Genomic DNA, 57,671 nt, shown 5'->3' with positions numbered 1-57,671 from the left:
ACTTGCCATTGGCCGCAGCGCAATTTTGCCTCTGCCAATGCAGGTTTATCGGGCATTAGAAGCAGGTGAAGAACTCGGGCATGTGATGGATAGATTGTTCAATACTGTCAATATCAAACAAAAAGGCGGTGCCATAGGTTTGCTCACCCACGGCCACGCGACCCGTGAAAGTAATTACACCCAAGCGATTATTCTCGCCATGGCGCCGCTATTAAATCCCGATATTTACGCACAAACTTGTTAGTAACATGTTGCAAGCGCAGTTGAAGCCCGCTAACTTAGTTGTGACATGCAACCAAACCCATTCGACTATGGCTCAAACAGACGCACCACCGACTCCAGATCCAGCTAAGCCTGTGACTCAAACTAAGCAAACGGCGGAATCAGGCTCATCCGCCCAACTCAGGCACTTATCTCGCTATCTGGTGAGGAATTTAGGCATGCTCAACGCCGCCTTTGGAGATTTGCCCCTCTCGCCAGTGCAAGCCCACGCCTTATTTGAGATAGGCAAGCAGCCGCTGACCATCAAAGAGCTGGCCTGCAAACTCAGCATAGATAAGTCCAATGCGAGCCGAGCCATTAAGCATCTGATTGATAAAAATCTTGCCCTGAGTCAAATTCATCCTCGGGACAGTCGCTGTTTAGTCGTACAACTTACGCCCGCGGGGAAGAAGTTACTCCTGAAATTAGATACTCAACAAAATCAATTATTTCAAGAGATCTTAGCCCAACTGACCCCAGCACAAACCTCACAAATCGAAGAGGCACTCATGTTATATAACCAAGCCGTACATAACGCCAAACACCAAAGTGGCTGTCACATTCGCCAAGCCACAGCCCAAGATGATGCCGCGATTGCCAAAGTCATCCGCGATGTCTCGGCTGAATACGGCTTAACCGCGGATAAAGGTTATAGCGTGGCCGACCCGACCTTAGATTGCCTCAGCCAGATTTACTCCCAAGCGGGCGCCAACTATTGGATTATTGAATTAGAGGGGCGCATTCTAGGCGGCGCCGGTATTGCGCCTTTAGCTAGCAATGAGGGTGTTTGTGAACTACAGAAAATGTACTTTATGCCTGAAATCCGCGGCAAAGGGCTCGCAACACGCGTAGCGCTAATGGCACTCGATTTCGCCCGCGAAACGGGTTATCAAAGCTGCTATTTAGAAACCACAGCCGCGTTAAATGAAGCCGTAAAACTCTATGAGAAATTGGGCTTTGTACATCTATCCGCTCCCCTAGGCAACACAGGCCACTACGCCTGCGAAATGCCTATGCTGCTAGAGCTGAATAAATAGAATACAAAGCGGAATTCAAACTGAAGTAACAATGCCAAACAGCCATGATTCAACTTGTTTGGCATTATCAATTGGTATCAACAAATGTTATTCAGCAAGATGATTTTAATTATCAGTCTTAGGGCATAGTTTTTCTTAACTTAATTGCATTAAAATATGGCAATTTTACCTTGCTCAATTTTTAATAAATTGAAAGGCATTTGATACCATTTTGTTAACGGCATTAAATAGGGAACATTATGCTCAGTTGGATTTTTAGTAATAAGAAACTCACTCTTCGGGAAATATGCCTAGATAACACACTTTCGACCTCGGCTAAAATAAAGAAAGTTGATCAATTTCTTGCCGATAGTGGAGATCTCAATTTTATTGATCTCAATATTTCGCCCTGTAACATATTAGTTCCACTATCTTGCCGTCCTCAGTCCGATTTAGTGCTTATAAAATACTTGCTCAACAAAGGCGCTAAAATCGAATGCAATGGTTTCAGTGCCTTGCATTCGGCTATTGAATATAATAACTCTGAACTCGTTACCCTATACCTAGACTCTGGTGCCAATCTTTACTTTCAAAATCAATACAATAATTGCTGGCTCAACTATCTATTTCATCCTAATCCGCAGTATATCTATCAGGATCATCAACGTAGAGATATGATAGATCTTCTACTTGCAGCTAAGTTAGACATCAATAAACCGGTGAGTTTTTGGACCAATGGTGAAGTAAACCACCCGCTAGAAATATTATATGATGAACGAAGTAAAGATCTATTTCTGCATATCATTAATAAAGACATCCCATTAGAAATAGGTAAATTAAGTCTAATTGGAAATATTATTTCCTCGAGCGGATTCTGGGGGATTGAAGCCTTTGCTCCTTTAGTAAAACGCTTTCCTGAATTTAAAAAGTCCCGTTATATTATGGCAAATGACAGTAGCTTCTGGGACGATGCCAATTTACTCGAACTATGCGTTTACGCCAAAGCGCAAGACTACACTGAATACCTGTTAGACAATTATCCGCAGCTCAAAGCAGACTCCCACGCCAAAAGTTTGGTCTATGCGGCATTGACCTCAGAATTTGACCTTAGGATTATCAAAAAACTGATTAAGGCCACCGTCGATATTAATCGCATCTATAGGATGACACCGCCTGATGCCGACCATTCCCCCTTGCTCAACCAATATCTTGATCTCGCTAAATTTACCGATGTAAACAAACGGAGTTACATCTATCAAGCCCTTGAACTCTTGCTCAAATATGGCGCTAATCCTAATGCCGAATTTGTGAATACGGGTAAAGCCTATGAGATGTTAGTCTGGTCGAACTTACGACTACTGATTTATCCAATGGTCGAAAACAAAACCTTTCTGCCCGAGTTCCTCGATCTGTTCCTGCAATATGGTATGGATATCAATAAAAAATTTGGTGCGGTGGATGAACCGACCTTACTCACCCTATGCCAGCGTGGTTCAGGTAAAGAAGATCAAGCAACACTTATCCAAGTGATGGAATATCTGCTCACCAAGGGGCTGGATTTAAGCCTCACCAATATCTACAACACTAACTATGTGTCTGCGGCGGCTATCTCCTGTCGAACCCAAATACTTGAATGGCTTATTAACCAAGGCGGGGATATTTTTACCCATTGCGGCCACGATAACTCACCCATTCTACACAAGGCGATTTCGACCTACTGGTGGGATCAAATCTCAGGCCCCATGCGGCGCAATACCGTGGAACTGTTACTACGCCACGGAGCCAAAATTGAAGAATTCTCAGTAGATGAGCAATTTACGCCACTGATGTGCGCCTGTTACTACGGCGCGCAGTCCTGCGTTGAGGTGCTACTCGAACATGACGCCAACCCCAATGCCATCAATGCCGAAGACACCACCCCCGCCCTTTGCGCTGTGATAGGCGGCAGTTCAATCGAGTTCCCCCGCTTTGAATCAACGGCGGTGCGGATCTTAAGACTTTTGCAACAATATGGCGCCAACTTAACAACTGAGAACTGCCGCGGTAATAGCGCGCTGGTCTCGGCTATAGAGCTGGAATATAAGGAAATTTTCGAAGCGCTGCTGCAAATAGCCTCCTACAGTGAAACTCAGCTTAAGCGAGCACTCGAAGTCGCGGAGCCAGAAAGCTATTTCAGCCGTCGCCTGCTGCAACATATTAATGGCGAAACAATGCAACAGCCGACTCAAGTTCAGGCGCAGACTGAAACTAAACCTATCCCAAATATGCAGACAACCGAGACGGCAGATGATAACGCTCCTGCTGGCCAACCAGATATAGTGTCTAAAAAGGCCAAATTAGAGGTAAGTAATGCGGCTTCAGATAAAAGCCAAATCCCAACGCTGTTTGATCTCAAAACCAAAGTGCAGAGCTTCTTTAAACTTATCGCAAAGGATCCCGATATCACTGTTGCCCAATTTAAAGGCATAGAAGAACAGCTCGATCTGCTGATTGAAAAACTGAATGATTTTAGCTTTTTCCGCAATCAGGCCACCCAAGCGGAGTTTGAAGAAAGCGTGCAGGAATATATTGATGATACGGTCGATGAGATAAACAAGTTAATCGAGGATGATTATCCCGCCCTAACCGAAGCCTTAGTCGATTCTGTCTGGACGATTTTGCAGTACTTTAGGGTTGATATCGAGATTGAAACCGTACTGAGAAAGCGCTTCTGGTAACTGTTATCACCTACTTTTATCACCTACTTTGGGCAGCGGTTCGCTCCTTAACTGCCAACGACAACGAGAACCAAGGCTAAAGCCCCAACTTTGGGGCTTTACTCTTTCGAGGTTAACGCTAACAAAAAGTGATACTTAGGATACTGACACGGCCGAAACTTAAATCGAAACTTAAATCGAAACTTAGACACCTAATCTTAATAGCTCGATAGCTAACTTCTGCCTATGCTTTGGTTAAGCATGAAACAAGGAGGTTTGTATGCCACGCCCTCGCAGCACTCAAATTAGTCTCGAAAACCCCACCTATTAAATCCTTTAGCTAGATATCAAAGCCTAAAACTAAAAGCCCTATAAACAAAAATCGCGTTAGACTCAGCTGTACTAGCTCTTCCTAACGCGATTTTCTATTTCACTTACCGCTTAATCACCAAAATCATCGAGTAGGATGTTTTCTGGCTCAACACCTAGGCTTTCAAGCATCTTAATTACTGAAGAGTTCATGATTGGAGGACCACACATGTAGTACTCGCAGTCTTCTGGTGCCTTATGATTCTTAAGATAATTCTCATAAATCACATTATGAATAAAGCCAGTGTAGCCAGTCCAATTATCCTCAGGCAATGGCTCAGATAACGCCACATGCCAGACGAAGTTGTCATTCTCGGCCGCTAGGGCATCGAAATCCGCTTGGTAAAACACTTCACGGGTCGAACGTGCGCCGTACCAGAAGCTCATTTTACGTGTGGTTTTCTTACTCTTAAGCTGATCGAAAATGTGTGAACGCATAGGTGCCATGCCCGCACCGCCGCCGATAAACACCATTTCCGCATCGGTTTCCTTCACAAAGAACTCTCCGAATGGCCCAGAAATCGTCACTGTATCGCCCGCTTTCAGGTTGAAGATGTAAGATGACATCTTGCCCGCTGGCACATTGGCCGATGGCGGCGTCGCAATCCGCACGTTCAGCATAATGCGGCCCTTTTCATCGGGATAGTTGGCCATAGAGTAAGCGCGCAACACTTCTTCGTTGACGGTAGAGACAATGTCAAACAGGCCGTATTTATCCCAATCGCCACGGTATTTTTCAGGAATATCAAAGTCTGCGTATTTCACCACATGGGCTGGCGCTTCAATTTGAATATAACCCCCCGCTTTAAAGCGAACATCTTCACCTTCGGGTAACTCAAGCAATAACTCCTTGATAAACGTCGCCTTGTTATCATTAGAGATCACCTGACATTGCCACTTTTTCACCCCAAAGATTTCTTCGTCGAGCTCAAGTTCCATATCGGTTTTCACTGAGACTTGGCAGGCGAGACGACACCCTTCTTTAGCCTCTTTCTTGGTGATATGGCCCATTTCAGTCGGCAGAATATCACCGCCGCCCGATTTGATTTTCACTCGACACTGACCGCAGGTTCCGCCGCCACCACAGGCAGACGGAATAAAAATACTCTGACTCGCCAAGGCGCCGAGTAACTTGTCACCCGCGGCAACTTGTATGCTTTTTTCAGCATCTTCGTTGATGCCAATCGTCACATCACCTGTAGCCACTAATTTCTTTTTGGCGATTAGAATCACTATCACCAATAGACAGACCACTAGCGTGAACATGCCTATGCCAATTGCCATTTCCATCGTATTACCCTTTTCTAGCTCTTTTCTAAAAAGAATCTGGTTTCACTTTCTCAATTCTTGGCTCGCCTACTGTAGCGTTACAGCGAGATCCCTGAGAAAGACATAAAGCCCAGCGCCATCAAGCCTGTTGTGATAAAGGTGATACCAATACCTTGTAAGCCTTCGGGAATCGCGTTGAATTTCATTCTTTCACGCAGCCCCGCCAGCAGCACAATTGCCACCGCCCAGCCAAAACCCGAACCCATCGCAAACACCACTGACTCACCGAAGTTGTAATCACGGTTCGCCATAAAGATCACCCCAGCAAAAATCGCGCAGTTTACTGTGAGCAAAGGTAAGAAGATCCCAAGGGAGTCATACAGGCTAGGAATGTACTTATCCAGAAACATTTCAAGGATTTGCACTAACGCCGCAATCACACCGATGAAAGTGATCAGCTGCAGGTAACTTAAATCGATACCGGGTAATCCCGCCCAAGACAATGCACCAGGTGCGAGTACTTTGACGTAAATCAGCTGGTTTAACGGCACGGCTAAGGTCATCACCACAATCACGGCTACGCCTAAACCAAAGGCGGTTGACACCTTTTTAGACACGGCCAAGAAAGTACACATGCCCAAGAAGAACGACAGCGCCATGTTGTCGATAAAAGTGGCCTGCAAAAATAGATTTATATAGTGTTCCATATCTGCTCCTTAACCCCGTTTCCGCTGGATCACATTGATAGTCCAGATCAGCACGCCAATCAGGAAGAAGGCGCTCGGTGGTAACTTGAACATTTCGTTTGGCAAGTACCAGCCGCCATTTTCAATGGTGGTAAACACGCTATGACCGAATAAATTGCCCGTTCCTAACAGCTCGCGTACAAAGGCAACGCTGATCAAAATCAAGCCATAACCTGTCGCATTACCCAGCGCATCGACGACCGCTAAATGAGGTGGATACTTCATGGCGAAGGCCTCTGCGCGGCCCATGATGATACAGTTAGTGATAATTAACCCAACGAATACAGAAAGTTGTTTAGATAACTCGTAGGCCACATCCTGCAGTACCATATCGACGATAATCACCAAAGAGGCGATAACCGTCATCTGGGCGATAATGCGCACACTGGTTGGGATAAAGTTACGGATGGCAGAGATAATCAGGTTGGAAAATACCAACACAAAGGTCACTGCGAGCGTCATCACCACAGCGGTTTGCATTGAGTTACTGACCGCCAGTGCCGAACATACGCCCAGCACTTGCATGGCGACGGGGTTATTGGCAAACACTGGCCCCGTTAACATGTCACGCATGGATAAAGTGTTGCTCATTTTGCCTCTCCCATCTCACCTTGCAATTCACCCTGCGCGGCCGACGCTTTCAGCTGATTGAAGAAGGTTTGAAAACCCTCAACCCCAAACCAAAACTCCATTGCGCGCTGCACGCCGCGGCCTGTCATGGTCGCGCCACTCACAGCATCGACACCGTGGACATCGCCTTCTTTAGCGCCGCCTTTAACGAGGCGCATAGCAAATTTGCCCTTTTCATCAAATAATTGCTTACCCTTCCACAGCGATAACCAATGGGGATCGGTCACAAAGTCGCCGATACCCGGGGTTTCGCCATGCTCGTACACGACTAACCCTTTGATAGTATTGAAATCGGGTTCAACCGCCACATAACCGTAGATCATCGACCACAGACCTTTACCGTAGAAAGGCACAACCACACTGTCTAACTTGCCGTTGGCATCGAGCACTTTAAATACGCGGGCATCGTTCGCACGGGTTTTAATCTTGGCGATGTCCTTTTTCGGTGCGCTTGAGGTCTCAGGATTAATCGCCGCCATACGCTCATCGAAATCGAGCACGTTAGCGTCAGAGTCCACCTTACCTGTGTCTAGGTTGATCAATAATGGCTTAACCGATTTAGCGAAAATATCTCTAAATTCAGTGCCCTGACCTAAGTTCACATCAGCGGCCATCAACACATAACGCTTCACTTCGTCACGTTTTTTGGCGACTTTACGTTCTTTCAATATGCCTGCTGTGCCTGTGATCATAAATGAGCACAGGAGACAGAGCGTGATGGTGAAGATCATGGTCCCCACCACTGTATCTTTCTTAAAGACCATGACGTTTTAATCTCCGTTTGATGTTGGCGCGGGCCACCAGATAATCGAACAGCGGCGCCCAAAGGTTGGCGAACAGAATGGCTAACATCACGCCCTCAGGCATTTTGGGGTTAGCGACACGGATAAGCACTGTCATAAAACCAATCAAGGCACCGTAGGCAAATTTGCCTTGGCGAGTGTAGGAAGTGGTCACAGGATCGGTGGCCATAAACATCATCGCCAGCGCAAAACCGCCAGTGACCAGATGCCAAGTCCACGGCATTGCCATCATGTCATTGCTGCTAGAACCGATGTAATTACAGATGGTTGCAGTCACAATCATGCCCAGCAGCACACCAAGCACAATGCGCCAGTCGGCTAAACGGCTGATCAGCAATAGTGAACCGCCGATCAAAATGGCTAAGGTGCTAGTTTCACCAATCGCGCCCACGGTAAAGCCAAAGAAATTGTTCCACCAGTTAGGATCGCTAAAGGCACTAAACCAAGAGTAATCGGCAAAGCTCAGCTTGCCCGCTGCGGTTTGTGCCAGTGCAGTCGCACCAGAGAAACCATCAACGGCAACGAGCTGTTTAATGGTTGCAACTTCAGAGGGATAGGCGAAGTAGATAAAAGCCAAGCCCGCCAACGCAGGGTTAAGGAAGTTATATCCCATGCCGCCAAACAGCTCTTTAGCCACAACCACACCGAAGGAAATCCCCATGGCCACCAGCCATAGCGGTGTCGATACTGGCAAGATTAAGGTAAATAGCAGGGCTGTAACGAAGAAACCTTCGTGCAACTCTTGGCCGCGAACCCGCGCAAATACCACTTCCCAGAACAAACTGGTCAGCAGCGCTGTCAGGTAAATCGGCAGATAAAAACTAAGACCATAGAGGAATAAACCTAATATCCCAGTGTCTTGGCTAAGGCCGCCAAACAGGGTATTAAAGATTTCTAACTTCCAAATATCTGGGGTCGATAAGCCACCCGCAAGCGCAAGCTGTGCCTGTAGGCCAATGTTATATAGACCGAATAAAATGGCGGGCAGTAAACACAAACCGACTAGTGTCATGGTACGTTTCACGTCAATCGCGTCACGCACATGCACTTTACCCTTAGTGCTGTGGCCACTGGCAATAACGAGTGAACGCAAAAAGCCCTTCATCGACTTACCCGTTGCGTAGTATTCTTCCTGTAAATCTGCGGCTTGCTGTAAATCAGGTTTTTTAACTTGCTTAGTCATTAACCTTCCCTCTCGATAACATCTAGACAGGCACGTAATTCTTTACCAAAGTCATATTTGCCGGGACACACAAAAGTACACAGCGCCAGATCTTCTTCATCTAACTCCAATGCACCTAAGGCCTGCGCCTCATCGGTATCACGCACCACTAAGTCTCGAACGAGTAAGGTGGGTAAAATATCCAGTGGCATCACGCGATCTAACTGACCAAAAGCCATCATGGCGCGAGCTGAACCGCCCTGATGAGTCGTAAACTCGAACAATTTAGTCGCACCAAACAGACGTGATGTTACGGCACGAGTGATGGAGAATTTGTCAGAACCACCGCGCACCCAAGGGAGAACATGGTGCTGCGAATCTTCGCTCAGTACTGACACTTGGTTGTGGAATCGGCCTAAGAAGTCATGTACGCCCGCCGCGGTATGGCCAGATAACACAGATCCCGATACCACGCGGTTATGGCCAGGTTTAATCTCATCACTGACTAAGGCACTTAGCTCAGCGCCCAATTGAGTGCGCAGTAAACGCGGGTTCAGCACGCTCGGGCCACCTAAGGCGACGATGCGGTCGGTATATAACTCACCGGTTTGGAATAACTTGCCGTAGGCAATCACGTCTTGATAGCCGATATGCCATACCTGACGCTCTAAACTCACAGGTAAAGTAAAGTGAATATGAGTGCCGACTAAACCAGCTGGATGAACACCGTCAAAACGGCGCACCTCAAGTTGCGGCAATGCCTCTTTCACAATCGCTTCGCCCTTATCCTGACACAGGTAAACCTTGCCCTCGGTTAAGCGGCTCAACACCAGCAAGCCAGCTTTAAAAGCCTCGGTTTGCTCGGCGATGATCAAACGCGGATCGGCGGCCAGTGGATTAGTATCAATTGCGGTAACAAAAATCCCTGCGGGCGTGCTATCGAGCGCAGGCACGCGCGAGAAAGGCCGCGTACGCAGTGCAGTCCATAGACCGCTTTTCACTAATTGCGCCTGAACGGTTGACCTTGCTAAAGCGGCGATGTCTTGATGGATTTCGAAGGAAATCTGTCCATCGCGGTTTTCGCCGTCATCACAACGAATGACAACCGATTGTAGAATTCGGCGCTCGCCGCGGTTAATCGCCACGACTTGGCCACTAGCGGGTGCAGTGAACAACACGCCCGGTGTTTTTTTATCTTCAAACAGGGCTTGGCCCTTTTGAACCCAATCGCCCTCTTCGACCAACATCGTCGGCTTAAGCCCAACGAATTCTTCACCCAGAACAGCCACTTGGGATGGCTTAGCACCGAGTTCAATGACCTGTCGCGGCTCGCCAGCAATCGGCAAGTCGAGGCCTTTTTTGATCGTTACAATTTGGTTTGAAAAATCTGCCATCACAAATATCAACCATGAAAAATTTTTAGATAAATTTAGGGTAGAGATTTGTTAACGCAGATTCCGATATTGGCGTCACATTCCGCTGCAAATTCGTAAGTTAGATACGTAAATTTACGCAATTTTGTGACACAGGTTCACTTCCAAACTCGCCGCGATCTATAAATGTAGTTTTATAACAATTTATTCATAAATACGTTATTACTGATTTAGTCATACCTAAGGTTTACAAAAATAAGCCAAAATCCCCATCTCAGTGCAGCAAAGCGATAAAACCGTTAAAAGCGCGACTCAGAGAACAAACTTCAACCAATGGCATGCCTCAAAAGGGCGCAATACCGTTTAGCGGGCTGGCTATTTTTAGCGCACTAACATTTCAACCTATGGTTTAACCTTTGCTTTACAGCAAAAGCTTGGTAGCCTCAAACTAAGAGAGTTTTCGTAGGAGAAATAGATGGAATACAGACGCATACCGCATTCTAATCTCGAGGTCAGCAAAATCTGTTTGGGCACTATGACTTGGGGCGAACAAAATACCCAAGCCGAAGCATTTGCACAGCTGGACTACGCCATAGGAAATGGCATCAACTTTATCGATACGGCGGAAATGTATCCCGTCCCACCTAAGCCCGAAACCCAAGGGGAAACCGAGCGTATTCTGGGGCAATATATCAAGGCACACGGCAACCGTGACGACCTAGTGATTGCCACTAAAATTGCCGCACCGGGTGGTAAGAGTGATTATATTCGCAAGAATATGGCGCTGGACTGGAACAACATCCACCAAGCGGTCGATGCCTCCTTAGCACGCCTCCAAATCGACACTATCGATCTTTATCAAATCCATTGGCCCGACCGAAATACCAACTTCTTTGGTGAACTGTTTTACGATCAACAGGATCAAGAACATCAAACCCCGATCCTCGAAACCCTAGAAGCCCTCGCCGAAGTCATTCGCCAAGGTAAAGTGCGCTATATCGGTGTGTCGAACGAAACACCTTGGGGCTTGATGAAGTACCTGCAACTCGCCGAAAAACATGGTCTGCCGCGTATTGTGAGTGTGCAAAACCCTTATAACTTGCTCAATCGCAGCTTCGAAGTCGGCATGAGCGAAATCAGCCACCGCGAAAACCTGCCGCTGCTCGCTTACTCACCACTGGCCTTTGGCGCCTTAACCGGCAAATACTGCAACGACCAATGGCCTGAAGGTGCACGCCTGACCTTGTTTAAGCGTTTCGCCCGTTACACAGGTTCGCAAATGGCACTGGAGGCCACGCAAGCCTACGTCGATTTGGCCCGCGAGTTCAAACTCACGCCAGCGCAAATGGCGTTAGCATTTGTTAACTCACGTCAGTTTGTCGGCTCCAATATCATAGGCGCCACCGACTTGTATCAACTGAAAGAAAACATCGACAGCCTAAAAGTCACACTATCGCCTGAGCTATTAGTGCGATTAAACGAACTGTCCGATAAATTCAGATTACCTTGCCCTTAGCCCCCGAATCTCAGCCCCTAGGCTTAGCCGGCGAGTCGTTTGAAAAACCAATAGCATCAGGCCAATACACCTGATGCTATTGATTTCATTCAGCTCAACGCCGCTTTCCCATTCTAAATACCGCCTCCTTGTCGCACCTCGCTTTAGGTTAACGGCAAACCATCTGACCCAAACTCTCTTGTACTGACCAAGTACAAAGCTATCGTATTACCCCCGTAAAACTCGCAGTAGCATACTCAGCCCGATCCCCTTCGACGGTCCTCCGGCAAAATGCGTCAGGTTACATTCGGATACAGAGTCCTGTTAAGAACTGAAATATAGTGGCGCCACAGTCACTAGACAGATGTCTTAAGGATCAAAAAATGAAAAAACTTTGCTTTGTAATCACAAGTGTTTTGATGTCGAGCCACGCGCTTGCTGAAAGCAATACCTACATTCGTAACGGTAATATCTATAGTCATCAAGATCAGTTCTTTGCTGGCGCAGGTGTTGCTACTGGCAGTCAATTTTATAAGGGTCAAGATCACCAAACAGGTATTTATCTCAATGGCGGCTACCACGGTGAGGATTTCAACGCCGATCTGTCCGGTATCAACTACCGCTTTTTAGGCACCAACGACAGTGCCGTTAACTTCAGCATTTTTGTGGTTGCCAATCCTGGCTTTGATGCCAATAACGCCGATATTTTAACTGGCATGAAGGATCGCAAATTCAGTGGCGATCTGGGTTTAAACGCCGACATTCATTTAGGCACAGGCACGTTATCAACCAAATTCCAACACGATGTGACAAATGTTTATGATGGTTTTCAAGCTGATATCACCTACTACCATCCAATAAATCTAGGCTTTGGGGATCTGGTGCCTTATGCGGGTGTGCACTATTTCAGTAAAGACTTCGCAAACTACTACACAGGTGTGACGTCATCTGAAGCCACTGCGCAGCGCCCTGCTTATCAAGCCGACGGCACCTTTGCTTATAAGCTGGGTTACGCTTTGGTTATTCCAGTCACTAAGCATTTAGACATTACTCAAGCCACTGGTTACTCGCACATAGCTGCCAACATGGCTGACTCTCCGCTAATCGACAGTAGCAACCAGTGGGTTACTACTCTTGGCGTGAGCTATAGCTTCTAACTAACCTGACGAGACAAGACCATGACATCGATCAAAAAAACGTTTTTATGTGCTGGATTAGCCTTGATGCTTTCAGCTTGCGCCACTTCATACGATACCGAAAAGCAATTTTGGTCTTTCGGTAAAGGCTTTGAAACCGCACAGATTGCACCCGATAGCTGGCAGATAAGCTTTGTTGGCAATACCAACACTGACCGCGCATTGGCCCGAAAGTACGTCATGCGTAAATCGGCTGAGTTATGCAAACAGGCTGGTTATAGCTACTTCACTTTCACTCGCGAACAAACCGATCGTGACGCAGTGGGCCAGTTTGGGGTAGGAAAAAACAGCAGTAACGACATTTTGTGGGGGAGTTCGACGATGAATCAAGAAACTTCTGTCATGGTCGAAGTCACAGGTTTACATAGCAAACCCGAAAATACAAACTCACGTATCTACGACACGGATTACATACTTAACAATGTCGATGTGAAAGGTTAATTGCGAATCAAACGAGCACCAGCCTAGCTCCTAGGCTGGTGCTGTTTTATCGCTACATCGCGACATTGCTCGCTTTGCCTGATGGTTATGCAGCGTTAAAATCCAGTCTTAAACTCTTGCCTTAAACTCTTGCCTTAAACTCCGCTTTAAAATTCAGCCTTAAATTCCGATCTAAATCTCCAACCCTAAACTCCAGCGTTAAACTTCAGCCTTGAATTTTAGTGACATGCGAGCGCCACCGAGCTCAGGAGCACGACCAATTCGTAATGGGGAATTCATCCAACAACCTATTCTGTCGACAATCGCCAATCCCATGCCATGACCGGAATTTCCACGGCTGTGCTGACCACGCACAAAAGGTTTAATCACCTGCGCAGACTCCAGTTCATCAATCCCCGGCCCGTCATCGTCAACGTGTAACCAGGTCGCGCCCTCCTCGACTGCCAACGTCAGCCGAATCTTTGCCTTACCAAAACGCAGCGCATTATTGAGCAAATTATTTACCTGCATTGATAAGTACTTAGGGTCTGTCTTGATCTTGAGCGCTGTGGGATAGGGAACCAGTTCAACCGAAAAATCGGGGTACACTTGACCTTGATACTTTTCGAGCAACCAAGCATTGAGTTCAATCGACTGCCAATCGGGCTGGATATTCGCTTCATCGAGGCGGGCATAACTCAGCAGCGTCATCACCAAGTCTTCCATCGTGTCTAAATCGCGGTTCAAGCGCTGGAAGTACTTCACTCTGAGCTGTTCGCTTTGGGTTTCTTCCAGCGCCTCAATACCAAATCTTAGCCGCGCTATCGGGGTTTTTAAATCGTGAGAAACCGCTCGACTGAGCAGTTTGTTATCATCGATCAATTGCTGAATACGATCCGCCATGCGGTTGAATTCACTTTCAATAGTGCCTATGTAAGACGTTTTACTAACAGGAATTCTCTGCTGCAACTCCCCCATGCCAAACGCTTGGGTCGCCTGACTGAGATTAACCAACTGACGGATCAAGGGCGACACCCACACCAACAATATCAGCACCACACCACCATAAAAAAGCATGGTATACAGCTTATTCAAGTCAAAGTTGCCATCGGTGGGCGTGACAATATCGGTATTGATGTTCAATACCTGCCCCGTTTTCGGCAGTAAATAATGCAAGGAGATACCGTCATCGGACTCCAGCAGCAGCGATTCTCCCGCATAAAACGCGGTTTTTAGATCTGAGGGTAAAACGAAATCGGCTTCACTCGCTAAAGAGAGTTGCTCTGAATTTAGCTGGTTCCAGTTTGCGATAAAACTTTGATTGTTAACGCTATCGTTATCGAGCGTTTGCGCCAGTGTGCCGCCCAGCAGTTTTAATGCGGCGAGGTGAGTGGCTGGGGTTTGCGTGTCATTATCAGGATCTAGCAGACTGGCAAACTCGCTTATCGACCAGCCTAGGCTGGCAATGGCCACCAGCACGACCAGCACCAGAGAAGTCATCAACTTCTTCATAAAGCTTGCTCACCTTCGTCGCGGCAAAAAAGGTATCCCTTGCCACGGATGGTTTTCACTTTATAGGGCTGACTCAACGCTTCCTGCAATTTTTTGCGTAAACGCGATATGCGAATATCAACCGAGCGATCTAGGCCGTCGTATTCAATGCCCCGCAGCTGAGCCACCAGTTCATTACGACTCACTATCGTGCCCGCCTTCAATGCTAGCAGCCACAACACATCGAACTCATTAGCATTCAAATCCAACGGCTGTTTATCGATAGTGACCGATTTTGCCGTCGCATTGAGTACCAGCGAATCAAACACTAACTGTTGTTTTTGCTCCTCATCACCCACGCGGCGTAACAGGGCCTTTATCCGCGCTAACAACACCTGTGGCCGGATCGGCTTTGTCAGGTAATCATCTGCCCCGACATCTAATCCGCGGATCTCATCCCCATCCTCAACACAAGCCGTCATAAATAGAATGGGCCCAGCATAAAATGCCCTCGCTTCCTTACAGACATCGAAACCATTCTTAACGGGTAACATCACGTCGAGTAACACTAAGTCAGGTATCTCTTCGGCGATCATCTCTAAGGCAAAATCGCCTTGGCTGGCAACCGTGACTTCGTAACCGTGATCCAGTAAATAGTCACTGATCCACTCTGCCAGCGAGATATCGTCTTCGACCACTAAGATGTGCTTTTCAACTGACATATTAGAATAACCTCCAACCTGACTGACTCTGTTTAGGGGCCTTATAAACCCAAGTCACCACCACTTTGACCTGCGCCAGTGGTTGCACGTCATCATTACGGATCAAACTAAAAGTCGCCGTTTTATCGCCTTCAAAACTATATTGGTATTCTTGCATGGCTTTGCCGCTCCAGCAGATTAGCTGGTGCTGGCGGTCAGTCAGTATGAGGCAGTACTCGCCGCTCGTCGGTGTTTGCCATCGAAACAACACATCTTGATAGCAAGTTTGCCCTTTATGGAGCGCAATGCAGCGCTCTGGGGTCGCAGTAAAAATCACCGAATCGTCCTGACCCCAAGCAAAAAAAGGCGCGTTCAGTAACACTAGCCATAAATAAAATCGCTTCATGCCCACGCCCCTAAAACACATAGCTGATAGAGGCATTAAAAAACGATGCATATCCGGCTTGATTAAAGGGACTGTCCGTCACTTCTTGGGATAACACATTGAAGCGATACATGGCCCGAAACACAAAATTTTCACTCAGCGGATAGGCAACACCGAGCTCCATGCCGTAGCTGAAAGAACTGCTCGGGTGATATTCGGGAAAGAGTTCAGTTGCTTCTTCTTTGCTGACACCAAAAAGATAACGATTCAAGGTGGCTGATGAGTAGCCTACGCTTCCCAATACGTGAAAATTCCAATTACGTACCTGCCAAGACTTACCCAATCTGGCAGAACTCTGAATACCTTGATCATCATAATAATCAGACACTAATCTGTACTGGAAAACGTAGTTATCGCCCCAATAACGCGTCGCACGAAAACCTGCGCCAATATAGAGCGAATCTTCCGACAATAGATAAGCATTGCGTCCAGCTTCATCGAGTGTGCTGGGGTCCACATCTGGACGAGACCATGAACCTTGTAAGTTCGCCAGTAACAGATCAAAGGACCAATCCTCTGAACTCCAAAGATTAACCCCAAGATTAACCCCATCCTGAGATTGGTGGATCATCTCAACAAACATGCCTTTGTACTGATACATGCCACTAATCAACAACGACAATTGCGCAGCGCCGGAATCGGTTTGCCGAACATCAATTTGATTGATCCCGTAAACACTCATACCCAGTTCAAAATCACCGCCGTCGGCAAGGCGATTTGAACCTCCGTTGACACTGCTGGCAATATCCGATGCGGCAGCGGTACCGGGAAGAATGCTGAGCGTTAACACAAAAAGCCAAAGAATACGCATGCCCATTTAATCCACATTTCTAGTCGTTATTTAGCGCTACATATTACAACAGTTTGTTAGTCTTTTTATCCGCCACTGCACAAGCCATTGCATTTTTGCGACGAAAATATCGTCAGATAAGAAGTACAGTCAGCAAAGCGCAAGGAAGTGAACTTAAGCGAGGGGGAAACTTCGCGCCTAATACGCTTATCCGCTGAAACGATTGAGGATGTAACTAAGGTCTTAAAACCTTCATGTTCGTCATTCAACATTAATCAGGATGATAGAATCCATAATAAAAACAAATTAATAGATTAAATCATCCCATCATCGAAACCGATTAAACATTCTTTATTAACAAAGGTTAACTAGACCCAATACTGACTATTCAAGTAGGGTCGGGTCACAAATTAGGATCAACTGTATCTCGCGCTCGACGACTCGTGCGACGCTAAGATAACTCTGACCCATAGAAGAATAATGACTCACTCAAGTTCCCCAACTCACAGAAAGTGGCTTTGGCTACTGCTCGGCTTGTGGCTGATTGTCATCCAATCGGTTGCGCTGTCGCATTCTGCTGAACACAGTTTAGAACATGAGCATGCCCACTGTTTCCTGTGCGATTTTGGTCATGAGCAAAATGCAGGTCCATCGTCTGTGCTTATGCCGCCGATGGGATTGCAGCAAGCTGAAAGTATCCCGCAGAAACCTTATCAACAACCGAGTTTACCTTGGTTACGTCACTTCAACGTGCGTGCACCGCCCTTACTGTCTTAAGCAAATTCAATCATTTAAAAAATCTATTTTTTTGCTTATCTAAAGGAAAGGCACAATGAAACTTGCACTATCTTCAATAGCGCTAGCAGTGGCTGGCGTGTGTTCACCGGTTATGGCCGCTCAATTACAAGGTCAAGTGACCGATCTGCAAGGCGCACCTATCGCTGGCGCCCTTGTCAGTATCGACGGTGGGACGAGCACAAGCACAAATCCACAGGGCCAGTATCAGTTAACTGTCGCCGACAATAGTCATATCCATCTCCACATTAGCAATGCCGATTTTAAGCATGTTGATAGGGATTTGCAGATAACCACTGGCGCGGTAACGCAGGATATTTCACTGACAAAAACGGCGATGGAAAACATTGTCGTGACCGCATCGCCGCTCGCCCGCTCTGCGCTCGAAAGCACTACGCCAATTAGTGTACTGACCGAAGATCAACTCAAGCTCAATATCGAGCCGACGCTAGGTGACACCTTAGAAAAACTGCCCGGCGTTCAAGCCTCCCACTTTGGCGCGGGGGCGAGTCGCCCCATCATTCGCGGCATGGGCGGTCCTCGAGTACAAGTGCTTGAAAATGGCCTGTCTGTTGGTGATGCATCGACGGTATCGGCCGATCACGCGGTAACAGCAGAAGCCGCCTCGGCGCAGCAAATTGAGATCCTGCGCGGCCCAGGCACATTGCTTTACGGGAACGGCGCCATTGGCGGTGTGGTCAATGTGGTGGATAAACGCTACCACGAGAGCCCAGTCGATGAGCTGTCGGGACAATTTGGCACTCGCTACGACACAGCCAGCAATGGCCGCACCTTTAACGGGGATATCGATGGTGGCAATGGTCAGTTCAATTGGCATGTAGATGGCACCCACCGCATTACCGACGATGTCGATATTCCGGGAAATGCCATTGCCAATCTGCCCGAAACCCATGGAAAACTGGCGAACAGTAACCAAAAACTCGACGACTATGCCGCGGGGGTTGGCTATACCGGTGACACGGGATTTGTCAGCGTGTCCGGCGCGCGTACTGAATCGAATTACGGTATTCCCGGCCGCGGCGAAGCCGATGCGCCCGACATCACCATAGATTTAAAGAAAACCGCATGGCAACTGCACAGTGGTTTGTTAGATCCTTTTGCAGGCTTCAGTAAACTGCGTTTTGATGCGGGCTATACCGATTATCAACATGCTGAGGAAGAAGATGGGGTTGCCGGCACAACTTTCTTCAACAAACAAAGTGAAGTGCGCTTAAGCCTTAACAATCATCCTTGGGGCGAATGGCAAGGCACTATGGGGCTGCATGCTGTGCACCGTGACTTTGCCGTTGAAGGCGAAGAAGCGCTAACGCCAGACAGCAAAACCGATACCTTAGCCGCCTTTATCGTGCAAGAACGTAAGGTCGGAGATTTTCGCTTCGAGCTTGGCGGCCGCTTAGAGCATTACCGCTTAGCGCCAGACAGCATGACGTTAGACACACTAAATGGCGAACAAACCTACCAAGCCGAAGACCTAGTCGATAATGATCTCACCGTATCAGCGGGCATGGTGTGGGACTTCGATCCTGCCTATAACTTGGGACTATCGCTCACCCGCGCCCAACGTTCGGCCACAGCCGAAGAGCTTTACAGCTATGGTCCCCACGATGCCACCCAAAGCTTTGAGCTTGGTTCGCAGTTCAGCGTTGAAAATGGTCAAATCATCACTAATAGTGGCAATAACGATAAAGAGGTCGCCAACAATATCGACTTAACCCTGCGCAAATTAGAGGGTGCGTGGACAGGCTCATTGAGCATGGCCTACAACCGAGTCAATAATTTCTATTACGAGAAAAATACGGGCTTAATCGCCTCTGACATAATCAACGGCGATGCTGAAGGTGATTTACCGGTTTACCAATACACCCAAGGCGATGCAGAGCTTTATTCCCTCGAGGCCCAAGCCAGTATCCCGTTCAACGATACTTGGTCATTGGATATGTTCAGCGATTACACCCGCGGCAAGTTGATCGATGGTGGTAACTTGCCACTTATTTCGCCCATGCGTATCGGTTCAATTTTAAACTTTGACCAACAACAATGGCACGCTGAAGTCGGCGCAATTGGCTATGCTAAACAAACGGATACGGCCGAAAATGAAACCGAAACAGCAGGCTATGCGCTAGTGAATGCCGCCGTCACCTACCGTTTATATACTTCTGCGGGTGACATGCTGTTCTATGTCAAAGGCACAAATCTACTCGACCAAGACGCGCGGCCACACACCTCGTTACTCAAAGATTACGCCCCACTGATGGGACGCAACTTTATGTTAGGTGTCACCTATAACTTCTAAAAAAAAGTAGTTGTAAAAGACAATAAATGAAGCCCAAAGCGAAGTCCTAGACTTCGCTTTTATTTTTCAATTAAACAGCGCGTACCTTGAACTGCTGCATGGTTTCCCTTAATGAGTTGGCCTGCTGAGACAATGACTCACTGGCTTTTGCAGTTTCATTGGCGCTGCCAAGTACCAATTCCCCTGAATCTCGAATCTCATTAATACGCTCACTGATATCCTCAGCGGTGACGGCTTGCTCCTCGCTTGCGGTCGCGACTTGAGCATTGGCCTGAGTCAGTTCAGTTAAGGCATCTAAAATCTCAAATAGGTGCTGCTTGGCTTGATTAACGAGCAATGACGACTCACTGATTTGCTTGTCGTTATTAGCGAAGGATTCGACTGAGGACTTAGCATCTTTCACGAGTGTTTGGATAAGATCGCTGATCTCCTGCGTGGCGGTTTGGCTACGAGTTGCCAGCGCCCGCACTTCTTCGGCGACCACAGCAAACCCACGTCCTTGATCTCCCGCCCGCGCCGCTTCAATCGATGCATTCAAGGCCAACAAGTTCGTCTGCCCCGCTATCGCATCGACTACAGAGACAAAGTTGAGGATTTTTCCGGTACTCGCTTGAACCTGCTGAATAAGTTGATTCGAATACTGGGCGCTGGCGACTAACTGTTTGGAAATTTTTTCGCTCGCATCGACAACCTCGCAACTTTCTTTCACCTTATGCTCGGCTTGTCCCGCTGAGTACGAAGCGGTTTCGGCACTGCTCGCCACTTCAGTGATCGTTGCCGCCATTTGGGTCATAGAGGCGGCGACTTGGTCGGTATTATCTTGCTGCCTCAACATGGCCTCACGGTTGTTCTCGGCCACCGCATTAAGCTCAGTCACCATAGAGGCAATTTCTTCACTTCGAGCAATCACTTGGCCGACGGTTTTACTTAAGGTCCACGCCATTTGATTCATACTGACGGTGAGTTCGCCCAGTTCATCCTTAGAATCGACGCGCAGCTCTTGGTTAAAGTTACCCTGTTCCATCTTAGCGGCAGAATTACGTAACCGATTGATAGATTTGACCATGTATTGACTGCAAGCGATACCAATCAATAAGCCTATGACTAAAGACACGATAGAAATAATCGTTAAGCCATAAATAGCCCTAAGCTCTTCGTCCTCAGTCACAGAAACCGCGGTTTGAGTCATTTGCTCTAAACGCTCAACGAACTGACTTAGCTCAGTATTAAACTCGTTTTGCGCAACCTCTAAGGATTCAACCCGCTTAGCTAAAGCGGCTGGTTCTTCTTTTTGCTGGATACCTGTGATGACAGTAGCAAGTAAAGCTTCATAGTCACCAAAACGTTGAATAATCGTGCCAATATCTTGATTTAACTGCTGCGTTTTTTCATGTAATAGCGGATTTTTAGCCTCTTTTAATGCCACATTGAGCATAGACTGAGTCGAGAGTAACTCCTTATTAATGTCTTCTTTATGCTGAATAACATCCGCAATAAACGCCGCTAAAATGGGCTGACTCGATGCGGCTTCAATGTCCGCCGCACGAAACGCTTTTTCTAAAATGACTGAGCTTTCGAGCTGCTTAATGGTAACGTCGGTTGATAATCTCACTAATGGAATATTTTCCTTTGCAATGCCTTGGATTTCCTCAGAAACTCGCTGCATCTTCAGCAGACTAAAACCAGACAAAATCAGGATCAGTACTAACATCACCCCAACGAGGGCGATCATCTTATGTTTAATCCGTAAATCTTTTAAAAACTGCACCATAAAACGGGTCTCCAACAAACACCGATATCAAAGGACGTCCCATTGAGAATAGTCGCAGTTTTCACTTTAGGTGGTTGAATTGAGCCTAAAGTATTAGCTGAATTTAAAAGAAAAACTTAAACATTAGAAAAATCGCATTATAGCTAAGCTCGATGATACGTTAGAAAGTCAAAACCCGTTTAAGGCGCGCGAAATACCAGAGGGCAGAAGTTTGAACAAACGTTGGTGAAATTAGACGCTCAATACCGCCTTCCAATACCTACACCTCAACAAACCGCTAAAACTTGCATTAACATGGCAGATCACAGAAGATCCCTTGGCCTTTTTCATTGCCTTTAGCCTCATCTATGACTCAAGCTGCATCGCCTACGCCAAATACTGTGACTCACACAGCGACGAATACTGTTACCTCACATCCTTCGGCAAGTGCCTATCCTGATGCCTCTGCGGTTCTTTGTTCATTAGAAGCAGAGCAGCGCAATGCTAAAATTAGGTCGCAATTCCCAGCGTTAAATCAACTGCTTGATGGCTATCCCTTGTGTTATCTCGACACCGCAGCCACCAGCCAGAAACCGCAAATGGTGTTAGATGCCATGGCGCAGTTTTACGCTAACGACAATGCTAATGTACACCGCGCGGCGCACCAGTTATCGGCGCGATCGACCTTAAGTTATGAAAAAGTGCGCGATCAACTGCAGCTATTTTTAAAGGCCGAACGCCGCGAAGAAATCATCTTTACCCACGGCACCACAGAATCAATCAACTTAGTCGCCTTTGGACTCTCTGCACACGTCAACGCTGGTGATGTGATATTAATCGACGCCGCCGCCCACCACGCCAATATCGTACCTTGGCAGGAGCTGGCAAAACGCACGGGCGCTGTGATTAAGCCAATCCCTCTCGATCAAGCTTGCCGCTTAGATGTCAGCGCCTATAAAACCTTGCTCGAGTTAAAGCCAAAAATCGTCGCGCTTTGCCATGTTTCCAACGCCCTAGGCACAGTCAATCCCGTGGCTCAGTTAGTTCAGCTAGCAAAAGCCCAAGGTGCAATAACCTTAGTTGATGGTGCGCAAGCAGTGGCGCATTTAACGCTGGATGTGGCTGAAATCGATTGTGATTTTTACGTTTTTTCGGGGCATAAAATGTATGGTCCGACTGGCGTTGGCGTGCTTTACGGCCGTTTCGACGCTTTAGATAATCTCGCGCCACTATTAACTGGCGGCGAGATGATTAAACGCGTGAGTTTTGAGGCGACAGAATTTGGCAGCCTACCGAATCGCTTAGAAGCGGGTACACCGCCGATTGCCGAAGTCATAGGTTTAGGCGCGGCCATTACATTTTTACAAACCGAGCTTACACCGCAGGTTCAAGCTTATGAAGCTGAACTGGTTAACTATTTGCAAAGCCAATTGCGCGCGCTCGGTGAAGTGCATTTATACGGCGCCTTTGATGATAATATCGGCGTCGTCGCCTTTAATCTTGCCGATGAACATCATCAAGATGTAGGCATTTTACTGGATCAACAAGGGATTGCCGTGCGCTGCGGCCATCACTGCGCCATGCCATTAATGCAGAGTCTGAATCTTAAGGGCTGTTGCCGCGCCTCTATCGGTATCTACACCAATAAAGACGACATCGACCGCTTTATTGCTGCGTTGGCCTCGGTAAAAGATTTGCTGCTGTGATCAGGTATTTAGCCACTGAACCACGCGACTCATGCGCTCAAGATAAGTTACGCTCAAATAAGTGAGACAGGATTTAGCCCTATGACAGATTCGACTATGCCTATGCCAAGCGAGGCCGATTTTCACTATTCAGTGCAAGATGCCGAGACCTTGCTAGCGCGTTTTACCAAGGCACCTAACTGGCAGGAAAGATATCGCCAAATTATGTTGCTAGGGAAAGACTTACCGAGTTTAAGCCCAGAACTTCGCGTCGAAGCCGCTCAGGTAAAAGGTTGTGAAAGTGATGCGTGGATTTATCATCTCGAACAGGCTGGCAAACACTATTATTTAGCCGACAGCGATGCCCGCATTGTTAAGGGATTGATCGGATTATTGCTTGGCGCCTGCCATGGCAAAAGTCGCGCTGAGATCCAAGCATTTGATCCTACAGCTTACTTCAAACAATTGGGGTTAGAAGGTCAGCTCAGCCCATCACGCACCAACGGCCTTAATTCACTCGCAAAAGCCATGCTTGAAGCCACTCGATGATCATAACCTTAGGGTTTCATTTTCTGGCAAAAGTACTGGCACAAACGATAATGAACACAGCTCTGCAACAATAAATCATCATCACTCCAACCTAGGGGAAAAGGCCAAAAAAGGGATTTAATCAAAGACTTCTACGCCCTAAAAAGGTATAAAGAAGTTACATTTGCGTTATTGATAGGAACCGAGCATGCCCATCAAGGCAGTCAATCACCACCGTCGTACTCTTCTTAAAGGTCTTGGCGCAGCAACACTATTAAGTCCACTCGCCAGTATGCCAAGCTTTGCCGCCAAACCAAGGCGGATATATGTCGATGGTTTATCCTTCCTTCCCGATGACTTAAGTGATGTAACAGCCTCTAAACTCGATGCTTATATATGCGATATTTCGGCGATTGAGACCATAGAACAAGCCGATGGCACTCAAAACTACAAACGCACTTATAAAGCCTGCATGGAAAGCATTAAGCAGGCCACTAAAAGGGTGAGCGATCATCCCGATATTTTACTGCAAGGCCTGAGGGGGCGCGATATTCAACGTGCCCGCGACAGCCAACGCACTGCGGTATTCTTTCAAATCCAAGGCGCAGATTGTGTCGAAGCAGACAGTGAAGCTAACCAGTGGGCACGGGTTGATGAATTCCATCAACAAGGGCTGCGCGTATTACAGCTCACCCACCACTATGGCAACACCTTCGCCGGCGGCGCCTTAGACAGTGATGCCAATGGCGGACTCAACAAGCCGCTCACCGCCCACGGACGCGAACTTATCGCCAAACTCAATCATTCCAATATCTTGGTCGATGTGAGTCACTCCAGCGCCCAAACCGCTTTAGATGTCGCTAAGATCACTAAGTCTCCCATAGTGCAGAGTCACGGTGCAGCGCGGGGCATAGTTAACCATGCCCGTTGTTCACCCGATGAAGTGATCCGCGCCATCGGCGATAGCGGCGGCGTATTCGGCGTATTTATGATGAGCTTCTGGCTCACCAATAATGCCGTGCCCACGATCGATGACTATATTCGCCAACTGGAATATGTGTCGCGTGTCGGCGGTGTGGATAGTGTGGCAATTGCCAACGACTTCCCGCTGCGTGGCCAAGAAAACCTACTGGCACTCGGTAATGACAACGCCAAAGGCATTAAAGAATATCAAGAATGGTGGTACAGCCTGAGGGCAAAAGGCGTGCTAGGTTTTGATGCAGAGCCAAGGCATGTCGTGATCCCCGAGCTAAATCATATCGATCGCATGAGCCGTATCGACGATGCCTTAGCCAAGGCACGCTTTAAAGCCACCGACCGCGACCGCTTTATGGGTGGCAACTGGCAACGCGTGCTCAATAAAGTACTACTGTAAATAGCATTGTTTTATCGCCCTGTTTAATTTACGTTGTCGAAAAATTTACGGGCTTATCTGCTCGCTTCAGTCTTGGATATTCTATGCTGACCACACTCGCCATTTTCAATTATCGCTCTCTGCGTGAAATCGTCTTGCCCCTAGGGCAACTCAATTTGATCACAGGGGCAAATGGCAGTGGTAAATCGAACCTATACAAGGCGCTACGTTTACTGGCACAAACGGCGCAAGGCGGTGTCGTCAACGCATTAGCCCAAGAAGGCGGACTCGACTCCAGCTTTTGGGCGGGGCCAGAAAATTTCACCAAAAGCATGTTAGCGGGCGACACAGCCATTGAAGCCACCGTCAGGCAAGCGCCAAAACGCTTAAAGCTCGGCTTTGGCGGCGAGGACTTTAGCTATCTTATTGAACTCGGTTTACCTGAACCCGACGCTACTACGCTGTTTGGCTTAGATCCACAAATCAAGCGCGAAGCCATTTGGAACGGACCTAAGTATCGCCCCTCTACAGTGTTAGTCGAGCGCCGTGGTCCTATGGTGAAAAGCCGCAGTGCTGATGGAAAAGGCTGGATAATCTTAGGCGCCCACCTGCAAACTGGCGACAGTATTTTTACCGAGCTTGCCGATCCCGAGCGCTGCCCAGAAGTGCTCAAGCTTCGCGACAGTATCCGCGCGTGGCGCTTTTACGATCACTTCAGAACCGATGCCGAAGCCCCTGCACGGCGACCACAATTAGGCACGGCCACGCCGGTATTGCACCACGATGGCCGTGATTTAGCCTCGGCAATTCAAACCATTTTTGAGATAGGCGATAAATCGGCTTTCGATCATGCGGTGAGCGATGCGTTTCCCGGTGCTAAGGTTCGAATCGAACCTCAAGCGGGCGGCATTTTAGTGCTCGCGTTTCATCAACATGGTTTATTAAGGCCACTCAATGCCAGTGAATTGTCGGACGGCACCTTGCGTTATTTGCTGTTAATCGCCGCCCTACTGACCCCAAGACCGCCGGAGCTTATGGTATTAAACGAGCCAGAAACCAGTCTGCATCCAGATTTATTGCCCGCGCTGGCACGCTTAATTGCTAAGGTATCAGAGGAGTGTCAACTATGGGTGGTATCCCACGCCAATCGGCTTATCAATGCCTTAAGCCAATTTGAACACTGCAATACCTTGGCCTTAGACAAAACCTTAGGCCAAACGCAGATCCAAGGCCAAGACTTGCTCAATACGCCCAGTTGGCTATGGCAGAATCGTTAGTCGGCGGTGCTGGTGCTAACGCGATTGCCCTCATCAATCGTAAAATACCGCGAGCCATAGGGTTTCTGAACTTTTAGAAGTCGAAGCGACGCGGTGTTTTTGATGGGGCACAATCGTTAAGTAATCACCTGGGGTTAGCGTTACGGGTTCACCTTGTTCAAATTCAAGCGTCGCCTCCCCTTTAAGTAACATCACCCATTCATGCTGAGTTTGATCGTACCATTGACCGTCAGGTAGATACCCAAACCACCTGAAGATGCAGGATTCAGCGGGAATTTAACACACTTTAGGCAAGGCGGCTATTTGCAGACCTAGTGGACTAAGTTAAAAATAGCCAACACGGCATAAAGTGCGTTAAAACCCGCCGGGACGGAGCGCTTAGGGCACTCCACTTCCGTGTTGCATCAATTCAGAAGGTGGCCGACATTCTGTCGTTGATGCGCCTTGAATTGAAGCACCCTAAGCGCTCTGAAACTCGTATCTTCAGGTAGCTTGGGTATATTGCCCATTAGAGACGATGCGATCTATGGTCACAGTGTCATTACCCGCCAGTTTTTCAAACACTTCCGCCGATAAATCTGTGGGTAATTTTGCAAAAAAGTTATCAAGCATTTTGTGTTTATTCCTCTGCTTTTATTCGCTCTCTCTGCTGATTAAACAGTATTTTTAACAATCAAACATTGAGAAACGAAACCATTAACCGCTATGATATGCGCACTGAAATACTCAAGGGCCATGAGTATCCATCAGATAAGCTTATTGTTTTACATATGGATATGGAGATTTCCCCTGATGTCGTTGTTTCGCGCACTCAAAGCCAAGTTATTCCCCTCAAGCCAAACTAGCCGCGATCCAAAAGACATTCAGCTTCAAACTGAATCACCTGTAGCCTGCCAAGAACAAGCGCTAACTCAGGCGCCGTCAGTCGCTGTACCGCAATTCCAGCGTCACTTCAGCTTAAAAATTTATGCGACAAAGGCAGACGCGAGCGCTTGTGAAGAAAATGCCGACCACAACTTAACTCTCTATCACTACGATGCGCCCCAAGCAATAGAACTCTTAGGCTGGGAAAATGCTAATGAATGCTGCGAATTTCATCATACCGAATTTGACCGCCTTGAAATGGGCAATCAACTCCCGTTTCCAGAGCAACATTTTTGGCTCGGCACAGAAAAAGTCTGCAGTATCACAGCTAAAAAGAACCACCAGGAAACCACATTATGGCAGGTTGAACTTAACAATCGAGATGCTCTGTTAATAAGCCACTTTACGCTCGATGCAGACTATAAAGTACAAGGCGACATTCAAGATTACGCCAGCTTAACTGGCCAACTACATCGCACTTATCATCAACTCGATTCTGAAGACGGCGCGGGTATGCTCAGAATTGTCACCCAAACGCCCAATCTCACAGAAGCCGTTGACTCAAACTACTTTGGTGAACGTCATGGCGTTTCCCGCCAGTTCGACGCTCTGGGGACCTTGTTATTTGAAGGTAACTTTATTAATGATCAACAACTTGGACAGCAAGCTTGGTATGATCATGAGGGCAACATAACCCAGAGTGAAGAACGCAGTACGAGCGGCATATTAGTCAAACGCTATTACAGTAATGGGCAAGTCAGAGAGGATGCTGAACTTGATCGTGATGGCAACTACGTCAATACCTTGAGTCGCTATTATGAGTCAGGCAAACGCTGGCTGACTCGACCTATGCTAGCGAATAAAATCCACGGCATTGAATATATGTACTATGAATGTGGCGCCCTTCAGGCCGAACTGAGTCACGAGCATGGCAACTTAGTTAAAGAGGTATGGTTTCATCCTAATGGTCAGCTCAAACAAAAAATACTCGTCAATGACGCGGGCAAGAGCTTTGAAACCTTTTTTGAAAATGGTCAATTGTCATGGCGTGAGCAATTTAATCCGCAGGGGCTTATCTATGGTATTCGCCAAGAATGGCACCCTAATGGACAGCTCGCATTACAACTTAACTTCGACAACGGTCTCGCACAGGGAAATCGTGAAAAATGGTACGCCAATGGCCAGCTTGAGGCAAAAATCCCATTTGAACAGGGTAAAGAGCAAGGCATGGCCTACTGGTATCATGACAATGGCCAACTGTCTCTCGAAATGTACCTAGAGAAAGGACTCAGGGAAGGCCTGTTTAAAAGCTATTACAAAAGTGGCGTGCTCTCGGCTGAAGGCCAATATAAAAATAACCTCTCGGTAGCCCCCTTTATCGAATATTACGAAAACCAGCAAGTTCAAATGTATTTACCGCACACCCAAGGCAACCGTGATGGCACTGCCCGCTGGTTTTACCAAGATGGCACGATACGCACTATCTCTGAGTATGAAGTGCGCGACGGCCAAGGCTACCTCAGAGAATCCAGTTTTTATAACAAAAAAGGGGTCCTCGAATCCTATCAAAGTCACTCAAATACCCGCTGTGGCTATCATCTTGAGAATAATCAAAGGGAATACTATCAAGATGGTATTGCCGACACTCGCATCGAATACTATGAAGATGGCACTATTCGCTGGTTACTCACCCGTACACAAGGGGATTTATTTAGCTCTAAATCCTTATCACCTCAAGGTTTAATTTTAGAAACTGGCACAATCCAAATTACCGATGGCCGTTACCTCGATGTTGGCCATTGGCAACGGTTTACGCCCCAAGGACAAGTGTATCGTGAAGTTTGGCTAGATGAAGAAGGCCAACTGATAGAAAGTCGTCACTACTTTGATGCTAATCAGCCTCTATCGACTCAAGAAGATGACGAAGCAGAATGGGATAACGCAGAGCCCCGTAATTATGGCTATGATAATTGCGACATCAGTGACTATGATGAAAGCGAAGACGAGAGCGATGACTTTGATTATGATCGTGCTGATTGGGAAAATGACGGGCTAAACCAGCGTTCAGATAACCATGGACATAGCGCTAGCCATAGCAACAATAGCGCATATTTGTCCCGCCACAAGTATCACAGACCCGATATCGCAACGAAAAAAGCACAAGCCACAGCGGATGTCGACGCTAAAGAGCCGATATTGTCTTATCACTTAAAATTTGACAACGAAAGCAAGCTCTATGCAATGAAGCGCTATCATCCCAATAGCCACATTGCCGAAGAAGGTAATTTACAGATCCAAGGAGAAGAACAATTCTGGGTCGGTATCCATAATCAATACGATGAGCAAGGTAAGCTCAAGCTCTCCGAAACCTACACTATGGCAGGAGAGCCGATAGAGCACACCACCAGCACGAATGCGATATTGTTAAATTAATCAAATTGATATGGATAATGTCAGTATCAATAGATATGAATGATGAGTATAGATAATGTGGTAAGCCCTGATTTAAATTGGCTTACCTTATTTGTCTTACTTACCTTAATCACCAACTCCATTGAAGTAATAAAAATCTAGTTGCAACACTAAAAACTAAAGTGCAAAAGTGGCGATGGTCTTTTGAATACCGACGACATCCGTGCCACGCTTGAGTTCTTTAACTAAAGGTTCGCTCTGGCCTGAGATCCAGATTTTAAGCTCAGCATCTAAATCAAAATGGCCAGTGGTTTCCACTTCAAAATGGGTAATGGATTTATAGGGTATGGAATGGTAGGTGACCTTCTTGCCAGTAAGCCCCTGCTTATCAATTAAGATCAAACGTTTATTGGTGAAAATAAACAAATCGCGGATCACTTTGTAGGCGAGTTTTAATTCTTCTTGAATGCCCATAATAGGCCTCAATTCTTCGGCTAATTCCTGTAAATCAACCTCAGCAGCATTACCGAGTAAACCGTCTAACAGTCCCATTTTAACATCCCTTATTATTGATATTATTTTCAATAAGATATCTGCTGATAACCGAATGTGCAATATTGGGCTTTGATGAAAATATGGGAGTAGCTATGGTGAGGGCAACATAAATATAGGTAGGCAAATTAAGCGCGCGGATGCAGGCTGAATGGGTGTGAGGAGCATTACACTCTGCAATGCTCCTAATGACAAATGTTAAAGGTGTTTCTGGCCTCGCACTTGACGGTTTTCACCGACCACCATCATTTCGCATTTAGGACAGTCGAATACCAACTTGAGCACGTCGTTACCGATTTCAAGCACCATAGGATCGGCCTTGATGCCTGGTACTTCCTTCGGACACAAATTAAAGTTAAAGCGCAGACAATGCTTAGTAATCATCAATGGCACGTCTTCGGTGACGCCGTTTTTCTCATAGGTATCTTGGATCTCAATCACGCCGTGACGTTGATAAAAATCCTTCGCCTTTTCGTTGGCTACGTTACCTAAGTAACTCAAATGCTTAACGGGATACACTGCATCTTGATTATGTTTCCACGGCAGTGGACGCACATAACCTTGTATACGGGCAGCCTCTAAGGCGGCCACGCCATCACGACGCAGGCCATTGAGCACAGACGCTGGCAAGAACCAAGCTTGGGCCGTATCGATACTGATACTGCGGGCAACAAAGTCGGTGCTACCGAGCTTACCTAGCTGAGTACGGGTATTTTGTAGGGTCTTGTCGACATCTGTCGCAGGTGTCTTCTCGACCGTTAAATTCACTGTAGCGCTTAGGCCATAGATATCCGTCAAGGTCAGCGCCAGTCCGTCTTCGGTGTCGCTCAACCGTAAATCGACGCCGATAATCCGCTTAGAAGATTCTTTCGATAACAGCGCTTCGAAGGCTTGGTTATGGTTACGGTACAAAGTCATGCCGACTTTTAAATCCTTTGGCACCTGCAAAATATGCAGCTTTAAGCCTTCGGCGCGGTTAACTCGCAGGCCTTGCAGCTTGTCATCGGATTGTTTAGCCATGGCAAAATTCGCAGGGAAAAACGCTAAGCCATCGCCGTTATTAAACTCATGGGTTGAGCTCACTTGGATAAAGTCTTTGCCTATGCTGACCACTTTACCGACTTCTTCACCGATATATTTTGGCGAGCGGAAATCTTTAATGCCTTGGCTACGTTCGTTAACAAAGTAATCTGTGCTGCCACGGTTAAAGGTCTTTTCAGGATCGGGGATAAAAGAATGTTCACAACGGCCGTGGGACGAAGCCTTAAACTCAGGGCGACGCGCCATAATCGCATCCAACTTTTGGCGATAATGCGCGGTGACGTTTTTAACGTAACTTAAATCTTTTAAGCGACCTTCAATCTTAAACGAGCGAATGCCCGCGTCGATGAGCGCTTCGAGGTTTTCGGTTTGGTTATTATCTTTTAAAGACAATAAGTGTTCATTCTGCGCTAACACATCGCCTTGACGGGTTTTAAGATTGCCCGGCAAGCGGCACATTTGCGAGCATTCGCCGCGGTTAGCACTGCGGTTACTAAAGGAATGACTCAAGTTACACAAACCACTGTAAGCCACACACAGAGCGCCGTGGATAAAGAATTCGAGCTGCATATTAGTATGCGCGGCCACATCACGGATTTGGCTCAAGCCTAATTCGCGGGCGAGTACCACCTGTGAAAAACCAACTTGCTCTAAAAACGCCACTTTTTCAGGGCTGCGGTTATCCATTTGGGTACTGGCATGCAGGGCAATCGGCGGCAAATTAAGTTGCAACACACCCATGTCCTGCACAATCAGCGCATCGGCACCGGCTTCATACAATTGCCAAATGAGTTTTTCGGCGTCGGCCAGTTCGTTGTCCATCAAAATAGTATTAAGGGCGACAAATACCTGAGCATGATATTGATGAGCATAAGTACACAGGCGCGCGATATCTTCAACACTGTTACCTGCCGTCGCCCGCGCACCGAATGCGGGCCCCCCTATGTATACCGCATCGGCGCCATGGCGTATGGCTTCGATACCATAGTCAGCATTTTTTGCAGGCGCCAATAACTCAAGGCGGTTATGGACGTGAGAAAGATTCTCGGGAGTGTATATCTCTGGCTGGCTCATGGCTTCAAAGGCTCAACAGGGTCATTAACAAAAAAGAGCGTAATTATAGCAAGAACTCAAATCCAGCTCTATCAGCAAATCATCAACTAATACGCTTTACTTCGACGCTTTAGTTATCTCAGAAAGGTTCATGCCACAGGCAATCTTTGGGCGTCGCACTTGCACCCTCAAGCCTAGCAGAGTATCTTTGCGGCGCATTGACGAATAGGCCTCATTATGACTGATTTTATTTACCAACCACCGACAACTCCTTGGCTCGATATTCTTTATCAAGATAAAGACATCATCGTCATTAACAAACCTTCAGGATTGTTGTCTGTGCCCGGTCGCGACCCAGCCCATTACGACAGTGTCTATGCTCGGGTAAAAGCTGAACATCCCCATAGCCAAATCGTCCACCGCCTCGATATGGCGACCTCAGGCGTGATCGTTGTCGCCCTTATTCGTAGCGCCGAGCGTGAGTTAAAACGTCAGTTCCACGATAGAGAAACCAGCAAGACCTACTTTGCAAGGGTCGCTGGCCATGTCAAAAATGATACGGGTAGCGTTGATTATCCGCTGATCTGCGACTGGCCGAATCGCCCCAAGCAGAAAGTCGATCATCTTGTGGGCAAACCGTCGTTGACTCACTACCAAGTAATAAGTCGCGCCAAACGCTCAACGCTGGTGAAACTCACGCCAATCACTGGCCGCTCACATCAATTACGGGTGCATATGATGGCGCTCGGTCATCCGATCTTAGGCGATGGTTTTTATGCCGACCCATTAGCCAAATCCTTAGCCCCTCGCCTATTACTGCATGCGGCAGAACTCACCATCAAACATCCCTACACGGGTGTCAGTATGACTTTTAGCGCAGAAGTGCCTTTTTGTGAGCCTTTGGGCGAACAATGATCACTAAAATCAACTAAGACGGGCAAAATCGGTAGCAATTCCCCATAAAAAAACGTAACTTTATGACAATTCATTACGTTATAGAGAATTTATTTATGGATACCGCATTTCAGCGCGATCAACTCGATAATCATATCCTCGAAGCCTTAATGCAGGATGCCCGCACGCCCTTTGCTGAACTCGCTAAACGCTTTAGCGTGAGCGCGGGCACTATCCATGTTCGGGTAGAAAAAATGAAGCAAGCGGGGATAATCACAGGCGCGCAGATCACAGTAAATCCTAAAGCCTTAGGTTATGACGTCTGTTGTTTTATCGGTATCAATCTTAAAAGTGCTGGCGATTACCCCGCCGCCATAGCCAAACTCAATGCACTCGAAGAAGTCGTCGAAGCCTATTACACCACAGGCAACTACAGTATTTTCGTAAAGGTAATGTGCCAATCCATCGATGGTTTACAGCATGTACTCATCAATCGCATTCAATCTATCGATGAAATCCAGTCAACAGAAACCTTAATCAGCCTACAAAATCCAATAGTCAGAGCGGTTAAGCCTTAGGCTACAAAACAGCAAGCACAAACAAACGGAACTACGCATGGCAAAGTGTGATTAACATCTTTTTAACCGCGAAAGTGTTAACCATACGGTATTTTTGTGTTACAACTTCATTGCTGACATCAAAGAGTGCAGCAAAAACTATAACAATTCAGCTACAAGCACATCAATAAAGTGCTGAAAGCATTAATTGACAAGGAAGAAGTTGTGAAGACAAAACTATCGATCGCGATCTCCGCTGCACTACTATCAAGCGCAGCTATTGCTAACAGTGAATTTACTTTTAAACCCTACTCACCCGAGATCACATCTCACGATAAATTTAGCAAACCTAAAGTGGCGACAACAAATTTAGGTGCACCACAACGTTTTATTGTTGAAATGGAATCTCCTGCACTGGCTAAATACCAAGGTGGTATTGGCTCATTTGCGGCGACAGCTTCAGCAAAAGAAGGTCAAAAAATTAACGTACAGTCAACTGAAGTAAAAAACTACGCCAATCATCTTACAAAAGAGCAAAACAATTTTGCTTCTGCTCTAGCTAAAACAGTACCTAATGCCAAAGTTGAACGCCATTTCCAAACTTTATTTAATGGTGTCACTGTTGTTGGTCAGGGATTAACAGCTGAAAAACTGGCTCAAATGCCAGGTGTTAAATCAGTCTATCCAGAAACCATGTATGAAATTAGCATGGATGCATCACATCAAATTATTAATACGCAAGCGATGTGGGATGCTGTATCAGGAATGGAAAATGCCGGAAAAGGCGTTAAAGTCGCAGTAATTGATGGTGGTATTCGTCCTGAAAACCCCATGTTTGCTGACGCTGGCTTTACTGCACCAAGTGGGAATTTACCATCGGATGACTATTGCTCGACTGTTGATGCATCTTTCTGTAATAACAAACTGATCGTTGCGCGTTGGTCACAACCTACCTTCCCTGTTTGCGCTGATGAATATATGAGCCCACTCGGTTTTGGTGGTCATGGTACTCACGTAGCAGGAACGGCTGTTGGTAATAAAGTATCAACAACCTTCAAAGAAATTCCGGTTGAGTTATCAGGTGTTGCTCCAGCTGCTTACCTAATGGTTTATAAAGCTCTGTATAGTAAAGCTGACTGTACTGGTGGTAGTGGTTCCAACATTATGTTGATGGAAGCCCTCGAACATGCAGTGAATGATGGCGCAGATGTAATCAACAACTCTTGGGGTGGTGGCGCAGGTGGCGACCCAGCCAGCAGCCCATACAAAACAATGTTTGAAGCTGCAGAAGCTGCGGGTGTTGTTGTCGTTACGGCTGCGGGTAATGATGGTAATGGCCCTCAAACTATTGGCTGTCCAGCTTGTATTGAATCAGGAATTACCGTTGCTAACACTACAACTGGGCGTTTTTTTGCGAATAGCTTTAATGCAGGTGGTGATGATTTACTTGCTATACCAAGTTCTGATGCAGTCCTTTCAGAAGATATTACCGCTCCAGTTATTGCCGCCGTTAATTTAGACGCTGAAAATGCCAATGGTTGTGATGCCTTTGCTGCTGATTCGTTCAAAGATGGTATTGCATTGATTTCTCGTGGAACATGTAACTTTTCATTAAAAGCAACAAACGCAAAAGCTGCAGGCGCTAAAGCCCTTGTTGTTTATAACAATGCGGCAGGCGCACCGACTACTATGTCTATGCCTGGTGAGCCATTCCCAGCTGTAATGATTACGAAAGATGCAGGTTTAGCCGTAATTGAAGCTATGGGAGATACCGTAACAACAGGCATCATAGTTGCAAAAACTAAACGTATCATGGTTTCTGAACTTGCTGATAATCTAAATAGCACCAGTTCACGCGGTCCCGATGGCAACCAAAATATCCTTAAACCGGATATCGCGGCACCTGGTACCAACATTCTGTCAGCCTTTTCTCCTGATGATGGTGGTGAAGACTTCAATATGATCTCTGGCACCAGTATGGCAAGCCCCCATGTTGCAGGTGCTGCAGCCCTAATGAGCCAATTGCACCCAGAGTGGAGTGCAAATGATATTAAAACCGCTCTTACCTCTACAGCCAAGTTTGAAGGTATTCTCGATGATGATGCGGTAACTCCAGCAACTCCTTTTGACATGGGCGCAGGTCGGATGGATTTAGATGCTGCAGCTAAGGCAGTATTAACCTTTGACAAACCTTCAATAGCTTCAGACTCTTGCGTTGGTCCATGTACCTTCACTCGAACTGTCTATAACAAAAGCGATGCAACAACATCTTGGAGCTTATCAACCTCATCCGATAGCACAGGAATCACAGTATCCCCCTCTACCTTAGAACTTGCTGCAGGAGCTTCAGCCACGTTTACTGTAACCGTTGACTCAACTTTCGCTACGTATGGTGAGTGGATCTTCGGTAACGTATTGATAAACAGCACTGAAGGATTACAAAATGCTCACTTACCTCTAGCAGTTTTGGCTAAAGAGTCAAGTAACGCATCATTAATCTCCACTCAGACGACAAAAACAGACATTACAGCAAGTGATGTAATCCCATTGGTCGCTACTGTAAATAATAACGTATTTGCAAATACAGTTACTGTAACTGCACAAGCACCTAAAGGAACTAAGCTAACCTCAAAAGATGATGTTAAAGTCACTTTAGCGGGTGCGACACAAAATGGATTGCAGGTAAATGAAGATTTAGGCTTAGTGACATGGGTAGGCCAACTAAATTTACCTAAAATGGCCACTACAAAAGGTGCTCAGAGATTCCCAAGTATTGTAGATTTAGGTGTAACACCTGTTACATGCCCTGACGGCTGTGATGAACAAGCCTTTACTTTTACAGTTCCGAGCTTTAAATACAACGGTGTGAGCTACAGTAAAATAACAATTTCAGATAATGGATTAGCTATTGTTGGTGGCGGAAGCGCAAGTGGTACTTTTGCAAATAAACAATTACCAGATGGCAGTAACCCAAATAATATTTTGGCCCCCTTCTGGTCAGATTTCGACCTATCCGATAAGTCTGTCGGCGATACTGGCGGTGGTGACTTAGCAGTTGGTGTATTCACAGATGGCGCTGGGGTGAAGTGGCTAGCATTAGAGTGGAATAAAGGCCAACTCTATGGCGACACATCAGGTACATCTTATACATTCAGTATTTGGATTAGGACCGGTGATACTGAAGAGGTTGTCTTTAACTATATCGATATTCCAAATATGCCTGCAAGCATTACTATTGGTGCAGAGAACGTAGGCGGAACCATTGGAACAACTTATAACTTTAATGGTACTGGTGGAAGTATTGCTACTGGTGATGCTTTAACATTAAAAAATACAACAGCTGGAAATGTAACAATTAACTACGATGTTACTGCTACTTCACTCAATGTTGGGCAAGCCGATGTAATTGAAACCAATGAGGAAACTTTAGTTTCTATTGATGTGTTAAAAAATGATACCAAACCAGATATGAAAGTTGCTCGCGTATCAATTACAGGTGATGGCATTACGGCAAATGCCCAACGCATTATTGATATCATGCCAAAAGGAGCATTAGGCAGCTTAGCTATTGTACAAGCACCTACACACGGCACTGCTGTAATCAATTCAACGGGTGGAATTGATTACACACCTGCTGAGAATTACTTTGGTCCAGATATGCTTAGCTATAGATCAGCAGACGAAGATGGCAATACTGGCGCTGCAGCAATTGTTACAATTGACGTAAAAAATGTGAATGACGCACCAACAGTCGCTCCAGTCGGTTCAACGGGTGTTGAAGGTTCTGTGTTAACAGCAAAAGCTAATGGCTCAGATATAGATCAAGATACCTTAACTTATACCTGGACTCAGACGAGTGGAACTCCAGTGACTTTCACCAACGGTGGAGAAACTATAAGTTTCACGGCACCTAGTGGAGCACAAGATCTGGTCTTTACTGTAACAGCATCTGATGGAGAATTAGAAAGTGAGCCAGGTATAGTGACAGTTAAAGTAACTGCTAAACCAACGCCTCCTGCTAAAAAAGATGATGGCGGTGCTCTAGGTTGGTTAACAGCCTTGTTGTTACCTCTAGCGGCAATGCGTCGTCGTATGAAGTAACGAGAAGTTAAACAGTAAAAAGGGAGCCTTAATGGCTCCCTTTTTTAATATGCTCTCAATAAATATGTTTACGAACGTAACCCAATTCCCCGTGAAACTAGATAATACGCTAAGGTCCATAGGGCGACACAGAAACCGATCATAATGGCGATGGATAGTGGCACGCTGATGTCGGCGAAACCTAAAAAACCATAGCGGAACACGTTGATCATATAGACCACAGGGTTGAGTGCCGACACGCCTTGCCAGAAAGGGGGCAAGAGTGACAGGGAGTAAAATACGCCGCCGAGGTAAGTTAATGGGGTAAGCACAAAAGTGGGGATGATACTGATATCATCAAAACTTTTAGCAAAAACAGCGTTAATCAAGCCACCTAAGGAGAATAGCACTGAGGTTAAAAACACTGTCATTACCACTAAACCGGCATGATGCAAGCTAATGTCGACGAAGAACATGGCCACAAGCGTCACTATTAGGCCGACACATAAACCGCGCGCCACGCCGCCACCAACATAGCCAGCAATCAACACATAATGGGGCACAGGAGCCACCATCAGCTCTTCTAAATTACGCTGAAACTTAGCACTGTAGAATGAGCTAGCCACGTTCGAGTAAGAGTTAGTGATCACCGACATCATGATCAAACCCGGGGCGATAAACTCCATATAAGATACGCCGCCCATCTCTCCAATTCGGCTGCCGACTAAGTTACCAAAAATCAAAAAATACAAGGTCATGGTAATCGCAGGCGGCACTAAAGTCTGGATCCAAATTCGCGTAAAACGATTGATTTCTTTGCTTAAGATGCTTTTAAAGGCGATAAAGTAGAGCTGGTTCATGCAGAGACTCCCTGAGTTTTCTTCACGAGTTCGACGAAGAGTTCTTCTAAGCGATTAGACTTGTTACGCATCGATAGCACTTCTATATTGGCCGCACTTAATTGGCTAAAGACATCGTTGAGATTTTGCTCTTTAACCACATCCACCTCTAAGGTATGAGAGTCAGTTAAGCGACAAGTCATACCATCGAGTACCGGTGCCGTTGCTGTATCGTGACGCAGATCGAGAATAAATGTCTCCATATTCAGCTTACTGAGCAGCGCCTTCATGCTAGTGCATTCCACTAAAATGCCTTTGTCGATAATGCCGATATTACGGCAAAGCATTTCAGCCTCTTCAAGGTAATGGGTGGTCAGGATGATCGTCACGCCTTGCTGATTAATTTGTTTGAGGAACTCCCACATAGAGCGGCGCAGTTCAATATCTACGCCTGCGGTGGGTTCATCTAAAATCAACAATTTAGGTTCGTGCATCAGGGCGCGGGCGATCATTAACCGTCGCTTCATGCCGCCGGATAATTCCCGCGATTGGCTATTACGTTTTTCCCACAAATCCAGTTGGCTTAAGTATTTTTTAGCACGCTCAAGGGCAATAGGCTTAGGCACACCATAGTAACCCGCTTGATTCACCACGATTTGCAGTACGGTTTCAAACTGGTTGAAGTTAAACTCTTGCGGCACTAGACCAATACAAAGCTTGGCATGTTCGAGCTGCTTATCGATATCATAATCAAAGACTTTGACCGAACCTGAACTCTTCTGCACTAAGGAGCTAATAATACCAATCGTGGTGGATTTACCGGCACCATTGGGGCCGAGCAAGGCAAAGAAATCCCCTTGATTGACGGTGAGGCTGATGCCTTTGACCGCTTCGACACCGCCTTTATAGGTTTTTTTAAGCCCTTCGAGTACCAGAGCATGGGTAATATTCGCCATATTTGTACCGATCCTTACACATTAGAAAGTAATAAGATGGTGCTAAAAAACACAATTACAATGATGGGTTGCAGAACTAAAGCAAAAAATTAGCTAATCGATTGAAAAACCAATCTTTAATGGTTCAATTATTTATACTATTTTTTATATAACCGTAAAAAGCAAAACTCCCGCCTGTTGCGGGAGTTTTAAACGGTATCGGACACTTAATCGAGTGGCACGACTTTCGCGATGTAAGGTAGATTGCGATATTGCTCTGCATAATCAATACCATAACCCACGATAAACTCATCAGGGATAGTGAAACCGATAAAATCGACCTTCACATCCACTTCACGACGTTCTGGTTTATCCAGCAGGGTGCACAGTGCAAGGCTCTTAGGCTCGCGCAGTAACAACATCTCGCGCACTTTGCTTAAAGTGTTACCTGAGTCAATCAAGTCTTCCACAATCAATACATCGCGACCGGCGATATCTGATTGCACATCTTTCAGCACTTTCACATCCCGTGAGCTGGTCATAGCATTGCCATAACTGGAAACCGACATAAAATCGATTTCAACATGGCCTTTAATTCGGCGACACAGGTCTGCCATAAAGACCACTGAGCCTTTTAACAAGCCTACCATCAGCAGACGTTCGCTGTGGGCATAATGGGCATTGATTAGCTCGGCCATTTGATCCAATTTCTGGCTTATCTCTTCCGCAGAGATCATCACTTCGGTGGTGTGTTTCATATAAGTCTCAATTGTCGAGGTCGCGGTTAGACTGTTTGTCATAACCCCAGCGACTCGTTAATGCATGGTCAACGCCCAAATGATCGAGAATTCGAGCGACCATGAAGTCTACCAGATCTTCAACCGATTTGGGATTGTGATAAAAACCGGGGGCGGCGGGCATAATGGTCGCGCCGAGGCGAGAAAGGCTCAACATATGCTCTAAGTGTATGGCACTAAAAGGAGTTTCCCTCGGCACTAGGATAAGTTGGCCGCGCTCTTTAATCACCACATCGGCGGCGCGTTCGAGTAAATTATTACTCATTCCGGTAGCCACAGCCGCTAACGTCCCCGTCGAGCAAGGGCAAATCACCATTTGTTTAGGTGCGGCGCTGCCCGATGCGGGCGGTGAAAACCACTCATCTTTGCCTAACACCACTAACTCGCCAGTGATAATCACGCCTTTTTCGTGCAGCAAAGCCAACAGCTGGGCATGGGCTTTGTCGCTGTTGGCGCTTAACTGCAAACCGTGTTCAGTCGCTAATACTACCCGAGCGGCACTGGAGATCATCAAAAACACTTGATAACCCGATACCAACAGACACTCGAGCAACTTAAGGCCATAGGGGGCACCCGAGGCGCCCGTCCAAGCTAAGCTAATTGCCTTTGTCGACTTTGTGTAGCTCATCTTAAACCTGCTCTACAGCTGAACGCTGCTCTAATGCGGCCAATAACTTCTTATGTAACCCACCAAAACCGCCATTACTCATCACCACTATGGTGTCGCCCGCTTTGGCCGTTGCCGCTACTTTGGCGACCACATCATCAATTTGGTGTAACACAGTCACGGGGATCACTGCCGCTTCCATGGCTTCTTTCATGTTCCAGTCGATGGTATCGGCTTGATATAAAAAGGCTTCGTCGGCTTGCATCATAGAAAAAGCTAAAGTGTCTTTATGGACACCGCTCTTCATAGTGTTTGAGCGCGGCTCGAGTACCACAGTAATCTTGCTCTGACCGACCTTAGCCCGCATGCCTTTTAACGTGGTCGCAATCGCCGTTGGATGGTGGGCAAAGTCGTCGTAAACGCTCACGCCGTTAACGGTTCCGAGTAATTCGAGTCGACGTTTAGGTGGCATAAACTTAGCTAAGGCTTCAATTGCAGCACTCGGCTTAACGCCCACGTGACGCGCAGCAGCAATGGCCATCATGGCGTTTTCAATATTGTGCTGACCAATCAAATCCCATTCGAGAATGCCTTGGGACTCACCATCAAAAAACACTTCAAAGCGATGGCAATCATCACTTAAGGCTTTGCCATACCAACCGTTGGCAGATTCGGCTAAATGATAGGTTTCTTGCTCGCTCCAGCAACCCATATCAATCGTCTGCTTAACAGCATGGGAATCGGCGGGCCAAACGATCTTTCCTTCGCCAGGTACAGTGCGAACTAAATGATTAAACTGTTTTTGAATCGCGGCCAGATCGGCAAAAATATCGGCATGATCGAACTCAAGATTGTTGATCACTAAGGTACGCGGATGATAATGCACGAATTTCGAACGTTTATCGAAGAAGGCACTGTCGTATTCATCGGCCTCAACCACAAAAAAAGCCGTCTTGCCTAAACGCGCAGACACACCAAAGTTTTGCGGTACACCACCGATTAAGAATCCGGGCTCATAACCGCAATCATCTAAAATCCAAGCTAACATGCTAGAAGTCGAGGTTTTACCGTGAGTGCCAGACACTGCCAGCACCCAACGCTCGGGCAGAATATGATCGGCTAAAAACTGCGGGCCAGAGGTATAAGGGATGCCAATGTTCAACACGGCTTCCACGCAAGGATTACCACGGCTCATGGCATTACCAATCACAACTAAGTCAGGATAATGCCCTGCTTCACCCAGCTGGCTGGGATCAAAACCTTGAATAAGCTCAATGCCTTGGTCCTCTAGTTGCGTGCTCATTGGAGGATAGACATTGGCATCCGAGCCCGTCACTCTGTGCCCTTTTGCCCTAGCCAATAACGCTAGACCACCCATGAAGGTTCCACAAATTCCTAAAATATGTACGTGCATACCGCTCGCTCTGATGTTTTGAATTCAACGCCATTCTAATCCATCGGGCGACAGATTGGCAGGTAACAATCGGCGAAAAGCACTGCAATCGCAAATGACAGTTTTTAAATCCGTGGATTTCACATTCGAGTTGCAGAACTGAGATTTTTAGATAACAGGTCAACTAACACAAGGCCGAAAACTGTTGCAATGCAGGGTACTATACCCAAACAACCTGAAGATGCAGGATTCAGCGGGAGTTTAACGCACTTTAGGCAAGGCGGTTATTTGCGGACCTAGTGGACTAAGTTAAAAATAACCAACACGGCATAAAGTGCGTTAAAACCCGCCGGGACGGAGCACCTAGGGCACTCCACTTCCGTGTTGCATCAATTCAAAAGGTGGCCGACATTCTGTCATTGATGCGCCTTGAATTGAAGCACCCTAGGCGCTCTGAAACTCGTATCTTCAGGTTGCTTGGGTATAGCGTAAGTCTCGATAGAATTGAGCGTGCTGACTGCGGTGACGACTAAATAAGAATTGACGTAACGCTTCGCGCTCTTCGGTTTCAGCCTGAAACTTAACGAAGGCCAGACCTTTCTCGCTACGAATAGGCTCGATATCGACGCGCATAGTCTCGCCATTAGGCAGTTGTAATTGCAGATCTTTACTGCCTAACAATTGCTTAAATTGCTGCTGCGATTTAGCGCGAATGGCCATGCCAGAACTGGATAACGAGGCAACTGACCATTGCTCACCTTGATCGTGGTCGAATATCCACACATCATCGGCTTGGGTTAACCGCCAACTGCGCTCCACTCCCGAAGCATCTAGCACTTCAGGCACGCCTAAAGTGGGTTGAAACTGTCCAAAGTCATCCACTTTCATCAGTAGTGGAAACCAGAGTTTATAGGGCCCGACTTCGGCTAATAGAGTGAGTTTTGCCTTACCGAGAATCGAAGCGATAACTTGCGGCACTTCAGTTGTGACTGTGAGCACATGATTGACCAGGGGATCGTTAGTCAAGGCAGTGCCCACACGAGTCGGCGAAAAAAGTTCGCTAAAACAAGCAAGCTCCTCCGCGGATAATCGAGGTTCATCCATCATGATAAGTCCTCCCAAGTTAAATTCCTTATCCCAAAAAGTACCACCAAAGTATGGGATTGTACATTTTTACACCAAAACAGTGGCAAAAAACGGAATATAGGCTAGCAAGGCTAAATTCAAGACTCTATTAGCCATTTGCGCTATTTAACTTGGAAAATGCAGTGGATTGTTATTCCTCGCTTTTTAAACTGCTGGAAGGCGGAGCAAACAAGATACGTAGTCGTTGTTTAACACTCAAGCCTGTCGCGGTGACCTCAGCAAACATGTCTCGCCATTCACTAAACGTCACTTTAAGGGGATTAAAACTATTCACAGGCTTAGTGATACCGTAAATCACAGTCTCCACTTCGGGCTCAAAAGTGCCAAACAGCTTGTCCCAAATAATCAGCACACCCGCATAGTTTTTATCGATATATTGGGGATTACGACCGTGGTGCACCCTGTGATGTGACGGTGTATTGAAGACCCATTCCAGCGGTCCGAGTGATTTAATCGCTTGGGTATGCACAAAAAATTGCAATCCTAGATTGAGTAATACCACAAACACCACCCAGTTTGGGTCGAAACCTATGACCACCAGCGGCAACCAAAACACCCACATTCCCGCAAACGGATACATTAAACTCTGGCGAAACGCCGTGCTAAAATTCATATTCTCAGAGCTATGGTGCACCACGTGAGCCGCCCACATCCAACGCACTCTGTGGCTCGCCCTGTGGAACCAGTAGTAACAAAAATCCTGCGCGACCATCAAAGCAATAAAGCTTGATGGGCCCATTTCAATATCGAATAACTTCCAACCAAACATCGCCAGATACAGCTTAGCGATCAACAAGCCAGTGAGCAGATCGGCACCTTGATGCATTGCCGCAAGGCTGAAATTACACAGTACTTCTTGGCCGCGATAACGTGCAGTTAACGGCAGCTTTTGTCTTTTATCGCCAAAATACCATTCCAGTAAAATACACACGAAAAACAACGGCGCGAGCACGAGCAGTAACACTTCGGGGTGCTGGATCAGCGAGGCGATATCCATATAAGGTCGTCCTGTTCTCTTGTTGTTTTATGATTATTTTTAGTGTTTTTTATATCGATTCTGAGCGAATTTTATAAACCGCATTAAACGCCACAACACAGACAACAGTGGTCGGTTAGTCGCGTTTTACGACCCGCATTCGGTTACCAGCGGGCATAGTGATCTTCGGCGAGCCCCAGCACATTATTCAACTGGTAACTGCGCCCTTGATTATCGGTAATCGTGCCGCTGAAATGACCGATGAATTGGCGGAAATTACTCTTAAGCAAGAGCAAGTTACGCTTTTCACTGCGACAATTGCGCGCCGCAAACTGTAAATCCACTTGGCCATTTTGACTGTAGACTCGCCAAACCTCGGCGCCGAGCGTGGCATGTCGATCAAACTCAAATTGCACTGGTCCGAGTAAATGACGCTCGCCATTAATCCAAAAGACATTTTCAGTAGCGCCGGTTTCATTGACGCCCGCGGCTAAATTAAGCCCCATAATGCCCTCATGGATCCGCGCGTTGATCGACGCCCAGCGCCAACTGGTATCGCGGCGCATGTAACCCGCCGAAAAATCATAACCAGCTAAAGCGTGATTCAGTGGCTGCGGCTCATGAGCTACAGTCAAACTACCTTTAACCGTCAAACCATTATGCTTTTGTGTGTAAGTCCAGCCGTTGTATCCAGTAGGACTACACATGGCCATAGGCAAACTTAAGGGTGCTGAGTGCAAAGTCACATCGGCTTGAATATTTTTAGTATCAATTATTAACCGCCAACCGCCCTTTACGATCTCAAAACTTAACTGCGCCCCTTTACGGCCAATACTACTTCGCCCCTCGGCAGGCGATGGCGTCATTTGATAGCCAAATCTTAAAGGTTTTAGCCAATCAAGCTGGGTGAGAGTATTGGTTTTTATGTCGTATAAATAACAAAACGCACTGCCGACGTAAGCAATATCGGCGAGTGCGATACCAAGGACATAACGCGGCGTGACCAAAGAGACAAACTGAAACTGTTTATAATCGAAATGCTTGGCCCACGCTGAAGCAGGTTTATCCATAGTATCGAAATAAGCAAAGTCCGCTAAACCTAAGGTTTTGACTATGCCATCGAAATGGCCGAAATGGGGTAACCCCTTCGGATTGATCAGGCTATCTGGGGCGATTTGCGTTGCTATCGTTAACATGACTATGCCTTACAGAAATAACGCGGGAGCATCTGTACTCTCTCATTCTAAACATCGAATTTTTACTCTAACCTGTCCCCCTTTGCATTAAAAGAGTGCAAGGTCAAAATGTTGTCATTTTGTTGCGGGCGAGTATTCTGTTTACAGCTCTAATATCCAAGGTTCTAAAACGAAAAAAGCGCCAAGGGCGCTTAATTGAGGCTAATTGATAATATTTGCGAGTTAGAATCGATAACTCACGCCAAAGTTGACCCCTTGCAGCTCTAACTCTTTCATTGGCACATATTGGTACTCAAGATTGAGTCCAAAGCCAGAGCGAAAACGATATTGCCAACCCACAGCGCCGTAAAATCCTACATCATCCGAATCCATCTCTTGCTTATCCATCTCATAACTCACTTTGGTATAAGCGGCGCCGAGTTTGGCGTACAGACTATTACCACGAGACAACGCATATTCGCCATAAGCAGTGGTTCTGATACCTTGGTAATGTAAATCTTTGATTTCACTGATACCACTAATAAGTGCACTCGCCACTCCACCCGTCCCCGTTAAATACCCCGCTTCAAAACCAAAATGCTCATTAAGCATAAAGCGATAATACAAGTCACTGGTGAAGGTATCACCTGCATCATATTTACCGCTGTTGGTTTCAAATTCTTGAGTACCGTAGCCTAAACTGCCGCCGAGTATATGGGCGGAATCCCCCGCGAATGCATTGGTGCTAATGATGCTTGACGCCATTGTCAGGCCCACAACAATCGAAATTAACGACAGTTTTGACATGTTTTGCTCCAGATGAAATGAACTAACCCATAGTGAACACTGGATGTTATCACTGTAAGCTGTACTCCAACTGAATCGAGGTGTTCTGTGGCATCAAAAGTGATTTCTGGTATGCTGTAGCCACTTTTACTTGTACGAGAGATCCCATGAAACGGCTATTACTGACTTTGACTTTTCCCCTGCTGTTTGCGGGCTGTGCCAGCCAAAACCCGACTCATATGGCTTTCAGTCCCCAAGTGCCCAATATCAGTCAACAAACGGCGCAATCTGTACCTATCTCTCTTGAAACCGTCGATACGCGCACCGTCGATTATGTTGCTCGTTTTATTGAAGAAGGGACAAAAACACGTTTGGTCGGCCCAAGTGAACCGCCTAAGTTGCTGCTCGATGAAGTGTTCCGCGCAGGCTTTAACCAAGCCGGTTATCAAATCGATCCTAGTGCAACCAATTCAGTGCAAATTCAATTAGAAGAATTGCAAATGGATGTCACTAAAAAGACTTTTGGCTATGAGGCAAAACACAATGTATTAATCGCAGTGCAAGCCAAAAACTCAACCCAAGAACTGGTTAAACGTTATAAGGCAAAAGGCACCCTGAAAGGCCCTTTAACACCCGATTTTGCGACCTTGGAGCTGGATATGAATAAATTACTCGGCCAACTCACAGGCGAAATTCTCAATGATCCTGAGCTGAATCAGTTTCTACAACAATAACAGCGTCAGTTTATTATAAGGAAATCAATATGCTCCGTTGGATATCAGCCCTCTTATTTCTCTTTATGAGTCACAATAGCCTCGCACTCGACATTCAAGCCGATACCTTGTATCCCAGAGTCGAGTTTGACACTAGTTTAGGCAAAATAGTGGTCGAGCTAGATAGGACACGCGCACCTATCACTGTCGATAACTTCTTAACCTATGTCGTCAAAGGCGAATACGACAACACGATATTTCACCGTGTGATCAGTGACTTTGTGGTGCAAGGCGGTGGACTCACCCCTAAGTATGAAGAGTTGCCAGACGGCAAGCCGATAGTCAACGAATCAGGAAATGGTCTCACCAACAGCATAGGCACTATCGCCATGGCGCGGGAAAACGAGCCGCACTCAGCCACACGCCAGTTCTACTTCAACGTGGCCGACAATACTAAGCTCGACCCATCCAAACGCCGTTGGGGTTATGCCGTATTTGGTGAAGTGATTGAAGGGAAAACTGTCCTCGAAGCTATGGCTGTCGTTGAGACGGGGACGAACGCTAAGCTCAATTGGCCCGATGTCCCTGTGACACCTATCATATTGAAAACCGCTAAGTTATTACCTAAACAGTAATCCAAAAATAATTTCGAGCAAAAGCGCTAATTTTGCATCTATACTGTTATAGCAAACAGAAAGGAGGCAAACGATGACGGCAACTGAGTTCATCGATAATAAAGCGCCCCAACTCGCCTTTTATGGAAAAGCGTTTTTGAGTGAAGAACTCGACTTCCATGAAGTGCAACTTTACTTATGGGACACGTTAGAAGAATGGCAGCAATTGAATTCGACTGGCGAAGCGCAAACGGAAACTGAAAAAGTGTTTTGGCACTTGCTCCACAGCTTTAACAGGTGGCCTGACTGTGTGATCCGCGGCAATCAATATCTGCGTAAGCAAGTGAATGATTGCTGTGACTATCTGAGTTTAGGCGGCCGAGTGCCGCAGGGATGCGTCGGGATAAGACCTTAAGTTCAGCATTCCTATCGATAGAAAATGGCCCTGTTATCAGGGCCTTTTTTATCGCGCAATTCATTCCTCCCCCTTCATTTTTGTGCTCTCTTCTACTCAAGGTATTAATACAGGCAATCAATGCCGACAATTAATGCTGACGATGAAAATCACTGCAAACGCTTAGCAACAGAAGATTAACGCTTAAGCCATATTCAATCACCAAAATGCGCCAAACGAGAGCCTTGTACAAAAGGAATGCCATTAGCCCTTGAACCCTATGGCACCTTACCCGTAAGCTAGGCGGATTAAATACCTAGACTCATACCTATGTCCGCAACAGGTTTTATTCAACGTACACTCGATGCGCTCAGTGTCTATTATCACAAGCGGGTTTTGATCCTGTTATTACTGGGTTTTTCCGCAGGTCTACCATTGATGCTGGTATTTTCAACGCTATCCTTTTGGTTGCGTGAAGCCGGTGTTGATCGCACTTCAATCGGTTATTTCAGCTGGATAGCCTTGGCCTATGCGTTTAAATGGGCTTGGTCTCCCTTAGTCGATCGGCTCTCACTACCACTGTTAACCCGCTTTCTAGGCCGACGCCGCAGCTGGATGCTGTTCGCTCAGCTGTTATTGGTCGGGGCTATCTTAGGTATGTCGTTCAGCGATCCGCTCAAGGATCTCGAGCGCTTGGCGCTGTTCGCGTTAATGGTTGCCTTTGCTTCCGCCACCCAAGATATTGTGATTGATGCCTTTCGAATTGAATCCGCCCCAGAAAAGATGCAAGCCGCATTAGCCGCCGCCTATCAAGTGGGTTACCGCAGCGCCATGATAGTCGCCACCGCAGGTGCGCTCACGATAGCGGCTTGGGTCGAACCCGGTAACACAGCATACAACTTAGTGGCCTGGCAAACCTCTTACCTGATTATGGCGGGCTTGATGTCGGTGGGGATTTTGACCACGATTTTTAGCCGAGAGCCCAAAGTCGATACCCGCGCCGCCGATGCAACCGAACTAGCCTTAAAGCAACGCTTAAGCGCCACTTATCCAAGCGTTATCGCCGCTGGCATGTCTTGGGTTTACACGGCCAGTATTTTGCCTTTTATCGATTTTTTCAAACGCTATGGCCGCAGCGCTATCCTCATCCTATTGCTGATTTCTTGCTACCGGATCTCAGATATTGTGATGGGCATTATGGCGAACGTCTTTTATGTGGATATGGGCTTCACTAAGGAAGAAATTGCCTATTTGAGTAAGATCTATGGCCTGATCATGACCTTAGTCGGCGCAGCCTTCGGCGGTATTTTGTTAGCGCGTTATGGCACGATGAAGATCCTTTTCCTTGGCGCTTTGTTGGTTGCCGTAACCAATCTGTTATTCGCGTGGCAGGCAGTGATTGGCTACAACGTACCCTTTTTAACCTTTGCCATTTCCGTAGACAACTTTAGTGCCGGAATCGCCACGGCGGCTTTTATCGCCTATCTATCGAGTCTCACCAGCAGCGGCTACAGTGCAACGCAATATGCCTTACTGTCTTCGATTATGTTGCTGTTCCCTAAGTTTATCGCGGGCTTCTCGGGGGCCTATGTCGACGCATTTGGCTATGTGAACTTCTTTGTCGCCGCCAGTGTGATTGGTTTTCCTGTGTTGTTTTTGGTTATCTTAGTCAACAAGTATGCGCCGCACCCCAGCACATCATTAATGGATGATTCGTCAAAAAGTGCAGCAGCAAAATCGGATTAAGGTCTCATAGCACTTATGTCATCAATATAAAAAAGCCCTCACACCTTAGTGTGAGGGCTTTTACATTTAAAGACGAAATTACAAACGCGATACTGCATCACGTTAAACCAAATTTGCTCGATTAATCTTTAAAGTTATCAAATTGGAAAGGCTGGCCTAACTCAGACTCACGTGCCAACGCCATGACAGCTTGTAAATCGTCACGTTTTTTACCTGTAACTCGTACTTTCTCGCCCTGAATAGACGCTTGCACTTTAAGTTTGCTGTCTTTAATTAGCTTGACCAGTTTTTTAGCAATTAAGGTTTCTATACCTTCTTTAAACTTCACTTTTAGGGAGAAGGTTTTACCGCTGTGGATGGCTTTCTCATCGACTTCCATCGAAGACGGATCCACATTACGTTTGCTCAGTTGCATACGTAAAATGTCCACTAATTGTTGGCATTGGAAGTCATCTTCAGCGGTTAACGTGACCACATGGTCCTTATATTCCACGTCAGCCGTTTTACCGCGAAAATCGAAACGGGTCGCCAGCTCACGTTTGGTATTATCAACCGCATTACGCAGTTCAACTTCATTCACTTCTGACACAATATCCATTGAAGGCATAGTTTTTATGTCCCATATCAAATTAATATGCAGCTAGTTTACCCACACACAGGCCTAAGTTGAAGGCAAAGCCTAGAATAAAAGCGTAATCATGGATGACTTTAGTGGTGGATTTTCCTATCATTGCCCCACTCTAAGCTAATGCAAACATATTTGTGATAACTAAAAACACCCTATTTAAGCTGGCTTTAGCCGTAGCCTTTGTCGTGATCAGTTATCTGGTATTTTCCAGACCAACCTATTCGCAAAGTATTCCGAATATCGACAAGGTAGGCCATCTTGGGAGCTTTTTTTGCCTCTCATATCTCTCCTACCTCGCTTTCAAACCTAAGTGGTATTGGCTATCGCTCACATTGGCGAGCTATGCCATTTTAATTGAGCTAGTGCAATCGCGCTTGCCCTACCGTAGCGCCTCTGTGGCGGATGTCATTGCCGACTTTGCGGGCATAGCGCTGTTCTACTTTTGTAATTGGGCCTATGGCAAATACTTCCGTGCGGCGCAGTTGCGGGAAGATTAATACAAACGCTATAAATGGGCACTGATACAGAAACCTTAAGGCTGCGAATATGACTCATGCTGTGGATATTGCCATTTTAGGTGCAGGTGCCGTTGGGCAACTGATCTGTCGCCAATTGACAGTTGCGGGCATGAATGTCGGTTTTATCGGCCGTAACGCCCTCGAATCTAGCCAGCAAGTACTGAGTTTTACCCCATTAGCGTCTGCAGATGACCATCAACAGATACAAGCTATCCCGTATTCGGTGCCTATCTTAACTGCCGATGCGCTCGACAATATCCGTCTGGTGATTGTCTGCGTTAAAGCCTATCAAGTGCTCGATGCGCTCTCCCCCTTACTAAAGCAACTGCCTAGCCAATGTCATATTTTGTTATTACACAATGGCATGGGGCCTCATTTAGCGCTGGCACCGCTGATTAATGTGCAAGCCAATGGCAGAGGACTAAGCCTAGGGACAACTTCCCAAGGGGTGTTACGTCAAGCCCCTTGGCAGATTAAGCAAACCGGACAAGGGCTGACTCAGCTGGGGCATTTCGCTGCCGCTGAACTGACGAAGCATTATCGCAATGCTTTGCTGGCTGCCATTCCGAGCAGTGAATGGGTCGATACGATTGTGCCTTGCCTGTGGCAAAAACTCGCAGTCAATGCCGCCATCAATCCGCTCACGGCGCTATATCAATGCCCCAATGGCAAACTAGCTGATCCAGATTTCAGTGAAATGATTAAGGGTATTCTCGATGAGTTGGTCATGGTTGCCGCACATGATGGCGTGTCGCTTGATCAATCATTTTTGCACGACAGGGTCTACCAAGTGATCCGCCTAACAGCGGGGAACTTCTCGTCGATGCACCAAGATATTGCGCATCAAAGGCGAACCGAGATAGACCAAATTAACGGCTATATCTGTGAGCGTGCACAAGCGCACGGTTTAAGTGCGCCAGTCAATGCCGAGCTTTGGGCGCGAGTCAAACAGCTAGCAGTTTAAGCGAGCACAACCAGCCTAGTTAAGTTAAAGGCAATAAATTGATTAATAAGGATAACCTGTAAATCGCGATTTAATTTCCCGCACTCATGCAGCGTATTAAAACGCTGACTCCCCTCGCTTTATATCCACTCGGCACTATCTGCACTGATACTTGCCAGCAGAACTCATCTTGCACCAATAAAACGCACCAAATCAGGGCGGTTTGATTCTGTTTTGCACCGTTTTGCATCAATTCATGATGCTATTTCGGTGCGACTTAATGTTAACGCAATGATAATAAATGCTTTGTTTATATGGCCTGATTCCTGCTTTATTCCAATAAATTGAGTCTGAAGTTTGTTGGAGAGAAAATTGAAACTGGTCACCGCAATCATTAAACCGTTCAAATTAGACGATGTACGTGAAGCCTTAACTCAGCTCAACGTCCATGGCATGACAGTCACTGAAGTGCGCGGCTTTGGCCGCCAAAAGGGCCATACAGAATTGTATCGTGGCGCCGAATACGCAGTGGACTTTTTGCCTAAGATGAAGCTCGAAGTCGCCATTCATTCCGATCAAGAAGAAGCCGTTATCGAAGCCATTATTGCCGCTGCCCATACGGGTAAAGTGGGCGATGGCAAAATCTTTGTGACCGAACTCCAACAAGTCGTGCGCATTCGCACTTCGGAAGAAGGAGTGGATGCCCTATGATACTAGCGAACTTCAGACTCAGTTTTAAATATCTATTGATATTATTCAGTATGTTGGCGACCAATGCTGTCGCCGATGAGGGTCAGTTCAGCGCCGCAAATACTGCGTGGATCTTAAGCTCATCCGCGCTGGTGTTGTTGATGACCTTACCCGGATTAGCCTTATTTTACGGCGGTTTAGTACGCAGTAAAAACGTACTCTCGATATTGATGCAGTGCTTCTCTATCGCCGCCCTTGTCTCAGTTTTATGGTTTGCAATAGGTTATTCGCTCGCCTTCGATGCGGGCAATAGTTTTATCGGTGGCTTAGGTAAAGCATTACTGTCAGGCATTGGCCGCGATAGTCTCAGTGGGGATATTCCTGAGCCCCTGTTTATGCTATTTCAAATGACCTTTGCCATCATCACGCCGGCACTGATCATCGGTGGTTTTGCCGAGAGGATGAAATTCTCAGCTGTGCTCATCTTTTCAGGGGCTTGGTTATTATTGGTTTATGCGCCGATCACCCACTGGGTGTGGGGCGGAGGCTGGTTAGCACAGCTAGGACTGTACGATTTTGCTGGCGGAACCGTGGTGCATATTACCGCCGGGGTTGCAGCGCTCGTGGCGGCTAAAGTGCTAGGTCCGCGCAAAGGATTTTTAAACTCGGCGATTATGCCGCACAACCTGACCATGACAGTCACAGGTGCGGGCATGCTGTGGGTCGGTTGGTTCGGTTTTAATGGTGGTAGCGCACTCGGCGCCAATGGCACAGCTGCCATGGCGATTTTAGCAACTCATCTCGCCGCTTCTATGGGCGCGATGACCTGGGCAGCAATTGAGTGGATTAAGTTTGGTAAACCCAGCGCCCTTGGCATAGTCACCGGCATGGTAGCAGGCTTAGGCACTATCACGCCGGCGTCTGGTTATGTTGGCCCAGCGGGCGCCTTAGTGATTGGTTTACTCGGTGGGATCGTGTGTTTTTACTCAACGGTTTATATCAAACAGAAACTTAAGATCGATGACTCCTTAGATGTTTTCCCCGTACACGGGGTTGGCGGTATTCTCGGAACCCTTTTGGCCGGCGTGTTTAGCTCGACCCAATTAGGCGTCTTTAGCGGCTACGGTTTTGCGGCCGTGAACGAAACCATGATAGACCAACTTGGGGTACAGATTATCGGGGTCGCGGCCACGTTCACTTATACAGGAGTCGTCACTTGGTTACTATTTGTGATAATCCGCAAGCTACTCGGCGGCCTGCGTGTCAGCACTGAGCAAGAAGTAAACGGCTTAGATTTATCGGAACACGAAGAAACTGGTTATAGTCTTTAAACGCTATAGTCTTTAAACGCTTTAGGCTACAACTTGAGCTATAACGCCTGAGCAGCAATAAGGGCACCTAGGTGCCCTTATTGCTGACTAGTTTGATGATGCTAACGTTTAAAATGCTCGACTAACCATAACTTTAAATCAGCCAGCTTCATCGGCTTAGCAAAAAGATATCCTTGTAAAAAATGCACTTGGCGACTGGTTAAATAATCCGCCTGCTCCTGCGTCTCAACCCCCTCTGCCACCACGACATAATTCATCTTATGGGAAAGTTCAATAATAGTATCGAGCACATGGGAAGTGACAGAATCTTGCCCTATGGTATCGATAAAGCATTTATCAATTTTCAAGTAGTCCAACGGCATGGTTTGTAACAAAGATAAGGTTGTTTGCCCAGTACCAAAATCATCGATGGCCACTAGAATCCCCAACTGGCGTAAGCTTTCAATGCGCTGGCAAATATCCGGCGTTAATAATTGCCGTTCGGTGATTTCAATTAAAGGCTTAACGCCAATGCGTTCCAGTGAATCCCGCAGATGAATAAATTTCGACTCAATATCATCCTGCGTAAAGTGTTCTGGCGCCACGTTAAACGCAATTCTAAAACCCGGTTCGACCTCGATATCGGCAAAATCTTTTAATGCCCGCTCAAAAATATAGTTAGTCAATGGGACGATTAACTTGCCCTCTTCGGCGATGGGTATAAACAAATCAGGCCGCACTAAGCCCATTTGCGGATGCTGCCAACGCACTAATGCTTCAACGCCTTTAGCCTTACCGTCCTCGGCACAAATCACTGGCTGATAAACTAAGAAAAACTCTTCGTTTTCTATCCCACTGCGAATATCATCGGCGAGGGAATGACGAGTGACCCTTGAATAGAGCACAAATAGGATAGTCCCCGTAATCAAGCCTATACTAACGGGCAAAGAGATGGCCAAAAATATCCAAAAGAAATGCCAGAAAAAAGCAGGTGACATTTCTAGTAACACTGAAAAATTGTGCTTATCAGAATCGAGCGTCATCACCTCATTTTTCATAAATCCGAGTGACTCTGGAATCGTTTTACCATTGATTGCTAAAGCAACATTCACAACAGCGCTAGGGAACACATCGGGCTGTACAAAGGAATCTACTAAATATTTCCCTTCAATAATCACAGCGGCGCCGTGCTGAGATATCGGTTCCCAGTTTGATGCCACTATCGCTGGCACCTCAGGCATAAAAGGCGTGCCGCCAATAATAAACTGGTTAGGTATTTCAAGATTTTCAGTGGCACTGACTATGCCTAAAGGTACGTCAATATCACCTGTTTTAGATGAGCAATAAACACTTTGTGAATCAAATATTAAAGCAGAGCGGAAGTAAGGTTGGAACAACATATAGTTGTATAACTCATGGCACTCAGAATCCTTCAATGCCAATGCATAATGGCTGATTTCATCGGCATGAGAGATTAAAGTATCAATGTGACCAACATAAATCGCCCCCACACCTTTGACCTTATCTTCCACATAATACTACTTGCGATAACAGCAATCCCAATGGGGAACAATATCACTGCCAGCCATTGCCACAATGGCAAATTTAATTTTGCTATTTTTCTTCGCATAGTTCTCTGTTTTGTTCCTTAACTCGCACAGCACTCGGTTAAAAATGGTATCAAAATCTAAGCTGCAAGACGTGTATATGTTTGTATCTCAGTTCATGTCAGCTTGATATAAACAGGCTAAATCGCATTTTATTCTAGTATAAAAAATCGACATGGTATCAATGAGTTTGAAACTATTCCCACATCACCAAAATAGCGGCGATAGCGATAAGCACTAATCCAAGCATATCTTTTATCTTCACTTTTTCCTTCAGCCAAAAGGTGGCAATCAAGATCATAAAGAAGACTTCAACTTGGCCTAAGGTTTTAACATAAGGCACAGCCTGCAGCGACATAGCACTAAACCAGCCGATAGAACCTAAACAACTGGCGGTACTGGTGAGTAAGGTAAGCTTAGGTCGCCGCCATAACGCGGCCAGTGTGGATTTATCCTTAAGTAACAGATAACTGACTAACACTAAGGTCTGTAGACTAATCACGAATAACAGCACCCAAGCGGCGCTATGGGGGAAACCGATATTCAAACACAAACTCGCCTCCCGCACCCAGAGCGATGTCAGCGCAAACGAAGTTCCACAGGCTAAACCAATCAATACCGTATTGAGCGACAGACTGCGAAGACCTTGTTTGGCACTCAACAGAAAAATCGCCACACCACCCAGTAATACACCCGACCAACCTAATGGTGATAAATGAGTGCCAAAAAACACTGTGCCTAATATCGCCGCAACCACAGCTTCACTCTTAGCCAGCCCAGCCCCAATGGCAAAATTCTGTTGCTTAAACAGTTTCACCATCAAACCCGTCGCGAGGATTTGCATCGCCGATGCACCTAAGATAAAAACGATAAAACGGCCGCTAAAATCGGGGATACCGACATCCTGCCAAAGATATAAACCCGCCAGATACACGGCAGCAATAGGCCCTGCCCAAATAAAACGCGCTAAGGTCACGCCCGCAACACTCACCTCTTTACTCAGTTGGCTTTGAAACGCATTACGCCAAGCCTGCATAAATGCCGCCAGCAAAGTTAATAAGATCCACATGTAGGTATTCCATAAAGAATGAGGTCGGCAATAGAGACGAGAGTAAGGCAAACCTCATCATAAAACATTCATGTTTCAGATAGCCATGGGGTGATGGCAGTCTAATTGTTTCTGCTGAAAAACAAAGCCCCGAACGAGTCGGGGCTTTGAGATTTAATCACTAAGTCACTAATTCATTAAGTCTTAGCTTGCGATTACTTGCTGGTATCTATGGGATCGAAAGACTTAACCAAATCATCGATTGCTTTCATCTGCTTCAGATAATTTTCTAACTGATGCAAAGGCAGCGCACATGGGCCGTCGCACTTAGCGTTATCAGGATCGGGATGGGCTTCTATGAATAGACCCGCTAAACCTAGCGCCATACCGCTGCGCGCTAACTCGGTCGCTTGAGCACGACGCCCGCCCGCAGAATCGGCACGGCCACCAGGGCGCTGCAGCGCATGGGTCGCATCGAAAATGACAGGGTAACCAGATTGTTTCATCTCATCCATGCCCAACATATCAACGACTAAGTTGTTATAGCCGAAGCTTGAACCACGTTCACACAGGATGATCTCGTCATTACCCGCTTCGTTAAACTTAGTGATGATGTGGCGCATTTCGTGCGGCGCTAAAAACTGTGGCTTTTTCACGTTAATGATAGCGCCAGTTTTTGCCATAGCGACAACCAGATCAGTCTGACGGGCCAAGAATGCTGGCAACTGAATGATATCAACCACTTCAGCAACAGGTGCACACTGGTGCACTTCATGCACGTCAGTGA

Annotated in this window: 51 protein-coding genes and 1 pseudogene (2 of these 52 cut by a window edge); 24 read left to right on the top strand and 28 right to left on the bottom strand. The window is 46.6% G+C overall.

Annotation, left to right across the window (positions count from 1 at the left end):
• From yjjX to Q4Q50_RS13635, 3 genes are all read left to right on the top strand, one after another.
• Window positions 1-244 carry the 3' portion of an inosine/xanthosine triphosphatase gene (gene yjjX, locus Q4Q50_RS13645; protein ID WP_259214928.1) on the top strand. 317 nt of this gene lie to the left of the window's left edge, so 244 of the gene's 561 nt are visible here — the last part of the coding sequence; its start codon lies beyond the left edge, outside the window; its stop codon occupies window positions 242-244.
• A gap of 4 nt (window positions 245-248) precedes the next feature.
• Window positions 249-1,298: a bifunctional helix-turn-helix transcriptional regulator/GNAT family N-acetyltransferase gene (locus Q4Q50_RS13640; RefSeq protein WP_311899744.1), complete on the top strand. Its 1,050-nt coding sequence runs from the start codon at window positions 249-251 to the stop codon at window positions 1,296-1,298.
• A 239-nt stretch (window positions 1,299-1,537) separates the two neighbouring features.
• Window positions 1,538-3,994: an ankyrin repeat domain-containing protein gene (locus tag Q4Q50_RS13635; protein ID WP_311899742.1), complete on the top strand. Its 2,457-nt coding sequence runs from the start codon at window positions 1,538-1,540 to the stop codon at window positions 3,992-3,994.
• 420 nt (window positions 3,995-4,414) lie between these two features.
• On the opposite strand, the gene nqrF is transcribed toward Q4Q50_RS13635, so the two are convergent.
• From nqrF to Q4Q50_RS13605, 6 genes are all read right to left on the bottom strand, one after another.
• Complete coding sequence (gene nqrF, locus Q4Q50_RS13630) at window positions 4,415-5,632, bottom strand: NADH:ubiquinone reductase (Na(+)-transporting) subunit F (RefSeq protein WP_311899740.1); 1,218 nt, start codon at window positions 5,630-5,632, stop codon at window positions 4,415-4,417.
• Between the two features lie 77 nt (window positions 5,633-5,709).
• The gene (gene nqrE / locus Q4Q50_RS13625; protein WP_106651538.1) at window positions 5,710-6,318 is read right to left on the bottom strand and encodes an NADH:ubiquinone reductase (Na(+)-transporting) subunit E; all 609 of its coding nucleotides are present in this window, start codon (window positions 6,316-6,318) and stop codon (window positions 5,710-5,712) included.
• A 9-nt stretch (window positions 6,319-6,327) separates the two neighbouring features.
• Window positions 6,328-6,948, bottom strand: coding sequence for an NADH:ubiquinone reductase (Na(+)-transporting) subunit D (locus tag Q4Q50_RS13620; protein ID WP_006080314.1), 621 nt, complete (start codon window positions 6,946-6,948; stop codon window positions 6,328-6,330).
• Complete coding sequence (locus tag Q4Q50_RS13615; protein ID WP_311899739.1) at window positions 6,945-7,751, bottom strand: Na(+)-translocating NADH-quinone reductase subunit C; 807 nt, start codon at window positions 7,749-7,751, stop codon at window positions 6,945-6,947. The genes Q4Q50_RS13620 and Q4Q50_RS13615 overlap by 4 nt, the downstream gene beginning before the upstream one ends.
• Entirely contained in the window at window positions 7,741-8,973 is a 1,233-nt protein-coding gene (locus Q4Q50_RS13610) for an NADH:ubiquinone reductase (Na(+)-transporting) subunit B (RefSeq protein ID WP_311899737.1), read from the bottom strand. Before Q4Q50_RS13610 ends, Q4Q50_RS13615 begins: the two co-directional genes overlap by 11 nt.
• Window positions 8,973-10,346 carry a Na(+)-translocating NADH-quinone reductase subunit A gene (locus Q4Q50_RS13605; protein ID WP_311899735.1) on the bottom strand — a complete coding sequence of 458 codons (1,374 nt, stop codon included), beginning with the start codon at window positions 10,344-10,346 and terminating at the stop codon, window positions 8,973-8,975. The genes Q4Q50_RS13610 and Q4Q50_RS13605 overlap by 1 nt, the downstream gene beginning before the upstream one ends.
• Window positions 10,347-10,800: 454 nt before the next feature.
• Between Q4Q50_RS13605 and Q4Q50_RS13600 the strand changes: the two genes are divergently transcribed.
• The 3 genes from Q4Q50_RS13600 (at window position 10,801) to Q4Q50_RS13590 (ending at window position 13,457) form a co-directional block, all read left to right on the top strand.
• Window positions 10,801-11,841: an NADP(H)-dependent aldo-keto reductase gene (locus Q4Q50_RS13600; protein WP_011845863.1), complete on the top strand. Its 1,041-nt coding sequence runs from the start codon at window positions 10,801-10,803 to the stop codon at window positions 11,839-11,841.
• A 362-nt stretch (window positions 11,842-12,203) separates the two neighbouring features.
• The gene (gene ompV, locus Q4Q50_RS13595) at window positions 12,204-12,977 is read left to right on the top strand and encodes an outer membrane protein OmpV (protein ID WP_311899733.1); all 774 of its coding nucleotides are present in this window, start codon (window positions 12,204-12,206) and stop codon (window positions 12,975-12,977) included.
• Between the two features lie 21 nt (window positions 12,978-12,998).
• Window positions 12,999-13,457: a CC0125/CC1285 family lipoprotein gene (locus tag Q4Q50_RS13590; protein ID WP_006080308.1), complete on the top strand. Its 459-nt coding sequence runs from the start codon at window positions 12,999-13,001 to the stop codon at window positions 13,455-13,457.
• Between the two features lie 198 nt (window positions 13,458-13,655).
• Here the strand turns inward: Q4Q50_RS13590 and Q4Q50_RS13585 are convergent, their stop codons facing one another.
• Genes Q4Q50_RS13585 through Q4Q50_RS13570 form a run of 4 tightly spaced genes read right to left on the bottom strand, consistent with a single transcriptional unit; the run spans window position 13,656 to window position 16,884 of the window.
• Window positions 13,656-14,948, bottom strand: a complete 1,293-nt coding sequence (locus Q4Q50_RS13585; RefSeq protein WP_311899732.1) for an ATP-binding protein — start codon at window positions 14,946-14,948, stop codon at window positions 13,656-13,658.
• A complete protein-coding gene (locus tag Q4Q50_RS13580) occupies window positions 14,945-15,649 on the bottom strand; it encodes a response regulator (protein WP_006080306.1) in 705 nt (234 codons plus the stop codon). Before Q4Q50_RS13580 ends, Q4Q50_RS13585 begins: the two co-directional genes overlap by 4 nt.
• Window position 15,650: 1 nt before the next feature.
• The gene (locus Q4Q50_RS13575) at window positions 15,651-16,034 is read right to left on the bottom strand and encodes a DUF3019 domain-containing protein (protein WP_006080305.1); all 384 of its coding nucleotides are present in this window, start codon (window positions 16,032-16,034) and stop codon (window positions 15,651-15,653) included.
• Window positions 16,035-16,044: 10 nt separating this feature from the next.
• The gene (locus tag Q4Q50_RS13570; RefSeq protein ID WP_311899729.1) at window positions 16,045-16,884 is read right to left on the bottom strand and encodes a MipA/OmpV family protein; all 840 of its coding nucleotides are present in this window, start codon (window positions 16,882-16,884) and stop codon (window positions 16,045-16,047) included.
• A 459-nt stretch (window positions 16,885-17,343) separates the two neighbouring features.
• Between Q4Q50_RS13570 and Q4Q50_RS13565 the strand changes: the two genes are divergently transcribed.
• Together Q4Q50_RS13565 and Q4Q50_RS13560 are read left to right on the top strand one after the other, a co-directional pair.
• Window positions 17,344-17,640 carry a hypothetical protein gene (locus Q4Q50_RS13565; RefSeq protein ID WP_107949036.1) on the top strand — a complete coding sequence of 99 codons (297 nt, stop codon included), beginning with the start codon at window positions 17,344-17,346 and terminating at the stop codon, window positions 17,638-17,640.
• Between the two features lie 55 nt (window positions 17,641-17,695).
• Complete coding sequence (locus Q4Q50_RS13560; protein WP_311899727.1) at window positions 17,696-19,972, top strand: TonB-dependent receptor; 2,277 nt, start codon at window positions 17,696-17,698, stop codon at window positions 19,970-19,972.
• Window positions 19,973-20,042: 70 nt separating this feature from the next.
• Here Q4Q50_RS13560 and Q4Q50_RS13555 read toward each other — a convergent pair whose 3' ends face one another.
• A complete protein-coding gene (locus Q4Q50_RS13555) occupies window positions 20,043-21,743 on the bottom strand; it encodes a methyl-accepting chemotaxis protein (RefSeq protein WP_071938538.1) in 1,701 nt (566 codons plus the stop codon).
• A gap of 347 nt (window positions 21,744-22,090) precedes the next feature.
• Between Q4Q50_RS13555 and Q4Q50_RS13550 the strand changes: the two genes are divergently transcribed.
• From Q4Q50_RS13550 to Q4Q50_RS13535, 4 genes are all read left to right on the top strand, one after another.
• Window positions 22,091-23,428: a cysteine desulfurase gene (locus tag Q4Q50_RS13550; protein ID WP_311899725.1), complete on the top strand. Its 1,338-nt coding sequence runs from the start codon at window positions 22,091-22,093 to the stop codon at window positions 23,426-23,428.
• 81 nt (window positions 23,429-23,509) lie between these two features.
• On the top strand, window positions 23,510-23,956 hold the full coding sequence (locus tag Q4Q50_RS13545; protein ID WP_311899724.1) for a SufE family protein: 447 nt from the start codon (window positions 23,510-23,512) through the stop codon (window positions 23,954-23,956).
• 187 nt (window positions 23,957-24,143) lie between these two features.
• Window positions 24,144-25,310: a membrane dipeptidase gene (locus tag Q4Q50_RS13540; RefSeq protein ID WP_311899722.1), complete on the top strand. Its 1,167-nt coding sequence runs from the start codon at window positions 24,144-24,146 to the stop codon at window positions 25,308-25,310.
• Window positions 25,311-25,393: 83 nt separating this feature from the next.
• Entirely contained in the window at window positions 25,394-26,566 is a 1,173-nt protein-coding gene (locus tag Q4Q50_RS13535; protein ID WP_115333937.1) for an AAA family ATPase, read from the top strand.
• A 33-nt stretch (window positions 26,567-26,599) separates the two neighbouring features.
• On the opposite strand, the gene Q4Q50_RS13530 is transcribed toward Q4Q50_RS13535, so the two are convergent.
• Complete coding sequence (locus Q4Q50_RS13530; protein ID WP_311899758.1) at window positions 26,600-26,842, bottom strand: cupin domain-containing protein; 243 nt, start codon at window positions 26,840-26,842, stop codon at window positions 26,600-26,602.
• Between the two features lie 207 nt (window positions 26,843-27,049).
• Complete coding sequence (locus tag Q4Q50_RS13525) at window positions 27,050-27,178, bottom strand: cupin domain-containing protein (RefSeq protein WP_371824877.1); 129 nt, start codon at window positions 27,176-27,178, stop codon at window positions 27,050-27,052.
• Between the two features lie 180 nt (window positions 27,179-27,358).
• Here Q4Q50_RS13525 and Q4Q50_RS13520 point away from each other — a divergent pair, with 180 nt between their 5' ends.
• Complete coding sequence (locus Q4Q50_RS13520; protein ID WP_311899721.1) at window positions 27,359-29,863, top strand: toxin-antitoxin system YwqK family antitoxin; 2,505 nt, start codon at window positions 27,359-27,361, stop codon at window positions 29,861-29,863.
• Window positions 29,864-30,019: 156 nt separating this feature from the next.
• On the opposite strand, the gene Q4Q50_RS13515 is transcribed toward Q4Q50_RS13520, so the two are convergent.
• Both Q4Q50_RS13515 and Q4Q50_RS13510 read right to left on the bottom strand, forming a co-directional pair.
• Window positions 30,020-30,394, bottom strand: coding sequence for a PH domain-containing protein (locus tag Q4Q50_RS13515; protein WP_106651556.1), 375 nt, complete (start codon window positions 30,392-30,394; stop codon window positions 30,020-30,022).
• Between the two features lie 198 nt (window positions 30,395-30,592).
• Window positions 30,593-32,509, bottom strand: a complete 1,917-nt coding sequence (locus tag Q4Q50_RS13510; protein ID WP_259509615.1) for a peptidase U32 family protein — start codon at window positions 32,507-32,509, stop codon at window positions 30,593-30,595.
• 216 nt (window positions 32,510-32,725) lie between these two features.
• Here Q4Q50_RS13510 and rluA point away from each other — a divergent pair, with 216 nt between their 5' ends.
• The 3 genes from rluA (at window position 32,726) to Q4Q50_RS13495 (ending at window position 38,040) form a co-directional block, all read left to right on the top strand.
• On the top strand, window positions 32,726-33,403 hold the full coding sequence (gene rluA / locus Q4Q50_RS13505) for a bifunctional tRNA pseudouridine(32) synthase/23S rRNA pseudouridine(746) synthase RluA (RefSeq protein WP_011845850.1): 678 nt from the start codon (window positions 32,726-32,728) through the stop codon (window positions 33,401-33,403).
• 95 nt (window positions 33,404-33,498) lie between these two features.
• Window positions 33,499-33,960 carry a transcriptional regulator AsnC gene (gene asnC, locus Q4Q50_RS13500; protein WP_006080290.1) on the top strand — a complete coding sequence of 154 codons (462 nt, stop codon included), beginning with the start codon at window positions 33,499-33,501 and terminating at the stop codon, window positions 33,958-33,960.
• A gap of 204 nt (window positions 33,961-34,164) precedes the next feature.
• Window positions 34,165-38,040: a S8 family serine peptidase gene (locus Q4Q50_RS13495; RefSeq protein WP_311899718.1), complete on the top strand. Its 3,876-nt coding sequence runs from the start codon at window positions 34,165-34,167 to the stop codon at window positions 38,038-38,040.
• Between the two features lie 68 nt (window positions 38,041-38,108).
• Here the strand turns inward: Q4Q50_RS13495 and Q4Q50_RS13490 are convergent, their stop codons facing one another.
• From Q4Q50_RS13490 to Q4Q50_RS13450, 9 genes are all read right to left on the bottom strand, one after another.
• Window positions 38,109-38,879, bottom strand: coding sequence for an ABC transporter permease (locus Q4Q50_RS13490; protein ID WP_006080287.1), 771 nt, complete (start codon window positions 38,877-38,879; stop codon window positions 38,109-38,111).
• Entirely contained in the window at window positions 38,876-39,814 is a 939-nt protein-coding gene (locus Q4Q50_RS13485) for an ABC transporter ATP-binding protein (protein WP_107403830.1), read from the bottom strand. Before Q4Q50_RS13485 ends, Q4Q50_RS13490 begins: the two co-directional genes overlap by 4 nt.
• A 206-nt stretch (window positions 39,815-40,020) precedes the next feature.
• Entirely contained in the window at window positions 40,021-40,551 is a 531-nt protein-coding gene (gene hpt, locus Q4Q50_RS13480; RefSeq protein WP_011845844.1) for a hypoxanthine phosphoribosyltransferase, read from the bottom strand.
• A gap of 7 nt (window positions 40,552-40,558) precedes the next feature.
• Window positions 40,559-41,218: a flavin prenyltransferase UbiX gene (locus Q4Q50_RS13475; RefSeq protein WP_006080284.1), complete on the bottom strand. Its 660-nt coding sequence runs from the start codon at window positions 41,216-41,218 to the stop codon at window positions 40,559-40,561.
• A gap of 1 nt (window position 41,219) precedes the next feature.
• Complete coding sequence (gene mpl / locus Q4Q50_RS13470; RefSeq protein WP_283627847.1) at window positions 41,220-42,611, bottom strand: UDP-N-acetylmuramate:L-alanyl-gamma-D-glutamyl-meso-diaminopimelate ligase; 1,392 nt, start codon at window positions 42,609-42,611, stop codon at window positions 41,220-41,222.
• Between the two features lie 447 nt (window positions 42,612-43,058).
• Window positions 43,059-43,697, bottom strand: coding sequence for a hypothetical protein (locus Q4Q50_RS13465; protein WP_012090140.1), 639 nt, complete (start codon window positions 43,695-43,697; stop codon window positions 43,059-43,061).
• Between the two features lie 169 nt (window positions 43,698-43,866).
• Window positions 43,867-44,733: a sterol desaturase family protein gene (locus Q4Q50_RS13460; RefSeq protein WP_311899715.1), complete on the bottom strand. Its 867-nt coding sequence runs from the start codon at window positions 44,731-44,733 to the stop codon at window positions 43,867-43,869.
• A gap of 143 nt (window positions 44,734-44,876) precedes the next feature.
• On the bottom strand, window positions 44,877-45,908 hold the full coding sequence (locus Q4Q50_RS13455) for a DUF2804 domain-containing protein (protein ID WP_311899713.1): 1,032 nt from the start codon (window positions 45,906-45,908) through the stop codon (window positions 44,877-44,879).
• 222 nt (window positions 45,909-46,130) lie between these two features.
• Window positions 46,131-46,694, bottom strand: a complete 564-nt coding sequence (locus tag Q4Q50_RS13450) for a porin family protein (RefSeq protein ID WP_107949071.1) — start codon at window positions 46,692-46,694, stop codon at window positions 46,131-46,133.
• A 146-nt stretch (window positions 46,695-46,840) separates the two neighbouring features.
• Here Q4Q50_RS13450 and Q4Q50_RS13445 point away from each other — a divergent pair, with 146 nt between their 5' ends.
• The 4 genes from Q4Q50_RS13445 (at window position 46,841) to Q4Q50_RS13430 (ending at window position 50,140) form a co-directional block, all read left to right on the top strand.
• Window positions 46,841-47,407, top strand: a complete 567-nt coding sequence (locus tag Q4Q50_RS13445; protein ID WP_311899711.1) for a YajG family lipoprotein — start codon at window positions 46,841-46,843, stop codon at window positions 47,405-47,407.
• A gap of 29 nt (window positions 47,408-47,436) precedes the next feature.
• Window positions 47,437-48,021 (top strand): peptidylprolyl isomerase, encoded by a 585-nt coding sequence (locus Q4Q50_RS13440; RefSeq protein ID WP_220591077.1) that lies wholly within the window; start codon window positions 47,437-47,439, stop codon window positions 48,019-48,021.
• Window positions 48,022-48,094: 73 nt separating this feature from the next.
• Window positions 48,095-48,415 carry a hypothetical protein gene (locus Q4Q50_RS13435; RefSeq protein WP_006080276.1) on the top strand — a complete coding sequence of 107 codons (321 nt, stop codon included), beginning with the start codon at window positions 48,095-48,097 and terminating at the stop codon, window positions 48,413-48,415.
• Between the two features lie 309 nt (window positions 48,416-48,724).
• The gene (locus Q4Q50_RS13430) at window positions 48,725-50,140 is read left to right on the top strand and encodes an AmpG family muropeptide MFS transporter (RefSeq protein ID WP_311899708.1); all 1,416 of its coding nucleotides are present in this window, start codon (window positions 48,725-48,727) and stop codon (window positions 50,138-50,140) included.
• A gap of 121 nt (window positions 50,141-50,261) precedes the next feature.
• Here Q4Q50_RS13430 and Q4Q50_RS13425 read toward each other — a convergent pair whose 3' ends face one another.
• Window positions 50,262-50,747 carry a YajQ family cyclic di-GMP-binding protein gene (locus Q4Q50_RS13425; protein ID WP_006080274.1) on the bottom strand — a complete coding sequence of 162 codons (486 nt, stop codon included), beginning with the start codon at window positions 50,745-50,747 and terminating at the stop codon, window positions 50,262-50,264.
• Window positions 50,748-50,902: 155 nt separating this feature from the next.
• Here Q4Q50_RS13425 and Q4Q50_RS13420 point away from each other — a divergent pair, with 155 nt between their 5' ends.
• From Q4Q50_RS13420 to Q4Q50_RS13405, 4 genes are all read left to right on the top strand, one after another.
• Entirely contained in the window at window positions 50,903-51,265 is a 363-nt protein-coding gene (locus Q4Q50_RS13420; protein WP_006080272.1) for a VanZ family protein, read from the top strand.
• A 49-nt stretch (window positions 51,266-51,314) separates the two neighbouring features.
• The gene (locus tag Q4Q50_RS13415) at window positions 51,315-52,250 is read left to right on the top strand and encodes a ketopantoate reductase family protein (RefSeq protein ID WP_311899707.1); all 936 of its coding nucleotides are present in this window, start codon (window positions 51,315-51,317) and stop codon (window positions 52,248-52,250) included.
• A gap of 351 nt (window positions 52,251-52,601) precedes the next feature.
• On the top strand, window positions 52,602-52,940 hold the full coding sequence (locus Q4Q50_RS13410; protein ID WP_006080270.1) for a P-II family nitrogen regulator: 339 nt from the start codon (window positions 52,602-52,604) through the stop codon (window positions 52,938-52,940).
• Window positions 52,937-54,250, top strand: coding sequence for an ammonium transporter (locus Q4Q50_RS13405; protein ID WP_311899704.1), 1,314 nt, complete (start codon window positions 52,937-52,939; stop codon window positions 54,248-54,250). Before Q4Q50_RS13410 ends, Q4Q50_RS13405 begins: the two co-directional genes overlap by 4 nt.
• A 101-nt stretch (window positions 54,251-54,351) precedes the next feature.
• Here Q4Q50_RS13405 and Q4Q50_RS13400 read toward each other — a convergent pair.
• The 3 genes and pseudogenes from Q4Q50_RS13400 to kdsA form a co-directional block, all read right to left on the bottom strand.
• Window positions 54,352-55,859 (bottom strand): annotated as a pseudogene (locus Q4Q50_RS13400) (EAL domain-containing protein).
• Between the two features lie 173 nt (window positions 55,860-56,032).
• Complete coding sequence (locus Q4Q50_RS13395) at window positions 56,033-56,905, bottom strand: DMT family transporter (RefSeq protein ID WP_311899703.1); 873 nt, start codon at window positions 56,903-56,905, stop codon at window positions 56,033-56,035.
• Between the two features lie 194 nt (window positions 56,906-57,099).
• Window positions 57,100-57,671: the 3' portion of a 3-deoxy-8-phosphooctulonate synthase gene (gene kdsA / locus Q4Q50_RS13390; protein ID WP_071938555.1), read on the bottom strand. Its footprint extends 277 nt past the window's final position; only the last 572 of its 849 coding nucleotides appear in the window; its start codon lies beyond the right edge, outside the window; it ends in the stop codon at window positions 57,100-57,102.

Origin of the sequence: Shewanella scandinavica, from assembly GCF_031932065.1 — a bacterium.
GTDB classification, from domain to species: domain Bacteria; phylum Pseudomonadota; class Gammaproteobacteria; order Enterobacterales; family Shewanellaceae; genus Shewanella; species Shewanella baltica.
Note: the sequence above shows the minus strand (reverse complement) of the source record. Positions and strands in the feature narration are given on the sequence as shown.

Bases quoted from the DNA above. Each gene is read 5' to 3' on its own strand.
- Q4Q50_RS13640 (WP_311899744.1), top strand. From the start codon at position 249: ATGTTGCAAGCGCAGTTGAAGCCCGCTAACTTAGTTGTGACATGCAAC.
- Q4Q50_RS13635 (WP_311899742.1), top strand. From the start codon at position 1,538: ATGCTCAGTTGGATTTTTAGTAATAAGAAACTCACTCTTCGGGAAATA.
- nqrF (WP_311899740.1), bottom strand. From the start codon at position 5,632: ATGGAAATGGCAATTGGCATAGGCATGTTCACGCTAGTGGTCTGTCTA.
- nqrE (WP_106651538.1), bottom strand. From the start codon at position 6,318: ATGGAACACTATATAAATCTATTTTTGCAGGCCACTTTTATCGACAAC.
- Q4Q50_RS13620 (WP_006080314.1), bottom strand. From the start codon at position 6,948: ATGAGCAACACTTTATCCATGCGTGACATGTTAACGGGGCCAGTGTTT.
- Q4Q50_RS13615 (WP_311899739.1), bottom strand. From the start codon at position 7,751: ATGGTCTTTAAGAAAGATACAGTGGTGGGGACCATGATCTTCACCATC.
- Q4Q50_RS13610 (WP_311899737.1), bottom strand. From the start codon at position 8,973: ATGACTAAGCAAGTTAAAAAACCTGATTTACAGCAAGCCGCAGATTTA.
- Q4Q50_RS13605 (WP_311899735.1), bottom strand. From the start codon at position 10,346: ATGGCAGATTTTTCAAACCAAATTGTAACGATCAAAAAAGGCCTCGAC.
- Q4Q50_RS13600 (WP_011845863.1), top strand. From the start codon at position 10,801: ATGGAATACAGACGCATACCGCATTCTAATCTCGAGGTCAGCAAAATC.
- ompV (WP_311899733.1), top strand. From the start codon at position 12,204: ATGAAAAAACTTTGCTTTGTAATCACAAGTGTTTTGATGTCGAGCCAC.
- Q4Q50_RS13590 (WP_006080308.1), top strand. From the start codon at position 12,999: ATGACATCGATCAAAAAAACGTTTTTATGTGCTGGATTAGCCTTGATG.
- Q4Q50_RS13585 (WP_311899732.1), bottom strand. From the start codon at position 14,948: ATGAAGAAGTTGATGACTTCTCTGGTGCTGGTCGTGCTGGTGGCCATT.
- Q4Q50_RS13580 (WP_006080306.1), bottom strand. From the start codon at position 15,649: ATGTCAGTTGAAAAGCACATCTTAGTGGTCGAAGACGATATCTCGCTG.
- Q4Q50_RS13575 (WP_006080305.1), bottom strand. From the start codon at position 16,034: ATGAAGCGATTTTATTTATGGCTAGTGTTACTGAACGCGCCTTTTTTT.
- Q4Q50_RS13570 (WP_311899729.1), bottom strand. From the start codon at position 16,884: ATGCGTATTCTTTGGCTTTTTGTGTTAACGCTCAGCATTCTTCCCGGT.
- Q4Q50_RS13565 (WP_107949036.1), top strand. From the start codon at position 17,344: ATGACTCACTCAAGTTCCCCAACTCACAGAAAGTGGCTTTGGCTACTG.
- Q4Q50_RS13560 (WP_311899727.1), top strand. From the start codon at position 17,696: ATGAAACTTGCACTATCTTCAATAGCGCTAGCAGTGGCTGGCGTGTGT.
- Q4Q50_RS13555 (WP_071938538.1), bottom strand. From the start codon at position 21,743: ATGGTGCAGTTTTTAAAAGATTTACGGATTAAACATAAGATGATCGCC.
- Q4Q50_RS13550 (WP_311899725.1), top strand. From the start codon at position 22,091: ATGACTCAAGCTGCATCGCCTACGCCAAATACTGTGACTCACACAGCG.
- Q4Q50_RS13545 (WP_311899724.1), top strand. From the start codon at position 23,510: ATGACAGATTCGACTATGCCTATGCCAAGCGAGGCCGATTTTCACTAT.
- Q4Q50_RS13540 (WP_311899722.1), top strand. From the start codon at position 24,144: ATGCCCATCAAGGCAGTCAATCACCACCGTCGTACTCTTCTTAAAGGT.
- Q4Q50_RS13535 (WP_115333937.1), top strand. From the start codon at position 25,394: ATGCTGACCACACTCGCCATTTTCAATTATCGCTCTCTGCGTGAAATC.
- Q4Q50_RS13525 (WP_371824877.1), bottom strand. From the start codon at position 27,178: ATGCTTGATAACTTTTTTGCAAAATTACCCACAGATTTATCGGCGGAA.
- Q4Q50_RS13520 (WP_311899721.1), top strand. From the start codon at position 27,359: ATGTCGTTGTTTCGCGCACTCAAAGCCAAGTTATTCCCCTCAAGCCAA.
- Q4Q50_RS13515 (WP_106651556.1), bottom strand. From the start codon at position 30,394: ATGGGACTGTTAGACGGTTTACTCGGTAATGCTGCTGAGGTTGATTTA.
- Q4Q50_RS13510 (WP_259509615.1), bottom strand. From the start codon at position 32,509: ATGAGCCAGCCAGAGATATACACTCCCGAGAATCTTTCTCACGTCCAT.
- rluA (WP_011845850.1), top strand. From the start codon at position 32,726: ATGACTGATTTTATTTACCAACCACCGACAACTCCTTGGCTCGATATT.
- asnC (WP_006080290.1), top strand. From the start codon at position 33,499: ATGGATACCGCATTTCAGCGCGATCAACTCGATAATCATATCCTCGAA.
- Q4Q50_RS13490 (WP_006080287.1), bottom strand. From the start codon at position 38,879: ATGAACCAGCTCTACTTTATCGCCTTTAAAAGCATCTTAAGCAAAGAA.
- Q4Q50_RS13485 (WP_107403830.1), bottom strand. From the start codon at position 39,814: ATGGCGAATATTACCCATGCTCTGGTACTCGAAGGGCTTAAAAAAACC.
- hpt (WP_011845844.1), bottom strand. From the start codon at position 40,551: ATGAAACACACCACCGAAGTGATGATCTCTGCGGAAGAGATAAGCCAG.
- Q4Q50_RS13475 (WP_006080284.1), bottom strand. From the start codon at position 41,218: ATGAGCTACACAAAGTCGACAAAGGCAATTAGCTTAGCTTGGACGGGC.
- mpl (WP_283627847.1), bottom strand. From the start codon at position 42,611: ATGCACGTACATATTTTAGGAATTTGTGGAACCTTCATGGGTGGTCTA.
- Q4Q50_RS13465 (WP_012090140.1), bottom strand. From the start codon at position 43,697: ATGATGGATGAACCTCGATTATCCGCGGAGGAGCTTGCTTGTTTTAGC.
- Q4Q50_RS13460 (WP_311899715.1), bottom strand. From the start codon at position 44,733: ATGGATATCGCCTCGCTGATCCAGCACCCCGAAGTGTTACTGCTCGTG.
- Q4Q50_RS13455 (WP_311899713.1), bottom strand. From the start codon at position 45,908: ATGTTAACGATAGCAACGCAAATCGCCCCAGATAGCCTGATCAATCCG.
- Q4Q50_RS13450 (WP_107949071.1), bottom strand. From the start codon at position 46,694: ATGTCAAAACTGTCGTTAATTTCGATTGTTGTGGGCCTGACAATGGCG.
- Q4Q50_RS13445 (WP_311899711.1), top strand. From the start codon at position 46,841: ATGAAACGGCTATTACTGACTTTGACTTTTCCCCTGCTGTTTGCGGGC.
- Q4Q50_RS13440 (WP_220591077.1), top strand. From the start codon at position 47,437: ATGCTCCGTTGGATATCAGCCCTCTTATTTCTCTTTATGAGTCACAAT.
- Q4Q50_RS13435 (WP_006080276.1), top strand. From the start codon at position 48,095: ATGACGGCAACTGAGTTCATCGATAATAAAGCGCCCCAACTCGCCTTT.
- Q4Q50_RS13430 (WP_311899708.1), top strand. From the start codon at position 48,725: ATGTCCGCAACAGGTTTTATTCAACGTACACTCGATGCGCTCAGTGTC.
- Q4Q50_RS13425 (WP_006080274.1), bottom strand. From the start codon at position 50,747: ATGCCTTCAATGGATATTGTGTCAGAAGTGAATGAAGTTGAACTGCGT.
- Q4Q50_RS13415 (WP_311899707.1), top strand. From the start codon at position 51,315: ATGACTCATGCTGTGGATATTGCCATTTTAGGTGCAGGTGCCGTTGGG.
- Q4Q50_RS13405 (WP_311899704.1), top strand. From the start codon at position 52,937: ATGATACTAGCGAACTTCAGACTCAGTTTTAAATATCTATTGATATTA.
- Q4Q50_RS13395 (WP_311899703.1), bottom strand. From the start codon at position 56,905: ATGTGGATCTTATTAACTTTGCTGGCGGCATTTATGCAGGCTTGGCGT.